This is a genomic window from Photorhabdus asymbiotica, from assembly GCF_003634575.1.
Taxonomy (GTDB): domain Bacteria; phylum Pseudomonadota; class Gammaproteobacteria; order Enterobacterales; family Enterobacteriaceae; genus Photorhabdus; species Photorhabdus asymbiotica.
The window spans coordinates 115,344-173,014 of sequence record NZ_RBLJ01000001.1; the positions used below are offsets into that span (position 1 = coordinate 115,344).

52 protein-coding genes and 1 pseudogene (2 of these 53 cut by a window edge) are annotated in these 57,671 nt (G+C 40.3%); 27 read left to right on the plus strand and 26 right to left on the minus strand.

Annotated elements, in window-relative coordinates; all coding sequences use genetic code 11:
* From BDD30_RS00365 to BDD30_RS00390, 6 genes and pseudogenes are all read left to right on the plus strand, one after another.
* On the plus strand, positions 1-3,826 hold the 3' portion of the coding sequence (locus BDD30_RS00365) for a type I polyketide synthase (RefSeq protein WP_041381863.1). The gene continues 437 nt to the left of window position 1, outside the view; 3,826 of the gene's 4,263 nt are visible here — the last part of the coding sequence; its start codon lies beyond the left edge, outside the window; the stop codon is at positions 3,824-3,826.
* A 30-nt stretch (positions 3,827-3,856) separates the two neighbouring features.
* Positions 3,857-7,708: an AMP-binding protein gene (locus BDD30_RS00370; RefSeq protein ID WP_015834352.1), complete on the plus strand. Its 3,852-nt coding sequence runs from the start codon at positions 3,857-3,859 to the stop codon at positions 7,706-7,708.
* Between the two features lies 1 nt (position 7,709).
* Positions 7,710-8,687: a class I SAM-dependent methyltransferase gene (locus tag BDD30_RS00375; protein WP_231849213.1), complete on the plus strand. Its 978-nt coding sequence runs from the start codon at positions 7,710-7,712 to the stop codon at positions 8,685-8,687.
* Complete coding sequence (locus BDD30_RS00380) at positions 8,684-9,910, plus strand: MFS transporter (protein ID WP_015834350.1); 1,227 nt, start codon at positions 8,684-8,686, stop codon at positions 9,908-9,910. The genes BDD30_RS00375 and BDD30_RS00380 overlap by 4 nt, the downstream gene beginning before the upstream one ends.
* Positions 9,911-10,138: 228 nt before the next feature.
* Positions 10,139-11,350 (plus strand): crotonyl-CoA carboxylase/reductase, encoded by a 1,212-nt coding sequence (gene ccrA, locus BDD30_RS00385; protein ID WP_041381861.1) that lies wholly within the window; start codon positions 10,139-10,141, stop codon positions 11,348-11,350.
* Between the two features lie 100 nt (positions 11,351-11,450).
* Positions 11,451-11,657: pseudogene (locus BDD30_RS00390) on the plus strand (hypothetical protein); the annotation flags it as partial.
* 230 nt (positions 11,658-11,887) lie between these two features.
* On the opposite strand, the gene BDD30_RS00395 reads toward BDD30_RS00390, so the two are convergent.
* A complete protein-coding gene (locus BDD30_RS00395) occupies positions 11,888-13,438 on the minus strand; it encodes a pyridoxal-dependent decarboxylase (RefSeq protein WP_049795202.1) in 1,551 nt (516 codons plus the stop codon).
* Positions 13,439-13,830: 392 nt separating this feature from the next.
* Between BDD30_RS00395 and BDD30_RS00400 the strand changes: the two genes are divergently transcribed.
* The 3 genes from BDD30_RS00400 (at position 13,831) to aptA (ending at position 16,722) form a co-directional block, all read left to right on the plus strand.
* Positions 13,831-14,259, plus strand: coding sequence for a hypothetical protein (locus tag BDD30_RS00400; protein ID WP_015834346.1), 429 nt, complete (start codon positions 13,831-13,833; stop codon positions 14,257-14,259).
* Positions 14,260-14,769: 510 nt separating this feature from the next.
* Positions 14,770-15,153 (plus strand): nuclear transport factor 2 family protein, encoded by a 384-nt coding sequence (locus BDD30_RS00405; RefSeq protein ID WP_015834345.1) that lies wholly within the window; start codon positions 14,770-14,772, stop codon positions 15,151-15,153.
* Between the two features lie 237 nt (positions 15,154-15,390).
* Positions 15,391-16,722, plus strand: coding sequence for an omega-aminotransferase AptA (aptA, locus tag BDD30_RS00410; RefSeq protein ID WP_015834344.1), 1,332 nt, complete (start codon positions 15,391-15,393; stop codon positions 16,720-16,722).
* Between the two features lie 130 nt (positions 16,723-16,852).
* On the opposite strand, the gene BDD30_RS00415 is transcribed toward aptA, so the two are convergent.
* Both BDD30_RS00415 and BDD30_RS00420 read right to left on the minus strand, forming a co-directional pair.
* The gene (locus tag BDD30_RS00415; RefSeq protein ID WP_015834343.1) at positions 16,853-17,839 is read right to left on the minus strand and encodes an alpha/beta hydrolase family protein; all 987 of its coding nucleotides are present in this window, start codon (positions 17,837-17,839) and stop codon (positions 16,853-16,855) included.
* A 212-nt stretch (positions 17,840-18,051) separates the two neighbouring features.
* Positions 18,052-18,732, minus strand: a complete 681-nt coding sequence (locus tag BDD30_RS00420) for a DJ-1/PfpI family protein (protein ID WP_015834342.1) — start codon at positions 18,730-18,732, stop codon at positions 18,052-18,054.
* Between the two features lie 97 nt (positions 18,733-18,829).
* Here BDD30_RS00420 and BDD30_RS00425 point away from each other — a divergent pair, with 97 nt between their 5' ends.
* On the plus strand, positions 18,830-19,768 hold the full coding sequence (locus BDD30_RS00425; RefSeq protein ID WP_015834341.1) for a GlxA family transcriptional regulator: 939 nt from the start codon (positions 18,830-18,832) through the stop codon (positions 19,766-19,768).
* A gap of 26 nt (positions 19,769-19,794) precedes the next feature.
* Here BDD30_RS00425 and BDD30_RS00430 read toward each other — a convergent pair whose 3' ends face one another.
* Positions 19,795-20,823, minus strand: coding sequence for an NAD(P)-dependent alcohol dehydrogenase (locus tag BDD30_RS00430; protein WP_015834340.1), 1,029 nt, complete (start codon positions 20,821-20,823; stop codon positions 19,795-19,797).
* A gap of 267 nt (positions 20,824-21,090) precedes the next feature.
* Here BDD30_RS00430 and BDD30_RS00435 point away from each other — a divergent pair, with 267 nt between their 5' ends.
* Entirely contained in the window at positions 21,091-22,263 is a 1,173-nt protein-coding gene (locus tag BDD30_RS00435) for a DmpA family aminopeptidase (protein ID WP_015834339.1), read from the plus strand.
* A 290-nt stretch (positions 22,264-22,553) separates the two neighbouring features.
* On the opposite strand, the gene BDD30_RS22970 is transcribed toward BDD30_RS00435, so the two are convergent.
* The 3 genes from BDD30_RS22970 to BDD30_RS00445 all read right to left on the minus strand — a co-directional run bounded on the left by BDD30_RS22970 (position 22,554) and on the right by BDD30_RS00445 (position 23,750).
* Entirely contained in the window at positions 22,554-22,754 is a 201-nt protein-coding gene (locus BDD30_RS22970) for a hypothetical protein (protein ID WP_041381858.1), read from the minus strand.
* Between the two features lie 57 nt (positions 22,755-22,811).
* Positions 22,812-23,099: a hypothetical protein gene (locus BDD30_RS00440; RefSeq protein ID WP_041381856.1), complete on the minus strand. Its 288-nt coding sequence runs from the start codon at positions 23,097-23,099 to the stop codon at positions 22,812-22,814.
* Positions 23,100-23,483: 384 nt separating this feature from the next.
* A complete protein-coding gene (locus tag BDD30_RS00445; protein WP_015834337.1) occupies positions 23,484-23,750 on the minus strand; it encodes an LCI fold-containing protein in 267 nt (88 codons plus the stop codon).
* Between the two features lie 393 nt (positions 23,751-24,143).
* On the opposite strand from BDD30_RS00445, the gene BDD30_RS00450 reads away from it, so the two are divergent.
* From BDD30_RS00450 to arsA, 7 genes are all read left to right on the plus strand, one after another.
* Complete coding sequence (locus BDD30_RS00450; RefSeq protein WP_015834336.1) at positions 24,144-24,881, plus strand: ABC transporter ATP-binding protein; 738 nt, start codon at positions 24,144-24,146, stop codon at positions 24,879-24,881.
* Positions 24,874-26,082, plus strand: a complete 1,209-nt coding sequence (locus BDD30_RS00455) for an ABC transporter permease (RefSeq protein WP_015834335.1) — start codon at positions 24,874-24,876, stop codon at positions 26,080-26,082. Before BDD30_RS00450 ends, BDD30_RS00455 begins: the two co-directional genes overlap by 8 nt.
* Positions 26,075-27,538: a TolC family protein gene (locus tag BDD30_RS00460; RefSeq protein ID WP_015834334.1), complete on the plus strand. Its 1,464-nt coding sequence runs from the start codon at positions 26,075-26,077 to the stop codon at positions 27,536-27,538. Before BDD30_RS00455 ends, BDD30_RS00460 begins: the two co-directional genes overlap by 8 nt.
* Entirely contained in the window at positions 27,531-28,766 is a 1,236-nt protein-coding gene (locus BDD30_RS00465) for an HlyD family secretion protein (protein WP_015834333.1), read from the plus strand. The genes BDD30_RS00460 and BDD30_RS00465 overlap by 8 nt, the downstream gene beginning before the upstream one ends.
* Before the next feature lie 176 nt (positions 28,767-28,942).
* The gene (locus BDD30_RS00470) at positions 28,943-29,278 is read left to right on the plus strand and encodes a metalloregulator ArsR/SmtB family transcription factor (protein ID WP_015834332.1); all 336 of its coding nucleotides are present in this window, start codon (positions 28,943-28,945) and stop codon (positions 29,276-29,278) included.
* Between the two features lie 50 nt (positions 29,279-29,328).
* Entirely contained in the window at positions 29,329-29,694 is a 366-nt protein-coding gene (gene arsD, locus BDD30_RS00475; RefSeq protein WP_015834331.1) for an arsenite efflux transporter metallochaperone ArsD, read from the plus strand.
* 13 nt (positions 29,695-29,707) lie between these two features.
* Complete coding sequence (gene arsA, locus BDD30_RS00480; RefSeq protein ID WP_015834330.1) at positions 29,708-31,459, plus strand: arsenical pump-driving ATPase; 1,752 nt, start codon at positions 29,708-29,710, stop codon at positions 31,457-31,459.
* A 220-nt stretch (positions 31,460-31,679) separates the two neighbouring features.
* Here arsA and BDD30_RS00485 read toward each other — a convergent pair whose 3' ends face one another.
* The 3 genes from BDD30_RS00485 to BDD30_RS00500 all read right to left on the minus strand — a co-directional run bounded on the left by BDD30_RS00485 (position 31,680) and on the right by BDD30_RS00500 (position 33,077).
* Positions 31,680-32,087: a type II toxin-antitoxin system HicB family antitoxin gene (locus tag BDD30_RS00485; protein WP_015834329.1), complete on the minus strand. Its 408-nt coding sequence runs from the start codon at positions 32,085-32,087 to the stop codon at positions 31,680-31,682.
* Between the two features lie 51 nt (positions 32,088-32,138).
* A complete protein-coding gene (locus tag BDD30_RS00490) occupies positions 32,139-32,321 on the minus strand; it encodes a type II toxin-antitoxin system HicA family toxin (RefSeq protein ID WP_015834328.1) in 183 nt (60 codons plus the stop codon).
* A gap of 312 nt (positions 32,322-32,633) precedes the next feature.
* Positions 32,634-33,077, minus strand: coding sequence for a cupin domain-containing protein (locus BDD30_RS00500; RefSeq protein WP_015834327.1), 444 nt, complete (start codon positions 33,075-33,077; stop codon positions 32,634-32,636).
* Between the two features lie 854 nt (positions 33,078-33,931).
* Here BDD30_RS00500 and BDD30_RS00510 point away from each other — a divergent pair.
* Entirely contained in the window at positions 33,932-35,179 is a 1,248-nt protein-coding gene (locus BDD30_RS00510) for an FAD-dependent oxidoreductase (protein ID WP_015834325.1), read from the plus strand.
* 82 nt (positions 35,180-35,261) lie between these two features.
* Here BDD30_RS00510 and BDD30_RS00515 read toward each other — a convergent pair whose 3' ends face one another.
* Entirely contained in the window at positions 35,262-36,953 is a 1,692-nt protein-coding gene (locus BDD30_RS00515; protein WP_015834324.1) for a glycoside hydrolase family 18 protein, read from the minus strand.
* Positions 36,954-37,378: 425 nt separating this feature from the next.
* Between BDD30_RS00515 and stlA the strand changes: the two genes are divergently transcribed.
* The 4 genes from stlA (at position 37,379) to BDD30_RS00535 (ending at position 40,603) form a co-directional block, all read left to right on the plus strand.
* On the plus strand, positions 37,379-38,977 hold the full coding sequence (stlA, locus tag BDD30_RS00520) for a phenylalanine ammonia-lyase StlA (protein WP_015834323.1): 1,599 nt from the start codon (positions 37,379-37,381) through the stop codon (positions 38,975-38,977).
* Between the two features lie 97 nt (positions 38,978-39,074).
* Positions 39,075-39,824: a bifunctional NADP-dependent 3-hydroxy acid dehydrogenase/3-hydroxypropionate dehydrogenase YdfG gene (gene ydfG, locus BDD30_RS00525; protein ID WP_015834322.1), complete on the plus strand. Its 750-nt coding sequence runs from the start codon at positions 39,075-39,077 to the stop codon at positions 39,822-39,824.
* A 114-nt stretch (positions 39,825-39,938) separates the two neighbouring features.
* Positions 39,939-40,301, plus strand: a complete 363-nt coding sequence (locus BDD30_RS00530) for a DUF1283 family protein (RefSeq protein WP_015834321.1) — start codon at positions 39,939-39,941, stop codon at positions 40,299-40,301.
* Positions 40,302-40,330: 29 nt separating this feature from the next.
* Positions 40,331-40,603 carry a DUF1161 domain-containing protein gene (locus BDD30_RS00535; protein ID WP_041382807.1) on the plus strand — a complete coding sequence of 91 codons (273 nt, stop codon included), beginning with the start codon at positions 40,331-40,333 and terminating at the stop codon, positions 40,601-40,603.
* Between the two features lie 185 nt (positions 40,604-40,788).
* On the opposite strand, the gene bioD is transcribed toward BDD30_RS00535, so the two are convergent.
* The 3 genes from bioD to BDD30_RS00555 all read right to left on the minus strand — a co-directional run bounded on the left by bioD (position 40,789) and on the right by BDD30_RS00555 (position 43,895).
* On the minus strand, positions 40,789-41,460 hold the full coding sequence (bioD, locus tag BDD30_RS00545) for a dethiobiotin synthase (RefSeq protein ID WP_015834319.1): 672 nt from the start codon (positions 41,458-41,460) through the stop codon (positions 40,789-40,791).
* Positions 41,461-41,639: 179 nt separating this feature from the next.
* On the minus strand, positions 41,640-42,851 hold the full coding sequence (gene mlc, locus BDD30_RS00550; RefSeq protein WP_015834318.1) for a sugar metabolism global transcriptional regulator Mlc: 1,212 nt from the start codon (positions 42,849-42,851) through the stop codon (positions 41,640-41,642).
* Positions 42,852-42,980: 129 nt separating this feature from the next.
* Entirely contained in the window at positions 42,981-43,895 is a 915-nt protein-coding gene (locus BDD30_RS00555) for a LysR family transcriptional regulator (protein WP_015834317.1), read from the minus strand.
* A gap of 144 nt (positions 43,896-44,039) precedes the next feature.
* On the opposite strand from BDD30_RS00555, the gene BDD30_RS00560 reads away from it, so the two are divergent.
* On the plus strand, positions 44,040-45,281 hold the full coding sequence (locus BDD30_RS00560; protein ID WP_231849232.1) for an MFS transporter: 1,242 nt from the start codon (positions 44,040-44,042) through the stop codon (positions 45,279-45,281).
* A gap of 602 nt (positions 45,282-45,883) precedes the next feature.
* The gene (locus BDD30_RS00565) at positions 45,884-46,576 is read left to right on the plus strand and encodes a hypothetical protein (RefSeq protein WP_015834315.1); all 693 of its coding nucleotides are present in this window, start codon (positions 45,884-45,886) and stop codon (positions 46,574-46,576) included.
* A gap of 118 nt (positions 46,577-46,694) precedes the next feature.
* Here the strand turns inward: BDD30_RS00565 and BDD30_RS00570 are convergent, their stop codons facing one another.
* From BDD30_RS00570 to BDD30_RS00605, 8 genes are all read right to left on the minus strand, one after another.
* Complete coding sequence (locus BDD30_RS00570) at positions 46,695-47,246, minus strand: hypothetical protein (RefSeq protein ID WP_015834314.1); 552 nt, start codon at positions 47,244-47,246, stop codon at positions 46,695-46,697.
* A complete protein-coding gene (locus BDD30_RS00575) occupies positions 47,243-47,521 on the minus strand; it encodes a type II toxin-antitoxin system TacA family antitoxin (RefSeq protein WP_015834313.1) in 279 nt (92 codons plus the stop codon). Before BDD30_RS00575 ends, BDD30_RS00570 begins: the two co-directional genes overlap by 4 nt.
* Before the next feature lie 291 nt (positions 47,522-47,812).
* Positions 47,813-48,979 (minus strand): glutathionylspermidine synthase family protein, encoded by a 1,167-nt coding sequence (locus tag BDD30_RS00580; protein ID WP_015834312.1) that lies wholly within the window; start codon positions 48,977-48,979, stop codon positions 47,813-47,815.
* A gap of 151 nt (positions 48,980-49,130) precedes the next feature.
* Positions 49,131-50,048: a DUF1190 domain-containing protein gene (locus tag BDD30_RS00585; protein WP_015834311.1), complete on the minus strand. Its 918-nt coding sequence runs from the start codon at positions 50,046-50,048 to the stop codon at positions 49,131-49,133.
* 12 nt (positions 50,049-50,060) lie between these two features.
* Positions 50,061-50,498, minus strand: a complete 438-nt coding sequence (locus BDD30_RS00590; protein ID WP_015834310.1) for a DUF350 domain-containing protein — start codon at positions 50,496-50,498, stop codon at positions 50,061-50,063.
* On the minus strand, positions 50,499-51,161 hold the full coding sequence (locus BDD30_RS00595; RefSeq protein WP_015834309.1) for a YjfK family protein: 663 nt from the start codon (positions 51,159-51,161) through the stop codon (positions 50,499-50,501).
* Positions 51,162-51,222: 61 nt separating this feature from the next.
* Positions 51,223-51,909, minus strand: coding sequence for a PspA/IM30 family protein (locus tag BDD30_RS00600; RefSeq protein ID WP_015834308.1), 687 nt, complete (start codon positions 51,907-51,909; stop codon positions 51,223-51,225).
* Positions 51,910-51,929: 20 nt separating this feature from the next.
* Positions 51,930-52,316 carry a DUF2170 family protein gene (locus tag BDD30_RS00605; RefSeq protein ID WP_015834307.1) on the minus strand — a complete coding sequence of 129 codons (387 nt, stop codon included), beginning with the start codon at positions 52,314-52,316 and terminating at the stop codon, positions 51,930-51,932.
* A gap of 852 nt (positions 52,317-53,168) precedes the next feature.
* On the opposite strand from BDD30_RS00605, the gene BDD30_RS00610 reads away from it, so the two are divergent.
* The gene (locus BDD30_RS00610) at positions 53,169-53,768 is read left to right on the plus strand and encodes a lytic polysaccharide monooxygenase (protein ID WP_015834306.1); all 600 of its coding nucleotides are present in this window, start codon (positions 53,169-53,171) and stop codon (positions 53,766-53,768) included.
* Positions 53,769-53,839: 71 nt separating this feature from the next.
* On the opposite strand, the gene BDD30_RS00615 is transcribed toward BDD30_RS00610, so the two are convergent.
* On the minus strand, positions 53,840-54,457 hold the full coding sequence (locus BDD30_RS00615) for a LysE/ArgO family amino acid transporter (protein ID WP_015834305.1): 618 nt from the start codon (positions 54,455-54,457) through the stop codon (positions 53,840-53,842).
* Positions 54,441-55,595, minus strand: coding sequence for a radical SAM protein (locus tag BDD30_RS00620; protein ID WP_015834304.1), 1,155 nt, complete (start codon positions 55,593-55,595; stop codon positions 54,441-54,443). The genes BDD30_RS00615 and BDD30_RS00620 overlap by 17 nt, the downstream gene beginning before the upstream one ends.
* Positions 55,596-55,824: 229 nt before the next feature.
* Between BDD30_RS00620 and tus the strand changes: the two genes are divergently transcribed.
* Entirely contained in the window at positions 55,825-56,751 is a 927-nt protein-coding gene (tus, locus tag BDD30_RS00625; RefSeq protein WP_015834303.1) for a DNA replication terminus site-binding protein, read from the plus strand.
* Positions 56,752-57,031: 280 nt separating this feature from the next.
* Here the strand turns inward: tus and BDD30_RS00630 are convergent, their stop codons facing one another.
* The gene (locus BDD30_RS00630; protein ID WP_015834301.1) at positions 57,032-57,403 is read right to left on the minus strand and encodes a VOC family protein; all 372 of its coding nucleotides are present in this window, start codon (positions 57,401-57,403) and stop codon (positions 57,032-57,034) included.
* A 136-nt stretch (positions 57,404-57,539) separates the two neighbouring features.
* Positions 57,540-57,671, minus strand: partial view of a hypothetical protein gene (locus BDD30_RS00635; RefSeq protein ID WP_015834300.1) — the 3' end only. 438 nt of this gene lie beyond the right edge of the window; only the last 132 of its 570 coding nucleotides appear in the window; its start codon lies beyond the right edge, outside the window; the stop codon is at positions 57,540-57,542.

Here is a 57,671-nt window from a genome sequence, read left to right on the forward strand (position 1 = left end):
CAGCAATAATCTGCGAGACCTTGTTGCTTGCAGGGTGTCATCTTTGCTGGATTTGCATGGACCAAGTCTTAATGTACAAACAGCCTGTTCATCTTCCATGTCCGCTTTGCATGAAGCATACCGAGGGCTGTTGTTTGGTGATTGTGATGTTGCCGTAGCCGGTGGTGTTGCAATCAGGTTGCCTCAGGAAGTTGGCTATGTGTATCACGAACAAGGAGTGTATTCACATGATGGCGCATGTCGCCCATTTGACCATCACAGTAGTGGTACCGTTTCAGGTAATGGGGCTGCCGCTGTCATCTTGAAGCGGCTTGAAGATGCAGAGAAAGACGGCAACCGAATTTATGCTGTGATTGATTGCGTTATGGCGAATAATGACGGCAATCGAAAAGTCGGTTTTACTGCGCCCAGTGTTGTAGGGCAACGCACCCTTTTTCAGGATGCCCTTGAGTTTTCGGACATTGATATCGCAGATTTAAGCTATGTCGAAGCCCATGGCACCGCAACGCCACTGGGCGATCCTATTGAATTTGAAGCCATGAGTCAGGCGATTGCTGCGATCACGCCTAAATCACACTTTTGTTATTTAGGAAGTGTAAAAGCGAATATCGGTCATCTTGATTCAGCGGCTGGGATCTCGGGGTTTATCAAGACTTGCCTGATTCTCTGGCACCGTAAAGTCCCGCCTCATCCAACTTTTAAGGCCCCTAATCCGCAGCTCAAATTTGAGGGCAGTCCGTTCCTTATTAATAAGCAGGTAATAGTATTGTCTGCTACCGGCATTTTGTCCGCGGGCGTTAATGCGGTTGGGATTGGCGGTACAAATGTGGTTGCCATCCTTTCCTCAACGGAACCGGCGACATGCCGTATTGAGAATTCTGGTCGTTACTATTTCCCTTTATCCGTTAATGATAAAGAGGTGGTTTCGCTCAATCAGCAAGCCGCAGCGTCGCATATCGCTTGCGTAATGGATAATGCCGCCACGATTTCATCATGTATGGCTGAGCAAAATAGAGGATTTCCAATCAAAACGGGAATATGGTTGGACTGGCAAGCCGGTAATCTCAAGCAGAACCTTCCCGCTGCCACTTGCACAACTTCCCTGAATAAGTTGATCTTTGTACTCCCTGGCGGGGGCAGTTTTTTCAAAGGCGCTTTATCGGCAGTTGCACAAGAATTTCCCTATATCATCGATGAAATTGGCGATCATTTAGATTTAATCGGGGATAAAAGTAAAATTTTGTCTTACCTGATTGATAAGGATGGCGCCTCTGACCATGACGGTTTTGGGGAAACATTAACGGAAAACCTGCTGACGACATTTTTCTTAAATCATGCGCTACTGCTGGTTCTCCGCCAATTGGGCATTCGTCCAGACATGCTGATCGGGCACAGTTTAGGTGAATATAACTGTGCGGTTGCCGCGGGCGCTATGACGGTTGAGATGGCGGTAAAAATTATCATGGAGAGGGCGCGGATTGTTGAGTTGGCCCCCAAGAAATTTTTGCTCAATGTTTTCTGTAAAGCAGAAGCTCTACAAGATTTTGATAAATATCGTGATATTGAAATTATCTCTTACAACTCTGATGCAAATCATACGATTCTGGTCGAGCCAAGTATTTATTCTGAAACAACGGCTTTTTTACGCAAAAATCGGATTGGTTTTAAAAAGATCAACGTGGTTGCTGCCGCGCATTCTCAATTACTAGAGCCATATATGGAAAACTTTGATGCCTTTTTAGCAGAGTTTTCATTTATGCCGTTGCAGGTTCCGATGATCAGTAATTTAAATGGAAGCCTGCTTCAAAAGGGAACCTGTCTTGATAAGGATTATTGGGTACAACATCTTAGACAGCCGGTCAGATTTGCCGGTGGGATGGAAATAGCCATAGAAAATGGTGCCAATACCTTTGTTCAAGTTGGTGTCGGTGAAGGATTAGCAAGACAAGTAAACAGTGAAAAACCTATCAATATATTTTCTCTGGTTGGCAATAGTATTCAACAAACTCACGATGCTTTATTGGGAGCAATCGGGATATTTTATCATTTGGGTTTAACGCCGATTTTTGCCGGTCTGCCAACACCAAAAATATCCGTCCGCCATTTGCCTCTGCCTCCTTATCAATTTAAAAGTACTGTATGCAAAATGGAGCCAGGTAAAACCAATCAAGGGAACAACCAAACTAATGGCTCCCCAGATTTATATCATGAGGGATTAGTTTTTGATGCTGAGATTGAAGATACAGCAATCACTCAGCTTCCTAATATCCTTTCGGTAAATCAATTGATAAGAAAATTCTCATGTGAGGAGGATTTACAAGCATATTGGGTTACTGACCATGAAATTCCGGCACTATTTGTTGATATTACTGGTTTTGATTGGTGTGAAGCCAGTGATGTCTATTGGCTGAAAGAAAAAATAAATCTAATTGCCAATCAGAATAAGCGGTCAAGGATTTTTCTGACAATACGAGCGCAAAGATTGCCAGATTTGTCCTCCTTATTAGCACCGCGTAATTTTTGTGTCTGTGTGAATCAAGAATTACCTACGCTCAAAACGACATTACTTGTTTCAGATAGCTTCGAAACAAAACATTATTGCGCTTTTGTTAATAAGAAAAATGTGTTGAATGATGCTTATTTCATCTCTGATAGCCGCATCTATATACCTGCTTATTCTATGCTGGAAAAGGACGATTTCTATTCAGACGAAGAACAAGCTGGTGATGAAAAGACAATTATCATGTTCGGCGGAGCCGGCAAGATTGGTTTAAATTTACTGTATCACCTGATGTTATCGACCTCATATCATTTTATTTTGGTCGGACGGAAACCACTCAATCACAGCCTGCATGAATTCCTGTCAAACAAAGGGCATGAATACCATATTGATGAGAAAATCATCTCTGAAATATATTCTCAGCGCCATCGTGTTGATTATATTTGCTGTGACCTTACACAAGAAAACGCGCGTCAGCAGGTTATTTCTCATCTGCATGAAGAAGGGGTTAAAAATATTGACGCCTTTATGCTGATGACCGCTGATTCTTATTCGGCTTCGATTAGAAAACAACTTATTGATGTCACAGAAGACGACGTACATCAGCAGCTAATGTCAAAAGCACATGTACTTAATGAGATAAATAAGCTTGAAGAAAGCTTAAAACCCAAGGTCAATATTATTTTTAGCTCGAATGCCAGTCGGTTAGGGGGAATAGGTATGTTCTCCTACAGTATTGCTAACGGCATTTTAGACAGTTGGGCGCAGCAGAAAACCGGGAATACACGCAGAATCTCAATTAACTTTGATGCGTTTCGCTTTACTCCTGATCCGAATCCTCCGGCAAATTTTATCAATGAGGAAGCTTTAACCCAGTTGATGATTGGGCTACTTAATAAAGATATTTCCAGAACGCTTATTCTTTCTAATGAACGTTTTCCGACCCGAATTAAGCAATGGGTACATCTTGCTGGCGAACAATTTACGCGCTTAGCTCAGGAAGAATCTATTGATGAAACCGGCGATATCACGATCTTTGTGAAAAAACAGTGGGAAAAATTACTTGGTGAAGAAGATTTAACCGCTGAAAGTCACTTCTTTAATTTAGGTGGACACTCATTGATGGCTTTCCAGCTATTTTCAGCATTAAGGCAATTCTGGAAAATCGAAGTTGTACTGATTGATCTGGCAAAAAATCCTACGCTAGGTTCATTTACCTTATTGGTTCAAGAGCGGATGAAAAATGCCGTTTATAAAGAAGAGACTATCGAACGGATATCTCCACCTATGATAGATGCACTAATGTCAAATATATTAGGCAATTAATTGGCGGCATTGTGTTAAGGAAAAATTTGCATGAATAATGCGATAGAAAGAGTAATTTCTCAACTAAACCTATTGGATGAGAATAAGCTTAACGAGGTTCTGAATTCCTATCCTATGCTGTCAAGCAATCAGATGGGATTATGGCATGATAGCCTGCTCAATAAGGACAATAATGCCTATAACTTGGGTATCGTTTGGGAAATTGATGAATCTGAGATATCAGAATCAGATATTAAAAACACGCTATTAGAATTGGTTTATGAAAACCGCACATTCCGCAGTATCTTTTATGAGCATCATGGTCAGGTCCATCTCATTCCATTTTCTGAACAGGAGTTTAAAGTAGAGTCTAATAGATTTGACTCTGAAGATGTATTCCTGGATTTTTTGAAGACAGAATACGCAAAGCCGTTTTATTTAAAAAACGAATTCCCGGCGCGTTTTTATTTGTCAAGATATAATAAGAAATTACATATTTGTTGTTTCTTCAATCATATTATTATGGATGGTTTTTCAATTTCGCTGGTTAAGCAACGCATTGCGTCAAGGCAAGGAGAGAAAAATCAAAAAATAGATTTCTTCGATTATCTCTATCATCTTCCTAAGGAAGCGGATAATGAATCATTTGATCAATGGCGAGATTACTATCATAACTTTGAAAGCCAGGAGTTGACTTGGGGTGCAACTTCCTGGGAGATAGGCAGTCAGGCGAAAATTTTTGATTTTCCATTAACCAGTTTTCAGGACGTCATCGATTTTACCAAATCGAAAAACATTCAATTATTCACGGTCTTCCATTATGCACTGGCGAAAGCGGTAGCAGAGATAACGGGTCAGAATAGTTTTTTTCTTGGCTGTACCGATCAGAATAGAGCAAGACCGGGCACTCAATCATTAATTGGGTATTTTGCCCGGACAATTAAACTGGTGTCGGTCCTTGATCCTACTCAAAACGTTATCGATCAACTTAAAAGATTAGATGAAAAGAATTTACAGGCGTTTTCATTGCCAGCCCTGTCGATACACGATGTCGTTAACCATGTGACTGGGCGTGATATTGAAAGGCCGTATCAAGTGGTACTTGAACTGCAACGTTTAACGTCAAATTCCGCCTCCCTTTTACGTGAAAACGAATTGGGATCAAGGATTTTTTCGCGCAATGCTAAAAATGACTTGTCCGTATTTGTTTTCGTCACGGATAACCAACAGGCCAAAATTAGCATTGAATATGATTCTTCCGTGGTGACATATCCGACTTTAATCAAATTAGTAAAAGCGTTTAACCACCACCTCCTGCATGTCTGCGGTATAACGGCGAGAAATCAGAAAGAATCCGATATGGCTTTTCTCCAGGGAAGTCGTACAACTAACGATTTTTCTATTTATAACGCGATACAGGCATTATGCCAAAAGCAAGTGCCGGCTTTTTTAAATAAAGCGCATATCTCTTTTGCACAGATGAGCGGTCTGGTAAATCAATGTGCAAATTATATTTGCCAGCATTATGCTGTTGGTCAGTATGTCGGTATATATGCCCCGAGAACACCAGAGACAATTATCGCTTTATTGGGATGTTGGCTGGCTGGTCGGGTTGGTGTCTTAATTCCGCCGGGTTTGCCCGCTGAAAGAGGGCGACATTTCTTTGATACATTGAAACTGGACAAGCTTATCAGCTTAGACACTGCACCAGATTATTGCTATGGATATAGGATAGAAAACATCGGGCAACATAAATCGTCCTATGTGTTTTCCGAGGAACAATTACATTCGGCTGGCTACGTTATTTTCAGCTCAGGAACAACCGGTAAACCCAAAGGTGTGCTTATTGGTCAACATGCCATAGCGAATTTGGGCCAGTTTTTATCATCTATCTCGATGCCTATACAGCGTTTTGCTTTGAATGCAGAATTCTCATTCGATGCTTCTTATCAGCAAATATTGCAAGTTTGTTTAGGTAAAAGCGTCTATATCCTTAATCAGGAAGAGAGACTTAATCTTGAACAGATGGCCGCAACGCTGAATCAGCATAAAATAGAAGGAATGGATTGTACGCCATCACAATTACAACTTTTCTTCGAAGAAGGTTTATTCGAAAAAGTGCCTTCTTTGCAATGGATGTTAGTTGGTGGAGAAAAAATAAATGCGGATTTATTGCACAAAATAAAAAAATGTTCCCAGGTACAATTTATCAACGTATACGGTCCCTGTGAGTGCGCGGTAGATACGGTTTTTGAAATTATTGATGAAAATACACCTAATGACGCGATTGGTTATCCAATCTGTCATACAGGCGTAGGTATTTATTCTGATACTCATGATTTATTGAATACCGGTGAAATAGGGGAAATTGCCTTATTTGGGCCATCGGTCGGTGAGGGATATGTCCATGATCAGGCGCTAACATCAAAACGATTTATTGAACTAAATACCCCAACTGGCAAGAATAAAGGCTATATGACGGGCGATTTGGGATACATTGCGTCTGATAACCGTGTCTATATCATCGGGAGAAAAGATTCTCAGATTAAGATCAATGGGGTCCGGGTTGAATTAGAAGAAATCAATATTCGAGTCAGACATATTCATGGTGTTCAAGATGCCTATAGTGTATTTCACAAAGATGAAGGATGCATCAGTGTGTACTATATATCATCTGAATTGATCTCTGATGATGATATAAAAAGCAGTATTGCTGATGAATTGGGGCGTCATCTTCCTGTTTATATGTTGCCGACAAACTATTATCGGGTCAGGGAATTTCCACTCAACACATCGGGTAAAATAGATGTTAAAGCGCTGGTTAATTACGCCGCTGTTTCTGGTGATAATACCGTGAATATGAGTCAGGCTTCTGCCGCTGAAAGCGCTTTAATAGAACTTCTGGCAGCAAAGACTAATATTATCATCAGTGATCCAACCCAGAGTATTTTCAATTTTGGTGCCAATTCATTGTTCCTTTTTAAAGTGCTTAAAGCCATTAATGCTGCATATAAGGTACGAGTGACAATTGGGCAAATCATGGAAAACCCGACTATCCGGCATATTAATCAACATATTGAACGTGCTATAGAGAAAACAGCGGCTAAAAGAACTATTTTAAATCAGTTAAAGCCGTCGGAAAATGATGACGCACGTATCGTCCTGTTTCACCCTGTAGGCGGTGAACTGAATTGTTATTACACCTTAGTTAATCACTTTGATGTAGGAATTCCGGTTTATGGGATTGAAAGTCCAGCAGAGCTGCGTTTAAACAGCAATGTCAGCTTTGACGATCTTTGCCAGTTATATGCCAAGGAATTAATCGAACATTGTGGTAACAGGAAAATACATCTTATCGGCTGGTCCTATGGTGGCGTGGTCGCCTTTGAAGTTGCCAGAAGACTCATTGCTAGAAAACCATGTCATAACCATGATGTTAAAACCGTCACGTTGATTGATTGCGCTTATTCCGGGCATTTTAATATGGCAAACGAAGTAAATAACGCAATCACCTCAGTATTGAATGGGTTAACTAAAGGGCAATTTTCTTCAGAGAAAGATCTGAATGCATGGCAAAACGACCTGCCAATGCTTTGTAATAAACTAAAACATCAATATGGGGTAGAAATAACCTCCGAGTCATTGTCTGAAATGATAAAAACTGTTTTATGGCATCGTGACATTTTACGCACCCATGATTTTGACAGAACCTCAAAAATTCCGTGTGACATCAATATAGTCTGGGCGACAAAAACATTATCCCATTTATCGGTTAATCAGGTTCATTGGGAACATTTATCAGAAAACACCGTTCGGGCTCTTCAGGTTGATGGCGATCATTATTCAATAATGCAAAGTATTGATCTGCCTGCCTTGGTCAATAACGTTTTTAAGGGAATATAAAATGAGCATATCAGATGTTAAATCTATGTATACACAATATCCTTATCCAAGCGCTTCAATTGGAGATAACCTGATTTATGATTTAGCGGGAATTTTTGGGTTAATTTTCAATGATGACTTATTAAACGGCAAGAAAGTTGTAGATTTTGGCTGCGGTACTGGACATAGATTAATTGGCCTTGCGAGTTTTTACCCTGAGACACAATTTGTCGGTGTTGACATGACGGAAAATTCTCTGGATGTGGCTAAAAAACTTATCGCACATCATAACGTGCAAAATGTGAAATTGGTCAATAGCACAATAGAAGGCTTTAGTGAAAAAGGGCAATATGATATTGCTATATCTACCGGGGTTTTTCATCATATGGAAAATCCATTCAATGGATTTCAGGCCGCTTATCATTCCCTGAACGAAAATGGCGTGGCTTTAATTTGGCTTTATCATGCAATTGGTGAATATAACAGGTTAAAAGAACGAGAAATCCTCCAGATTTTTGCGCGCAGTATTTCGAAAGATAAATACTTTTTAAATGTTGATCTGATGAATCAACTCTGCAATCAATTGAGCCGAAATCAATATGGCAGTGATACAGCAAGTCACAGTGATGAAAGCGTTGATCAAATTGCTGTTGATGTCGATGCTTTTCTTAACCCAATAGTGAATGCATACCATTATCACGAAATTGCAGATTTTTTCAGGCTTGCTGGATTTCAGCGTGTCAGATGCTGTGGGCTAAATCGTGAGAAACAGAGTAAACTTCTGGCAGACCAATTAAGCAGAGTGAATGACAATTTATTCCTCCAGTTCACGGATCTGAATCTTTCTGATGAACTCAAGACGGTATTCTATTCAATGAGTTATTCACAACAGATCCGAGTGATAGAACTTTTGTGGAAACCCAATGGAATTTCCTCAATCGGTTTTAAATCGGCGCAAGCGTTATCACTGGTTAATGATTGGGTCAGGGGCGAAGCATGACAACCTCTGCGCGCGCGACATTTTTCTTAGCTATTGCTTTTTTGTCGACATTGGGTGACACATTATTGGTTATTTGCCTGCCTTTAGGGTTAGGCAAAGAGACTGGAAATATTAGTTTTGCCTTGTTAGCGTGGCTAATTCCTTCGGTTGCTATATTTTTGTCTAGTTTTTTGGGTAAAGTGGTGAGCAAACGTAGCCATACAGAGAGGCGAGACTATGCATTAATATTGATAGCCATTGCTATCATAGAGATTATATTTGGCATTATCATTTTCATGGTTACCAGCCAATCGGCTATGTTAATCATCATATCTTTATTTGTATTTTTTTATGCCATCGCAAAAGAGGGGATTACGCGACTTATATACAACGTTTCCATTTATAAATTTTTCTGTGAGGCCAGTACCTATTTACGCATCTCAGGTAAAAAAGCGGCACTTGACATTGTGGCCGGTGTTGTTGGTCTGGTTATTGCTTCCCAAATTATTGCTGCGGGAGAGTGGCGCTATGCTTTAATTCTGGATGCTATCACATTTTTGATTTTTGGCGGCGGAGTGCTTTTTATTGGTAAAGATTATAGACACAATGAGACTACCTCTAACCCAGCGATTAATGAAAAGAGCGTGGATGATAAGTTAGTATCTCCCATTTTATGGATATTATTTGGTATGCCATTATTGCATGGAGTAAATGCATTATATGCTTATTTTCAGCCATTAATTATCGATAAGATGCAAATTATGTCTGTTTCAACCAGTATTTTATTTTTATCCTTGATAAGGCTACCTGGTCTGATAGCAGGGTATCATTTTGATAAATTGACACATTTTATCTCCTTACGTGCTGCTGTGTTTTTATTTCCGCTTATTTATGTGTTTGCATCTGCGCTATTTATTTTATTTCCGAGTGTATACACCATAACATTCACCATGTTCATGGGTGGGATAAGTATTGGTATATATAATCCGAGTTGTATTAATTTGATTAATGAACTCACCCGGGAGAAAGCGGTTACAGTTAATTCATTTATGTTGAAATGTATTGGTTTCTTCCAAACTACTGGCTGTGTTTTATCCATGATATTTTATGGTGGTGATCAATTGCCGCGATATCAAATAATCATTGCATTCCTGATATTTATGATAATCGGCTTTATTGTTTCAAAATGGGGGGCAAATAAGCTCTTCCTTGCGTGGAAAACAGGAAAACAAAATATTACTTAATTTTGTCATTATAAAAAGCATGCTGAATTTATCTTAATGGATTAAATCCTTAAGACCTTAAGAATCGTATACCCAATGGATTTCAAGATGCATTGCGACGGCCAGGGAGCGAATCCCCGGGAGCATAGATAACTCTGTGACTGGGGTGAGTGAGTGCAGCCAACAAAGAGGCAACTTGAAGGATGAAAGGTATATTTGTTTAATAAAAGAATATGCGCGGTAATACCAATGAAATTGCAACCAGTAATTCCTTCAACCATGAATGCCTTTGTTATCCGGTCAGAAAGATATGGCGAACCTATAGCAGCAATTAAACATGAAGTCGTCGATGTGCCTGATGTGGGGGATACTCAGGTACTATTGTATGTCATGGCTGCGGGACTTAATTACAATAATGTATGGGCATCTACTGGCAAACCCGTTGATGTTATTGCAGCCAGACGTAAAAAAGACCGTACAGCGGCGCCTTTCCATATTGGCGGATCTGAGGCAGCTGGCATTGTCTATGCAGTCGGTAAACGTGTGCACAATGTGAAAGTTGGGGATCACGTTGTTGTCTCCTGTTCGGTCTATGATGCAACCAGTATGGATGCCCGATTATCTCAAGATCCTATGTTTAACCGAGGTCAGGAAATTTACGGTTATGAGAAAAATTTCGGCTCCTTTGCTGAATACACACTGGTTGAGGATTACCAGTGTTATCCGAAACCGGCCCATCTCACATGGGAAGAGAGTGCTTCCTTAATGCTTAATGGGCCAACGGCCTATAAACAATTAACACACTGGGTACCTAACATTGTTAAACCGGGCGATCCGATTTTAATCTGGGGAGCAGCTGGCGGGTTAGGGTCGTTATCCGTCCAACTGGCGCGAGCCTTAGGAGGATTACCGGTGGCGGTGGTTTCTTCTGAAGATAAAGGCAAATATATATGCGAGCTTGGGGCAGTTGGATATCTATTAAGAGGACAATATGCTCATTTTGGCAGATTACCGCCAATACAGACGTCTGAACATGATACATGGGGGCGCGAGTTTGCCAGATTCAGGCGAGATTATTTTAAAGTTTTGGGCAAAAAAGAACTGCCCAAACTGGTCATTGAGCACTCTGGGGAAGACACATTCCCGACATCGCTCCAAATCTGCGATCATTCAGGCATGGTCGTGACTGTAGGGGGAACATCGGGCTATAACTGTGATTTTGATGTCAGACATTTGTGGATGCATCAAAAACGTATTCAAGGTTCACATTACGCCAATATCAAAGAATGCAGAGAATTTCTTGATTTAGTGAATCAGAAGAAAGTTATTCCCACGCTCAATCGTATTTTTGATTTTGAGCAACTCCCGGTTGCACATCAGGAGTTGTACCAAGGGCAGATTTTTGGCAATGCGGCAATCTTGGTGAATGCTAAAGCAAGAGGGTTAGGGCGTCAGATATAAGATGATGTATTAGTCGCGATTAGATTCTGGCAGTTCAACTTGAAAAGTTGAGAGTTACCGGTTAATGATATGAGTGTCGAATCCTTATACAAAACACAATATTGCAGACAACGAGTTTTCGTTTCATCTATTTACCTACAATGGAGGCCAAAAAGTAAGAACTTTGGATGAAGTAATTGCTGCCCGTTCGCCAGAAAGCCAGGAGCGCATCAAGGAACTGGCTGACGAAATGATTCTGGAAACTGGTTTGCAAATGATGCGTGAGGAGTTGCAGTTGTCACAAAAGTATGTTGCTGATGTGATGGGGAAGCCAGCCAGCTAAGCCTCGATGTTAAATTGCCCTCAGGGATTAGCAACAATAAATCATGCGCTTTTATGGAACGAAAACAAATAACCGGTAACTGTCAGAGCTAATCTGAACTAATACAAATAAAAACTCAGTCCGATTCGTGAAATTTAGTTACATATTCGAACTGAGTTTCCTTTATGAAAATTTGCTACTTAAAGTGAGTAATTAAGTTTGAACCTCATATGAAATTATCGGAATCCAGTTCCCGGATTAATAAGTTGTGACAACTTATTTAGGGCAGTCGTTCTATCAAAGGCGCCATCTCGGCGTAACGCATCTATAAGCTTGTTGAGCATCTCATCCGTCACATGTTCCATAATGAAAAGATGTGCATACTCAATCCCATTTTTTGTCTCAGTAGAAAGAGAAAATTCTTCCACAATGTCATCGTTAGGGCAAAGGAACAGGATGCTAAGGGAAAGTGGCGAGCGGTGGACGTGAAGATCACGACCCAGTTCACTACTCAATGCCTGTAGTTTCTGATGAACGTTCTCACTCATCTTGAGTTGATTGACGATTTTTTCAATCTGGTTTTCATAGGAATGTTTAGCCAGATAATGCCAAAGAATCAGGGCCGAAAAACCATTGCGCGAACCAGCCAATGTGGAGTCTTGAGCTCCTATATAATCTACATTTAGGAAGTTCAATAGATATTTTTGTTTTGTTAGATAAATACCTGTAGGCCATGGAGCCCCCATTTCTTTGTGTCCACTAGTCACAATAGAATGAACGGGGTTTCTGAAGTCAAATGAAGGAAGATGTCCCTCACCAATATCTATTCCTTGCTCCTTCGCTTTCTCTAAAAACGGACCATACGCAGCGCCCAAAGCACCGTCAATGTGGAACCAATAGCCATTTCGCTTGCTTTGAATAACTTTGCCATTTTCCAGGGTAATTTCAAGAGTCCGCTCTTTGAGGCCGTACCGCTCAAGTATTGGTAGTAACAGATCGATCGCGCCGCTTACATCATCAAGTGCACCTTTAAACGAGGTTCCATAGTTGAAGTTTACCGCTATAGGGAAACCACGTGATGCAAAAAACTCTACCAATACACTAAGCTTATCGAGATCAATCGATCCTGTTGGGAGGGACGGGACCTTGGTTGGCCATTTTCCATCACTCGTCTTGATGGGACATTGTCCTGGATAAAGAGACTCTCCTACGTTAGAGAAAGTGGAGAATACTAAAATATCTTTTGCTTTATCAATTGAGTAATGTGCATCTTCGGAGTAGAAAAGTACGGGTTTAAGCGAATTCTCGTTACCACCTATGAACTCCCCCTGTTCAAGGGAACTGTTTGAATTCGAATCAACCCAGAGAACTTTTCCGGCTAGATAGTCACGCGCATTGCGCAGGGCATATAAATTCCCTTCAGTGCTTCCCATTGACAACACATAGCCCCAGTAACCCTCGCCTGGAGTGGTGATACATCTGTCGGGTGCATTCCAAAGTTTAGCAAAATAATCCAGCACGGCACGCTCAATAAACTTTGAATTGAGCCTGAAGTTGCCTGCCATAAAAGGGTCGCCAACATTATTTAAATGAACATCTAAATACTTGCCAATTTCCGATGAATAACTGAGTTCTTGGTTGGCTTGATAGCCAAGGAATTTTTCTCGCGTTTTCTTTACATACGAATCCAGCTCTGTCAGGGCCTTCCCGTGTTCATCATCGGTTAATCCATTTTCAGATAATTTAAACAGCGATTCGTTAATCGGTACATAATGTTCATTGTTCATTTTTGACTCCATGTAATTCCATTTTCAGATAGTTAAATAGGTATTCATTAATTGCCACATAAGCTTTATTGTTAATATATGACTAGAATGCAATGATCTATCAAAACAAATGGCTTGTTAATCATGGGTTTGTGTTTTGCTGGTGCCTCCTTAATGGCATAATTTGTATAACATAATTTATATAACTTCCCCCACATTTCAATCTTTTTTTGTCTTATTAGTTCTGGTAGGACGCTACATGTATTCAAATTGAGGCAGATTTTGAAAATGATCAATTGCAGGTCAAAATATTGTATTATTCAGATTTTTCCAGAATAAATCACCAGTTTTCATAGATATAATCCCAAAAATATCTCATAAATATCTCCTTTTGCAAACAAGGAGATAACATCATGCCAATGCCAGTGAATCTGTCTCAGCACAATGCGGTAGCAGGAAACTGTCAGAATCAGTCTGATAAAAAAAACGTCTCACAACTTACATCCAAGGTTGTGCGTGTAAAAAACGCAGCAAAACCTCTGCAAATTTCAGGGGCCAGACCGCTGAAACGTGTATCAGAAGACCAAAGAAACGAACATATCACTAAACCCCTAATCGGTCAGATTATTGCCGGTGCAAAAACAAGAGAATATTGTCAATCAAAAAGAGACGATATCTGTGGAAAAGAAAAACCAGGAACTTCACTAAATGAAGCATATTCTCCAGATTTAAGTAGTTGCATAATTAGCACAAATGTCACCACAGACCAGTATTTAATTCGGTTTAGAGCGTCCCTGTCCAGAGTGCATCGAAGCCCAACCTGTTCAACCGTGTTAACGTAATACCCAAAACCTGATATTTCATAATATATTGTTTTAACTGATTTTAAATTTAATCCTGGAGGTAAATTACCTTAATATAGAATCGTGATTCCCCAAATTTACTCAATAGTATTGAACAACTAAACGAGACTTAATGTGAAATTTTTCTAAATTGATTGAATAATATGAATAAGCGGCAAAGTCAGAAGTTATTTAGTTAAAATTCACAATAATTAACTAATTCCGTGCACATATTATGAAAAATCGGAGAAGTGGATAATAAATTATCGTCATTCATTTTCAGGTTAAATTTCGGCTAATCAGCTGGCCTTTAATACTTGAAACAGACTAGTGTCAGTTTGACTGATAGCTGTATCGATTCATCGTAAGAAAAGTGCGAAATTCTCATAGTATGACCCTGTTAAAAATCATAAATTTATTTTATATATGATATAAAAACGATGTGCTATTTCCGGTTTACAGTTTACGGTTTTTAAAATCCACATTTATCTTAAATTAAGGAAGTATTACATGAACAACCTAACCTATGTTCAGGAGTACAACGCTATCGTTGAAGTTATAAACAAGTACAAAGAAGGTTGTGAAAAAGCTAGCAGCGGCATGATGAAACCTGCTTTTAATGAACAAGCGACCATCTTTGGTGTTGATAACGATAACAAGCTAGTCGGCGGTCCGATTCAGGGGCTTTTTGACCTCATCGACAACACTTTCCAGCCAGCCCCGGAAACGAAAATTGTCATCGTTAGTATCGATATTGTTGGAACCGCCGCCAGTGCCCGTATCGATATAGACGACTTTTCTGGTTTCTATTTCACCGATTTCCTCCACCTCTTGAAAGTGGACGGTAAGTGGACGATCGTCAGCAAAATCTACCATACTCATCAGAACACATAAGCCAAAGCAATATGGGGCTTATATCGTAAGCTTGACAGCGTTCTTTTTGGACGCTGTTTTATCTATATTTTGGTCATCGCATTTACAAGCAATCCCACGCCAAATACTGCCATAAGCCCTCCGGCAACGGCATCAAGCCATTTTCTGACTGAGGGAATACAAAGTATTTAAATATGTTGGCGAAAATAGAGGAGGTGAACTAAACTCAAATTCCACTTTTGTGAGAGGAAGTTAGCTATGTCTGAAACCCGTTTTTCTGAATCGTTAAACCTGAAATCTCACTGGATGCCATTCAGTGGCAACCGAAATTTCCAACGTGATCCACGCCTTATCGTTGCTGCCGAGGGACAATGGCTAAAGGACGATAAAGGACGCCAGATTTATGACAGTTTGTCTGGCCTTTGGACCTGTGGAGCCGGTCACACCCGAACAGAAATTCAGAAAGCTGTTGCTGCTCAATTAAGCACGCTCGATTACTCACCAGGCTTTCAGTTCGGTCATCCCTTATCGTTTCAACTGGCAGAAAAGATTGCCAATTTAACGCCCGGTGACCTTAATCACGTCTTTTTCACCAGTTCAGGTTCCGAGTCTATAGATACCGCAGTTAAAATTGCGCGAGCTTACTGGCGTGTGAAAGGACAATCCGCGAAAACCAAACTGATTGGTCGTGCACTTGGCTATCATGGTGTCAATATTGCAGGTACCAGTTTGGGGGGAATGGGTGGTAACCGCAAAATGTTCGGACAATTGATGGACGTAGACCATTTACCCCATACGCTACAGAGTGATATGGCATTTACGCCAGGTATGGCAGAAACTGGTGGCGTGGAGTTGGCCAATGAAATGCTCAAGTTGATCGAACTGCACGATGCCTCCAATATCGCAGCGGTTATTATCGAGCCGGTGTGCGGTTCCGCTGGTGCGATTATTCCACCTAAAGGGTATCTACAGCGTTTGCGTGAAATTTGCGATCAACATAATATTTTGTTGATTTTTGACGAAGTTATTACCGGCTTTGGCCGCATGGGGCGCTGGACTGGAGCTGAATATTTTGGTGTGACACCAGATATTCTTAGCTTTGCCAAACAAATTACCAATGGCGCTATTCCTCTGGGAGGTGTAGTAGCAAGCAGTGAAATTTATGAAGTCTTTATGTCCCAGCCACTGCCGGAACACGCCGTAGAGTTTAGCCATGGTTATACCTATTCGGCGCACCCTGTAGCCTGTGCCGCTGGGTTGGCAACCTTGGATCTGATGGATAAAGACCATCTTATCCAACGCTCTGCCGAAATTGCCCCTCACTTCGAAACAGCCCTTCATGCTCTCAAAGGCTGCCCAAACGTAACTGACATTCGCAACTGTGGCTTGATAGGGGCAATTCAGTTGGCTGCCCGTGACGGTGATGCTGCTGTGCGTCCTTTTGATGCCAGCATAGCGCTTTGGAAAGCGGGTTTTTACGTGCGCTTTGGCAGCGATACGCTGCAATTCGGGCCTATGTTCAATGCTGAACGAGACGATTTAGATCGCCTTTTTGACGCCGTAGGTGAAGTCTTGCATCACATTAACTGAGGATAGGGCGGGTTACCCACCCGCCCAGAGTAAGGTGATTGTTCAGTAGTAAAACGGACCATTGACTTGGAAAACAGTGGTCCGTTTATTGACCAAACACAAATATAAAAATAATAGTGCACGGGTATGACTAAAACATCTTGTTTTGTAATGTTTTTTTAAAAAACTGAATGACCTTATCATTAAACTCTTTGTGAAAATTTATGCGGTCAAAACCAGACGGGTCTGTACAAATTATTGGTACATCACGTTTCTGTCGAATAGAGCACGGAGCAAGAAAAGAAAAATGACCTGCATTCTTTGCAATATGAAACTCTGGGGCAAATTGCAGGGCATTTCTTATCGATTCTACATCTTTCAGTGCCACACCATCACCACCGAGTTCAGACGCCCATAGTTGGATTGGTACAGAAACACTTTTGAATCCATCTTGTGAGAACAAATTGAGTGGATCGGCAAGCACAAAAGCTTTTATGCGAGTGTCGCTTTTAGGTAATACCCGAAATTCTCGTTCACGAGCTTCTTCGCAAAGTGGCAAATCATCACGCAAGCAAAAATTAGCCGCCACCCCATAATCCGGTTTAGCTCCTGCTGCGGCTAAACCTGTGTAACCTCCTCGAGAGAAACCAAAAAAACCAATTGCTCCTGGTGCTAAACGCGTATGTTCTGGCCATGTTCTAGTCATGAAATCAATCAGACGTCTTATATCATTTGGACGATTTACAAACACACGTAAGTGTCCTTGATCGGACACGTCCTGAAAATTGTCACCAGGATGATTAATTGCTGCAACAACAAAACCGGCATCAGCCAATGCTTCTGCCGTATCGTGGTGCCCTAAGAACGCCCCCGCACTTCCATGTGAAATAATCACCAATGACCACATTGATCCAGATGCTACACAATCACGCACACCGGGTAAGGTAAATGACCCAAGTTGGAACTGACCCGCAGGTGATTGACATGGATACCAAACAGCCCCGTGCATCGCAGGCCCCTGTTCATCCGCTGGAACATCGATCAGGCTAAATCCAGCGGCTTGTACACTCTGAATAAGTGCTATCAGCATAAATGTACTGAGTACAGCGAGAAAATAGTGAATGGTCGAACGTAGCATAGGAATACTTCCTTAATCGAAATTCATTGAAATAATAGAGTAACGAGAATATTGATTCGAAAACTATTTTCAAGAACGTGGAAGCCTCGATCTCTGGTTTCTGATCGAGATGGAGAATCATTCTCCAAATTTACCCTATAGATTGAACAAGTTCGGGATATTGAGGATGAAATCTGCCCGTGTTTGTCCTTCAGAGAGAAGACCGTTGGCACTCAGAAACTCTGTGCAATCCGTTCGAATAGTGCTCTTCTTGAATCTATGCTTGCCGCTACGCGCTTCTCCGCCATTTCACGGATGGCTACCGGAGCCGTTTCTGGGCGACCGGCATTGAATGGTGGTGATGGTGCATATTCCAGACCGAGTTGAATACTTTGCGCCGTTTCCTTTCCGTAAATTTCAGCAATCACCGTAAGAGCAAAATCAATGCCTGCCGTCACGCCGCCTCCTGTAATAATATTGCCATCTTTAACGACCCGGCGGCTGTCGGAAATGGCACCGAATAATGATAGCAGCGATCGCCAGCTCCAGTGACAAGCGGCACGCTTATCAACCAGTAATCCGGCTGCCCCCAGAATCAGTGAGCCGGAACACACAGAGGTGATGTATCGTGCTGACTGCGCCAGTGTTTTCACCGCGTGCATATAATGGGGAGACTGCATGGCTTCGACACACCCGCTGCCACCAGGAACGCAGAGGATATCGCAGTGTGTCAGCTGTGTTAAATCTGCCAATGACGCGAAGTGTAATCCATCAGCGGCAATTGACTGTCCGTCAACAGAAGCAACGATGACTTCCACATCCGGTACCCGAGAGAAAAACTGATGGGGTCCGGTAAAATCCAATTGAGTCACACCGTTATAAACCGGCATCACAATAGTCATTTTATTGCTCATAATTCTATTCCTGCACTTATGCTTTCAAAATCGTTATGAAAAGCGTAACGTAATTGTACGTGACACTTATGACATTAATCCCACCTTTAAGGACATCATGATCGTTGCCTTTTATGTCTTTCCCGATTTTCAGCTCCTTGACCTGAGCGGACCATTGGCAGCTTTTCAGGCTGCGGGGCTTGGTATGACGCCATGCCCTTACCAGCTATATGTACTTTCTGCGCAGGGAGGCGAAGTTCGCAGTTCCTCAGGTATTGCTATAACTACACAGTCGCCTGACGCTGTGAAACCGGATACGCTGTTAATCGTGGGGGGGCGGGGGGTTAGGCATATCAGACGCGACAGCCCGGAGACTGAAAGGCTACGTAACCTTTGCTTATCGGCATCGCGTTTCGGCAGCATCTGCACCGGTGTATTTGCACTTGCGGAGACTGGCTTGCTGAAAGGGAAAAAAGCCACCACACACTGGAAGGCGGTGGAGCGGTTTAAAAAAGCGTGGCCGGACGTGCTGATGGATGGTGAACCTCTCTTTGTGCGGGATGGCAATATCTGGACCTCTGCTGGGATAACCAGTGGCATTGATCTGGCGTTGGCGATGATTGAAGTAGACCTGGGTAGAGAAGTTTCGCGCCAAGTGGCACAGGAACTGGTTGTTTATCAGCGCCGTCCCGGCGGACAGTCACAGTTTTCACCTATGCTGCAATTGGAACCGACATCTTCACGCATTAGCAGCGTTCTGAGCTATATTCAGGCGCACTTGAGCGAAGACCTTGACGTTATCCGGCTGGCTGAAGTGGCCTGCCTGAGCGTAAGGCAATTCAGTCGGCAGTTTAAAAATGAAACCGGTAAAACACCGGCGAGGGCAGTAGAACTCCTACGTATTGATGCGGCTCGGGCATCGCTTGAAAGCGGAGCCGACAGCATTGAGCAAATTGCGCGGCGAACCGGCTTTGGACATCCTGAACGCATGCGGCGTGCCTTTCTGCGTTATTTGGGACGTCCTCCACAAACGTATAGAATGCACCACAGAGAATGACCGGCTTTAAGCCGGTCAGGGTGTAGTTACTCCATTTCCAACATAATTTTGATATCTGTCGGGCGACCTTCCGCGGCTCGTTCATAAGCTTGAATGCTGTCTTTAAATTTATAAGTTGCGGACAATAGGGGAGTTACATTGAGTTTGCCTGAACTCAGTAAACGGATAGTACGAGGGTACATATTGGCGTAGCGGAAAATGGTTTTGAATGTGATCTCTTTGGCTTGAGCAGAGACAATATCAAATGACGCAGGATAGATAGGCATACCGACCAGGACAGCTGTTCCAGCCGGCGCAATGTGATCTGAAATAGTCGCAATGACCGGTTTTGCACCACTACATTCAAATAAAATATTGACGCCACTACCATCGGTTAATGCATTAACTTTCTCAGCAAGTACTTTGCTATTAACCGGGTGGAGACCTGGATACTGTTTTGCAATTTCCAGTTTTTCATCGAACAGATCACAAATAATGACATCAGAACAACCACCGGCTAATGCAGCAAGTGCAGTAACAATGCCGATAGTGCCGGCACCAACAACTAATGCAATATCTCCTGGTTTAATTTCTGCTTTTGTGGCTGCTTGCATACCGATAGATAACGGTTCAACCATTGCACCTTCTGCAAAACTGACATTTTCGGGTAATTTGAAGGTAAATGCTGCTGGGTGAATAACACTTTCACGTAAGCAACCATCAACAGGCGGAGTCGCCCAGAAACGAACTTCTGGATCTAAGTTATAAACACCTGCCCGTGATTGTGGTGATTGCAGATTAGGAATTCCAGGTTCTACACAAACACGATCGCCAATTTTTAAGTGAGTTACATTTTTACCAATTGCTGTGATGACACCGGATGCTTCGTGCCCAAGGATCATCGGCTTTTCGACAACAAATGGCCCAATACGCCCGTGTTGGTAATAATGTACATCGCTGCCGCAAATCCCCACCGAGTGAATTTTTATCTCAACATCATCTTCACCAAGTATTTCGGGGCTTTTCCAGTCTTGAATTGAAATCCGACCCGCTTTTTCTAACACTAATGCCTTCATAGATACATCCTCTCATTTTTATGTTATCGATATCATTTGCTATAAAGCCTTACAAAAATTATGCATATGAAGAAGATAGACAATGAATGGCCGATAAGCAATTTAACTTATGTTGAATATTTAGTAATGAAAATTTTTTAACAGAGATCCCGAAATAAGGTACAAACGGGTATATCGACTGGCCGAAAACGAATCCCTTTCATATCATATTGTGGATCTTCATGTTCTGGAAATCTTGAACCTTCAAATTAATTACAAGGAGTGATTATGAAAATACTGAATATTATAATTTTATCTATATCGACAATAATAGCTTCCAATGCTTTAGCCAATGAGATTAGAGCAAGGGATTTAGGCATTCCTTTCTCTGGAGTAACCGGGAAGTATAATGCGATTACAGATGTCAGTGGCGTAATAGTTGGTTATTCAACCATAATAGAAGGTGATGGAAAATTAGAGGTTGGAAAAGGCCCAATAAGAACTGGAGTGACAGCTATATTGCCACGAGGAAAGAAATTTAGCCCGGTATTTTCTGGTATCTTCTCTTTAAATGGAAATGGAGATATGACCGGCAATCAATGGGTCAAAGAGAGTGGTTTTCTGGAAACGCCAATCTTAATAACCAACACTCATAGCGTTGGTGTTGTCAGAGACTCAACAATTAGCTGGATGATTGATAACAATCTAACATCACCACTAAAAGATGATTTATTTTGGTTATTACCTGTGGTTGCAGAAACGTGGGATGGAATATTAAACGATATAAACGGTATGCATGTAAAAAAAGAGCATGTATATAATGCGTTGAATAGTGCTAAATCAGGAGCGATAGAAGAGGGTAATGTCGGCGGGGGAACGGGAATGAACCTGTTTAAATTTAAAGGGGGTACAGGTACTTCATCAAGAATTCTAGATAAAAAAGATGGAGGCTATACCGTTGGCGTTCTTGTTCAAGGCAACTTTGGTGATAGAGATGACTTGATTATTGCGGGGATTCCAGTAGGTAAAGAAATACAGGATCTCAACCCGGTATATCATGGAGACAAGAAAAAAATAAAGGATGCGGGTTCTATAATAGCAGTGGTGGCTACGGATGCGCCATTAGCTCCTCACCAATTAGAAAAAATCGCTAAAAGAGTATCTCTTGGGCTTGCAAAAGTAGGTGGTGTAGCCAGGAATACTAGCGGTGAGATATTTATTGCATTTTCAACCGCAAATAATGATGCATTCTCTAGAGATAATGCAAAAACAATAAAAATATTGCCAAATGACAAACTAGATCCTTTGTATGAAGCAACTATAAATGCAACAGAAGAAGCAATAATTAATGCCATGATTGCCGCCAAAAAAATGGTTGGGAGAAATGGTAATACTTCGTATCCTATTCCTAAAGATAGGGTTAAAGAGATATTAAGAAAACATAATGTACTCAATACCTGAAATATATTAGCTCAGACAAGGTAAATCCGAGCTGTCCACCAATTCCCGCAAATATTGAGCCAACTGACTAACAGTTTTCTCACCGGTGGCAGCTTCGGGAAAATGTCGCAGTATGCGATCGTGAAAGGCGATAACTTCCCGAGCACTCACTCTGATCTTGGAACAGGAGTTTAGTTCTATTTTTGATCCAGAGTTCAGGTTAATTAACATCTGCTACTCAGCCAGAACTGTTATGCTATTTGACAAGAGTAGCAGAAATGAAGGAGATGGTTACCAAGGTTCTGGTAAAATTATAGTCCTAAAAATTCAATCTGCTGAATTAAACCTTCAACAGATAGCGATCTATCTTCATATAATGTTAACACCAGAGGCCCTACCTCTAAATCAACCTCAGTTGTCCGATATACATCTGGCCCGTAGTTTGAACCTGATTTATACCTGTTATCTTTCAAGTTGCCTCTTTGTTGGCTACACTCACTCACCCCAGTCACAGAGTTATCTATGCTCCTGGGGATTCGCTCCCTGGCCGTCGCGATGCATCTTGAAATTTATATTTTTTTACCTTTATAGTAAGCAACATATTTTCCAGAGCCGCAACGTTTTTCATTTAATTTTTGAGAAGATTGAAAATACCATCTAATCATTTTACCATTCAGTTTCTCATCAAATACATTTGCAAAATTATTATTAGAATGAACAACATATCTAGTATATTGCGGGCCAGATGTAGATCCATATGAACTCGTACAACGGTCATATGAAAATGCCGATGCAGTCCCAATTCCTCCAATTAATGCTGTTGCTAATGCACCAACTGCTAATAATTTCTTGAACATAAAAATTCTCCGTTAATAGTGTCATAACTTACAACTTAAATGTACCGCTTGCCATAATGCATGTTAAATCTAAATCATCACCAGATGATGTCACAATTTTAAAATTTAAAAGCTGCTTATGTTTTTATTTGAGATTTAAAACCTAAACTCTATTATTATAATTTATGGAAAATTATGATTTCAATATTATTTACATAAGTAAGTGATTCATGGTTTCTAATAATAATTGTAACGTAATGTACTGCAATCAATATCTTAAATTCGGTAAATAGTATTTTGAAAGGAAATTGGAATAGGTAAATAAGTAAAAACCCCGTTATTTCCAACGAGGTTTGTCAATGTACCGAAAAGCCTCTAATAAGAGGGAGGCTTTTCGGTAGAGTTTTAAATTTTTCTACCCTCATAGTAAGCGACATATAGTCTGTCACCACAAGTTGTAGAAGATTTAATATGCCATTCAATTCCACCCCTTACAAATACACCAGCAAATACGTCTGAAGAATGAACAACATTCATAGTCCATACCCTTCCATTGTGTTCTGGTACCTGATTTGCCGGGCAGCCTGGGAATTGAGTTGCTGCCGATGCAGTCCCAATTCCTCCAATTAATGCTGTTGCCAATGCACCAACTGTTAATAATTTCTTGAACATAAAAATTCTCCGTTAATAGTTTCAGAATTTGCATATTAAAGATATCACTTATAAAATTATATGTGATAATGGATAAAGCCCGCTAAATCTAAATTACCACCAGATGATGTTGCAATTTTAAATTTTATAAACTGCTTATATTTTTTATTTTAGGTTGTAAACCTGAATTCCATTATCATAATTTGTGATAAATCATGATTCCACCATTAATTACACAAAGAAAATAATTTATTTATAATTACAACACAATGAACCAAAATAATATAAATTCTAGGCGATCAAATTTCACATTTAATTATTAATTCTTTAGGGTTAGCAGAAGTCGATTATTTCAATAAAAGGCTATTTATTCTGATAGATATAAATATTAAAGCGGAGAAATTATAAAAAACGATGGCTCTTATAAATTCTACTCAGCCTACAGTACCAATGACTCCTGTTATCAGCATGCAACGGTTAACTCGCATTTATCAACATGGAGGAGAGGGCCAAATACCGGTTCTGAAAAATATCACGGCCCAAATTTTTGCCGGGCAAAGTTGTGCTATTGTCGGAACGTCAGGGTCTGGTAAAAGCACATTACTGAATATTCTCGGCCTGCTGGATAAACCAACCTCCGGGGAATATTTTCTCTGCGGCGTTGATATGTCAACAGCCAATGCTGACCTTCGTGCCAAAATGCGTAATAAAGAAATTGGTTTTGTTTTTCAAAGTTTCCATTTATTAGCTGGAATGACAGCCACAGAGAATGTCGCTCTGCCACTTCTTTACCGCGGTATTTCTGCTTCGTTGGCCTATAAAATTGCCAGAGAAAAACTGCATCTGGTGGGTCTTTCACATCGTGCTATCCATTATCCGGCAGACTTATCTGGCGGACAGCGACAACGAGTAGCTCTCGCCAGAGCATTGGCCGGAGAACCCTCGTTATTATTGGCCGATGAACCTACCGGTAATCTGGATCAACAAACCGCAGAAGAAATTTTAGTGTTACTTTCTTCTCTTCACACAGATAAAGCGATGACTCTGGTCGTAATAACCCATGACCCTATGGTTGCGAACCATATGCAGCGTGAATTACGTATGATTGATGGTCAATTGCATGAAACCAGAGGTATGACAATTCATGCATAATATCAGTCAATCCGGCAACTATGGCATGTCGCCATTAATGATATGGAGAGAAGCCTGGCGTAATTTAATGGCAACGGGAAAAAGTACTTTGCTGGCTTTATCGGGTATTGCTATTGGTTGCGCGTCTATTGTGGCATTCGTTAATACCGGGCATAACGCCACACTTGCTGCATTGAAAATGTTTAGCGGGCTTGATATCAACGTCATTACAGTCAATCTGAACTCTTATAATCATGGAATCGATAGTGAGTCAATTAAAATGACTGACCTGACAACAGCTATTCCTGATTTATCTTCAGCAGCACCGTGGATCTATTATCCTTCTCCCGGACGCTATAACGGGAAAACAGAAACATTTACTGTAATAGGGTCCTCTGAGGAGCTTGAGAAAGTCATGCAATTGCAACTTCGTCATGGCCGATTTATCTCTGATTATGATCAATATTCTCCTTATCTGGTCGTTGGTAATGAAGTGGCCGTTACCCTTGGTGAAGGGGACCCATCCCGTATATTTGGCAAGCAGATTCAGATTGGCAATTATTTATACACAGTAATTGGCATTTTCGATATAAAAGGGCAGAACCCCATCTTTCCTTTTTCTCTAGATTCAGTGGTGATTGCCCCTATAAATGCCATGCGTAAAATATCGCCCAATACTGATCTGAATGGCATCATTGCTCGCTCCATAACAACCGCAACCACAGAAACCAGTGCAAAAGATTTATTGACGTTGTTCAAGCATAAGTTTCCAGCGGTTGAAATTGATGTTCGGGTAGCTCAGCAATTACTGAAAGGGCAGGCAGAACAAAGCAAAACCTTTTCTTTTATGTTGATCGGGTTGGCGGGCATTTCGCTACTCACTGGCGGCATCGCGATTTCAAATGTGATGCTTATGAACGTTTCAGCCCGACGAAAAGAGATCGGGTTGCGTATGGCTTTAGGCGCAAGGCCCCACGACATCCGGCGCCTTTTTTTGTATGAAGCTACAGCATTGACTTTAGCCGGCGCTGTCCTGGGAACACTAGCAGGTGTCATCGTGTCCTTTCTTTTTGTTCTCTATTCTGGCTGGTCGTTTTCTCTAGCCCCTTTATCTATTCCTTTAGGCATAGGTAGTTCAATTATGGCGGGACTTATCTCCGGCTTTCATCCCGCACATCAAGCCTCACAGATGGAACCCGTACAGGCATTACGTGATGATTAAGAAATATTTCCTTTATAGCTCTTTGGCTATGTTTTTACTTTTTCCTCGAACAGGGCTTCTTGCATCTGAACAGGAACGATTAACTTTATCGGAACCTGATTACAGTTTACGAGAAGAAACTTCGAGAGAGGTTATAGGCTTGTCGTTGAGTGACGCGATATGGCTTGGTTTAAGGAATAACTACGCGATACGCAGTGTTTATCTGGATCGTATCGCTCAGAAATTTGATTTACGGGTGGCAGAAGATCGATTCACACCAAAATTACAGCTCAGTGGGCGTTACGTTGTTGGTAAAAATCAGGATTCAAATTTTAGGAAAACTAACCTTTCTCCTAATGCCACATTACTTACTCCTCTGGGAACACGTTTCACTCTTTCCTGGACGAGTGAGAACAATAAATTGGGGGTAAACAACTTTCACAATGATGGCGCAAGCATGACTGTAATACAGCCTCTTTTACGAGGGGCTGGAACTGATGTTAATAATGCACCGATTTTGCTGGCTAAACTCCAGGAACAAACCAATCGGCTGAATTTAAAAGCGACGATTTCCGGTTCAATCACGCAAATTATTCTGACATACCATGCGTTACTCCGTGCTCAGAAGCAACAATCATTATCTGTCGCTTCTCTTAAGCGTATGCAGAAATTAGTAGCGATTAACAAAGAGTTGATTGATGCGGGTAGAATGGCTCAGACAGATATAGTACAAACGCAGGCTGATTTAGCCATGCAGGAGCTTTCGGCAAAAGAGGCGGAAAACAATGTACATGCCACGAAGCTGGCATTACTTAAGTTACTTGCTTTAAATCTCAAAACTCCCATCTATGCTACAGATACGCTAAAAGGCACTCACGTAAGTCTGAATATTGAACAATCATTTACAAAAGCACAAGCTCAACAGCCGGGTTACCTTATCCAGTTACTTTCAGCAAAAGTCGCAGATATTCAATTATTACAGGCCAAAAATAACCGGCTCTGGGATTTATCACTGGTTGGCGGTGCGTCCCAGTATCGTTCATCATCTTCTGAAACCCGAAACTGGGAAAATTATGTGGGTATACAACTGGATATTCCAATAGGTGATATGACACAGAAACAAACAGAGGTTCAGGCCAGAGTCAATGTCCAGAAACAGGCGTTACACCTAGAAGAGGCAAAAATAAATCTGGAGCAAACAGTAATTAATGCAGTCCGTGATACAGAATCACGCTGGCAGGAATATCAATTAGCAATAAAAGCCAGTTCACTTTCTCAAAAGAAACTCGAAATTGAACAGGAAAAATTACAAGCTGGACGATCTAGCAACTTTCAGGTCCTGAGTTTTGAAACCGACCTAAGAAATGCCGAAAATGCACTTCTGAATACACTGATTCAGTACCTCAATTCTCAGGCTGAGCTGGATCAAATTCTTGGCACGACACTGGAAAGCTGGGAGATAACACTCAATGATTAAACGTTATCGATGGGCCATAGCTGGCATACTTATCTTAATGGCCTGTTTTTTTGTCTTTTTGTCTTCAAAACAATCGCCAGCTCAGGAACCAGTGCAGTGGATTGGAGTAAAACACGGTCTTATAGAAAAACGACTGGGTCTGGTAGGTAAGCTGCAATCTGGACGCCTTGAAACCATACCCGCTCCATTTGAGGCAATTATCAAACAAGTTTTGGTTAAAGAAGGACAGTGGGTGAAAGAGGGTCAGACATTAGTTACGCTTGACACCCGAAAGCTTGATATTGAGCTTCGGCAAGCACAAGTTGAAATGATCAAAGCCTCATCTGTCGTTGACCAATTGCATGACTGGGAAAACAGCCAGGAAGTTATCCGGGCCAGAAGAAGCGTCGAAAATGCGAACCATATGGTTATGGAATTGAAAAATAATCTCGCAAAAACACAGGCTCTTTTTTCACGGGGCATCGTTCCAAAAATGGAAGTTGAAACGCTTGAACAGCAACTTCGCCGACAATTAACAGAACTCGCTTCAGTGCAGGACGATCTTACATCCATTCGACAAAAAGGAAGCGCAAGTAACGTACATGTTGCAGAGATGGAGCTTCAGAATGCAACAAGCCGCTATCAGGCACTACAAGAACAATACTCACATAAAGAAATCAAAGCGCCATTTTCTGGCGTTGTGCTTAGGGCAGCACAGGGAGAAAGTAAGAAACTCTTAACGATTCAGACAGGAGTTCGGGTGACCGAAGGGATGCCTTTACTGGAAATTATGGACACAACGCAATATCAGGTACTGGCACAAGTTGAAGAAACCGATCTCGCCAAACTTAAAGAAGGGCAGGTAGTAAAAATTAGCGGGGAGGGATTTTCTGATCTCCCCCTGGATGGAGAAATTGAAACCATTGCTATGCAAAGCGTGAGTACGGATAAACCAGGATCAGCGATTTATTACGATGTTGTGATTAAGGTGACTTCATCCATGAATCAGGGTTATCCCATCAGACCCGGAATGAGCGCCAAAGTTAATATTGTTATTTATCGCAATGAACAGGGAATTGTTGTACCCAAAACAGCACTAACTCACGATAGCAATGGACAATTAACAGTAAATTGGCGCCCGGATTTAAAACGTCAGTCTGTGTCTCGCCAGGTCACTGTTGGGGAGGCCATGCCGGAAGGTATGGAGGTCCATGGACTGGAAGAAGGATTTATCGCATTACCTCATTGAAAACGATAGCATGGACTGAAACAGGGCTTAGTTTACCCTTAGCTTTATTCCCGGAGCTATGATCTGGTGAAACTTGGCATTGGTCAAAATGTACTGCAAACATAACTCTTTCATATATGTTTTGACGAATATGATAAATTGGTATAGATTGACAACAAGATGCTAAAGGAGTGGTTATGAAACCATTACAACTATTTAAAATATTAAGCGATGAGACGAGACTAGACATAGTTTTGCTCCTGAAAGCATCAGGAGAACTGTGTGTATGTGATATTTACACCGCATTAAATCTTTCTCAACCGAAAACATCCCGTCATCTTGCAATGTTACGTGAATCAGGTCTGTTGCTTGATTCTAAACATGGAAAATGGGTTCACTATAGATTATCACCTATATTATTACCGTGGGTAAAGGATGTTATAGATCTGGCTTATACTACGGAAAAGGGTAGGGTCTCCAAATTACTCAAAGCGATAGATATAAAAGATTTTATCGGTAGTTATTCGGCCTGAAAAAATTTAAATTAACATATATGATTTTACATATATATAAGGTTATTGCTATGAAAAAATTAGAAGTATTTGATCCGGCACTATGTTGTAGCACTGGCGTTTGTGGAACTGATGTTAATCAAGCTTTAGTTGATTTTTCAACAGACGCTAATTGGTTAAAAAAGCAGGGTGTCAATGTTCGGCGCTTTAATCTGGCTCAGGAGCCTTTGGAGTTTGTTAATAATGAAAAAGCAAAATCTTTCCTTGAAACAGCCGGAGCAGAATCACTCCCGTTATTTGTTCTGGACGGTGAAGTTGTATTAACAGGTCGGTATCCAAAACGACATGAATTAGCTAGATGGTTCGGTATTCGGGTTGCGGATGAAAAAATCGGAACCACTAAGACCTGCTGTGGAAATGACAAGACTTGTTGCTAATAGGAGAAGTAAAATGAAATTTTTGGCTAATATACCCGATTATTTATTCTTCACAGGAAAAGGTGGTGTAGGCAAAACATCTATCTCATGTGCAACTGCTATTAAATTAGCAGAAGAAGGGAAAAAGGTATTACTTGTCAGTACCGACCCTGCATCAAACGTAGGACAGGTATTTTCACAAATTATCGGCAACAGTATTAAACAAATACCTCTCGTACCGAATTTGCATGCGATAGAAATTGACCCACAAGCAGCCGCAGAAGAATACAGAAACAAAATTATTAATCCGATTAAAGACAGTTTACCTGAAGCTGTGATCCAGAGTATTACTGAACAACTGTCAGGTGCTTGTACGACTGAAATTGCAGCCTTTGATGAATTTACCGAGTTGTTAACCAACAAAGAAATTACCGACCAATTCGACCATATTATTTTTGATACTGCACCAACAGGGCATACTATCCGGTTATTACAGTTGCCGAGTGCCTGGCGTGATTTCATCAGTGATAATCCAGATGGAACTTCCTGTTTAGGTCCTATGTCTGGCCTTGAAAAACAACGTGAACAATATAGCATGGCCGTTGACGCGTTAAGCGATAAGCAATTAACACGACTGATGTTAGTAGCCCGTCCTCAGTCAGCGGCACTGCGTGAAGTTGCCAGAACGTATAAGGAGTTGTCTGACTTAGGTCTCAAAAATCAACAACTCATCATTAATGGTGTTTTCCCTCTATCAGCAATTTCAGAGAATGACAAACTGTCACATGCACTTTACCGACGAGAACAAGCCGCGATACAAAATATGCCTGAAGAACTCCGTTCTTTACCAAAGGATATGCTTTATCTTCAGATACTTAATATGGTCGGGATAGATGCCTTAAAGCAATTACTATCGAATAAGGTTCAGGATTTATCTGCTATCAAAGCAGTAAAACCAAAGACTTTTCTACCCACTATATCAACACTGGTAAAAGAAATCGCTCTTCAAAAGCATGGGTTGATTATGTTGATGGGGAAAGGTGGTGTTGGAAAAACCACTATTGCAGCCTCAATTGCCGTGAAACTGGCAGAACAAGGGCTGGATGTTCACTTAACCACATCAGATCCAGCCGCTCATATTGAAAATACATTAAACGGAAGTTTACCAAATCTACAGGTCAGTCGTATTGACCCAATTGCCGAAATAGAGCGTTATCGTAATTATGTTTTAGAAACTAAAGGCAAAGATTTAAATGAAGAAGGAAGAGCCATACTAGAGGAAGACTTACGTTCGCCTTGTACAGAAGAAATAGCCGTGTTTCAGGCATTCTCCCGTATTATTCGTGAAGCCAGTAAGCGATTTGTCGTGATGGATACTGCACCAACTGGGCATACCTTACTTTTACTGGATGCTACTGGTGCATACCATAAAGAAATCGCAAAAAAATGGGAGAAAAAAGGTCATTTCCTGACGCCAATGATGCAATTACAAGATCCAGAGCGTACCAAAGTTATTATTACTACATTGCCAGAAACGACACCTGTTCTCGAAGCGGAAAACTTACAAAATGACCTGATGAGAGCGGATATTCACCCGTGGGCGTGGGTTATCAATAATAGTTTATCGGTAACTGAAACAACTTCTCCATTGTTACTTTCACGGGCAGAGCAGGAAGTTCCTCAGATTGAAAAAGTGGGCTCAACTCTGACAAAACGTGTTGCCATTGTTCCGTTACTTGAGGATGAGCCTGTTGGTGTATCAGCATTAAGTAAACTGGCTGATTAATCATTACTTACCGTCAATAAAAGAAAGGTGCTGTAAAGCGCCTTTTGGAAGAGGTTGTTATGCTTATGCAGCAAAGCATATCCATGAAGTATTTAACATAATATACATTAGGCGCACTATGGTTGTAGCACCAATATAGTCATGTCACTTTGGTATTCTTAAAAGAAAAAACCCGCCGCTGCTGTAGCGGGCTTTTCATGGTTTTGATAGAGGGATTATCCTACGAGTGTTTCGACAGCTCACGCCGAGCCAATTCAGCCAAGAATCCGCTGCGGCTATGATACTCACGATGTGAGTTCACGTATTTATCAATTCTACCCAACAAAAATTGAGGCATAGTAATGTTTAGCTTGATGGCTTTTCCATCGTATTTAGTTAAATCCATATCAACATAAGCCCAACTACCGCCGGTGCAATCTTCATTGCTTAGATGGTCAGCAACAGTTCTGGCTTGTACTGGAGCCTCACCCTTTTCGCTCATGTATTCAAAATAAGTATCTAATGCGTTTTGAGCATCGCTAATAGCGTCGTCAATGGTATCGCCAGCAAAGTAACATCCGATCACGTCTGGCACAAAACCGGAAAACGATCCGTCGTCAGCCTGATGTAAATAAATAGGATATCTCATGCTTACACCTTCTCTTTGATTAAAGAGCGGCCTTTCAACCGCTTAATTAAGTTATTTCAGTCCTGCTTGTTTAAGTATTTTATTGAGCGTCCCGACCGCCAAATCTTTGCGCGGATGCGGAATTATTATCGGGCTGGGTTCCCCTGATTTCTCAAAAACATGGTGCGAACCATTGGCTCGCACAAAATTCCAACCAACCGCTTTGATTTGCTTTATTAGTTCATCGCTAGACATTATCCCTCTCTTTAATCAAAACCAAGAGAATAATAGCACCTCTCATACCCACTATCAACATCAATACCTATGGTGGGTATAAGCAATATTTTCGGGTAGCCGACTATTTTGTCACTCACCCCAGTCACATAGTTATCTATGCTCCTGGGGATGCATTCACTTGCCGCCGCGCTGCAACTCGAAATCTATTGGGTATACATTTAAGTCTTTCGCTGCCATTACAAAAATATCATCCATGCTGTTTTTGCTGACAGGAAAATTCAGGCCATCCCAACGCTGACACGTTCTTTCGTCTTCGTGCCTGAATGATTTTTACTCAGCGGGTTTAGAAAGAGGGATATCTTTTTGTCCCGCGTAGAAGACCAAGAGAGTAACACCTTCTTTGCCTGTGTAACCGCGATGAGTACTGTCAACCATCTCGGATAGCGCCTCTCCCGCCTTTATAAGGCGTTTTTCGCCACTGGATTTTTTCTCTGCCGTTAATGCCCCGTCCAGCACGTAAGCGGCATTAGGTATCGGGTGCTGATGCCAGTCAAGGCTGGTATTTGGAGCAATAGTAATTTTGAGAACTGAAAGCTGAGGCGTGCCTTTAGGATATCCCTGATAAGACACACCATCCCAAGACTTTTCAGTCTCAAGTAATTTTTCAACATTAATACCAGCAGCAGTATTGCTGCTATGTGCTTGAGTGAAAAACGGAGCAATGAGGAAAGCAAAAGATGTAAAAACTGATAAAGTTCGAATAGATAGTCGCATATGAAATCCTTGTGTATAGTACATAAATTAGGTAGGTGACCTGTGGCGAACCATACCATTCCTACCATAATCAGGGGAAGACCCATACTTATAAGATCTTGGTTACTTCAGTTCGTGTTGAGTAACGAGGAGAAAGAGAGCGACATTTTAACTTTAGGGAATGAGATGATATTTTAAAGTTAAAATTGCAATAACAAAGGTAACCTTCATTATTAATTTCCTGATTTAATGAATTAATAATTACCTTGCCAAAATAATGTAAATTGCCCATATTTACATCTTCATCCTGGCCATTAACCGACTTTATTTTCATAAAATCAAGAGATGGGAATATTGAAAATAGATCATAATCTGTCGTAATGGATTTAGAATTTATTTCTGTTCCCCCAACCTCCGAAGCGTTGGTCATTCTATTGCAAATGGCATTATAAAGATAATAATTTCATTCAAGTAATTATACAAAAAACTCCAAACCAAATTAATAAATACATCACAATCAGACGTTAATCTCATGACAAATCACATTCTGTAACTTAAGCATTTAATAAGTATTAAATATTTTGGAAAAATATGACCACCTTGCTATCTTTCTATGCACGGTATATTTTTATTTTAAATATTACAACGCACATTATGGCTGTGATTAGATAATATCAGATATATATTATACCCAATAGATTTCGAGTTGCAGCGCGACGGCAAGTGAACGAATCCCCGGGAGCATAGATACCTCTGTGACTGGGGTGAGTGAAAGCAGCCAACAAAGCAGCAATTTAAAAGATGAAAGGTATATAGTCACAATGATCTAGCCAGAATAGCCCATACCTATCTATAACTATAACAGGAGAAATATTATGCATGTCGGTATCATTGGTGCCGGGATTGGTGGAGCATGTCTGGCACATGGCTTACGCAAAAACGGAATCAAAGTGACAGTCTATGAACGTAACCCTGCTGCTACGTCTGCACTTCCTGGTTACGGAATTCATATCAATATACTCAGCCAGAAGGCAATGCAGGAATGCCTTGCAGATGAAAACTGGCTAGCCTTTAAAAAGATTTCAAAACCTGTTGGTGGACAGTCGCGGTTTTATAATGAGCGTCTACGTCTTCTCGCAGTCCACGGCGGTATTTCCCCGATGGACGGGCGAATCATCTCCGAGCAACGCTTGTCAATCAGCAGAGTTGAGCTTAGAGAAGTATTAAATAAGGGACTCAAAGATACCATTCAATGGAATAAAATGTTCGTCCGTTATGAAAATCTTAAAAGCGGTGGAGTCAGAATTTTCTTTGTAGATGGAAGTCATGAAGATGTTGATGCCTTGGTCGGTGCAGATGGCAGCAATTCAAAAGTACGTAAGCAATACCTTCCCTTTATCGAAAGATTTGATGTTGGCGTTAGTATCATCGTTGGTCGTTCGCGTCTTACCCCTGCCCTTGCAGCCTTGTTGCCCCAAAATTTCCTAGATGGATCACCCAACAGTATTGTGCCGAAAAGCCCCGATTGGTTATTTATCACTATGTGGCGTGCTCCGGTGGATACTCAGTCAAAAGCTGATTTGGCAGAAATAGATAATTTTATTGTGTGGGTTTACGCGGCGGCAACGGATAGCTTTCCTAACAACGCTACCAATTTTCCTGCTGAAGCTCTTTGTGATTTAGTCCAGTCTCGTATGATTTCATGGAACCCAAATCTGCATGCTCTCATTAAGCAAAGTGATATGGAAAATGTATCTCTAATACCTTTACGAAGTATGCCTTATCTTCCACCATGGGAATCTAGTGCTGTCACATTACTTGGGGATGCTATTCATAACATGACACCCATGGCGGGAGCTGGAGCAAATACGGCGCTTCGAGATGCGCTTTTACTTACGCAGGCACTTACCAGAGTAGCATCAGGAAGTGAAGATTTAGTCAAGGCTATTTCAGATTATGAGCAACAAATGCGCATATATGCTAATGAGATTGTTGGAATTTCATTACGCAGTGCCCAAAATGCTATAGCACATTTTTCAACGCCGCCATTAAAGCAGAAGCATTTGAGCAGAAAACACAGTGCATCTAAAGGTTATCGACATAGAAATGTGTGTGAGTTTTAATACCTGAATCACTCTTTATGTAGAGTAAAATAAATAACACCACCAGTACATATATTGCACTGGTGGCTGGTTTAATTAATTATTAAATTTTTATCCAAGGATACGTATCAGATGTTCCGGCACCGTCTGGCACAGTTCCCCTATTCCACCATTTAGCTTCCCAGTTTTGACCCTTCCAGCTGACTTTATCGCCAGCTTTATATGCTTTATTTACATCCCATGCTGGGTAATCTCCACCTTTGTCCTGATCACCCGGATCAATATTGACACCTTTAAAGTAAAATGGCGTCATATCTATTTTTTGGGTAATTAGCTCACAGCCAAGACCTTCTCTTGCTGCATTGACTAACAAACCTCGGTCTTGGTCAGCGGTCCATGTAAATATTCCCCCCAGGTTCTTTTCCAGTGCATATTGAGCCTTGGATTTAACGGAACGAGGGGTGTCAGTCGAAATAAATAATTTGCTTTCTTCATTGTAGAGATAATCAGCATCTGCTATTTCATCTGTATACAGTTTAAAATTATTCCTCCCTTTTTTTCCTTCCAAATCCAAATAATTGTATATTGTGTCATACCATTCTATTGTTCCTGATTCAAACGAGCCCGTTGTCGTAATTTTGGGATCTTTTTTCGGAACATAGCCAGGATCATAACTACCAGATAATGGAGAATAACTATCAATAATAGTATTTCTAGCATTACGTGAATATCCGGTATAACCAATATTGATTGCCGATGCTGGAACACCAATACTTAGTAAATATTCAACTGCTTTTTCTACACTATTCTCACCTCCTGCATAATTACGGAGATTCGTGTGATGCAACAATTTTTCAGCCCATGGTGTACCAAAGAAATCATAGGTCATCACGTTAATACCATATAGTCCAGCTTTGAATAATTCTGGTATTTTTGATTTCTCCATTTTTTCTGGTACCGCGGAACAGGCTATACTTATTTTTATATCTGAACGCCCTGCTTCTTTGAAAGCAGCAGTTAAGTCCTCAATTAAACTAATATAATAATCGCCATCATCTGGCGCATAAATATTACCATCGTTCCCAGCAACACCTGGATATTCCCAATCAATATCAATTTCTGTAAACATAGGGAAACGTTGGAAGATATCAACCAGACTCGAGCAGAAATAAGATTTCAGTGTTTTATCTCTGACCATATTATAAAAGCCATTGCTCATGGTCCAACCACCAACACTGAACGACATAATAAGGTTATGGCCCTGCTCTTTTGCAGCTTGTTGAACTTTAGCCAACCCACCTAATACGCCCATACTTTTAGATTGATTAAAATCCCTTGGCATTTGGATATCTTGCCAACCAGAATAAGTGCAATTCTGATAAGATTGGCAATCACCCCACGCATCTGTAAATGTCACTTCTCCATTATTGGTACGGTTAAATAATGGTGCTTGCTCTTTAATTTGTTGCTTTTTTTCACCTTCATCACCTAATATCCCACAGAACCCAATAATTAATTTATCATAAGCGAAAGGATTATCTAAAAGGTGCTGTAAATCTATTCCTCTACCACGCCTGACTGGATCTTGATTTCCTTGTAATCTGCCGTCATATTGCGACCAATCTGTATAATACCCGAAAACTTTAGGTTTATTTCGTGTATCATATTTATTATAAACAGGTAATAAGACTCTCCCCGATGTGTAACTAAAATTTATTGTCTCGGTTGATGGATTGAAATTATCTATTTGATAAGACTGTTCACTAAGAAAATCTGTCTGGATTATTTTTGACATAAATTACCTCGACTAGATATCAATTTATTTATGTTGATGAACATTCCGACAACTTTATTTCTTACAGTGACGCAAATTACATTCTAGCTTGTTTTATTAGGAAAACAACTAATTGCTATTTGTTTGATTGTTAATGGTTGACTTAATTTTATGTCAATCCGTATGATATTATCACTTATTTATTATAATATAGGAAAATTAAAAGGATCAATTTCAATTAAAAATATATTAATTTGTCGTTGTCATAGTTACTAGTTTAAATAATTTAAATTAAATTTCGTAAATTAATTTTTACGATCCACTGATTTTAATTTTATTTCCAAGTGACTATTTTTTTATGTTTTATACCTATACTAATTTGTATTCTTAAGGGGATTTGTTTCTCTAATATATTATTATCATTCTTATTTTATACGGAGATGAAAATGAACGCTAAAGATATCCAGCCAACTATTATTATTAATGAAAATGGTTTTATCTCTCTGGAAGATATCTATCAGATTGCGACAAATCAAAAAAAAGTAGAAATATCAACGGGTGTCATAGATATTTTGAATCGTGGTCGTGAAAAATTAGAGGAAAAATTAAACTTAGGAGAGGTGATATATGGGATTAATACAGGATTTGGGGGAAATGCCAATTTAGTTGTGCCGTTTGAGAAAATCTCAGAACACCAGAAAAATCTGTTAACTTTTCTTTCTGCTGGCACTGGGGACTATATGTCCAAAACTTGTATTAGAGCTTCACAATTTACTGTGTTACTTTCTATTTGCAAAGGTTGGTCAGCAACAAGGCCAATTGTCGCTCAAACGATAGTCGATCATCTTAACCATGATATTGTGCCTCTGGTTCCCCGATATGGCTCCGTGGGAGCAAGCGGTGATTTAATTCCTCTATCTTATATTGCACGTGCATTATGTGGTATTGGCAAGGTTAATTATATGGGAGAGGAAATTAACGCTGCTGAAGCAATTAAACGTGCAGGATTAACTCCGTTATCATTACAAGCAAAAGAAGGTCTCGCTCTCATTAATGGCACTCGGGTAATGTCAGGTATCAGTTCAGTTACCGTGATTAAACTGGAAAAACTATTAAAAGCGACAATCTCTTCTATAGCACTTGCTGTCGAAGCATTACTCGCATCTCATGAACATTATGATGTTCGAATTCAGCAAGTAAAAAATCACCCTGGTCAGAAAGCAGTAGCGAGTACATTGCGTAATTTATTGGAAGGTTCGACACAGACCAGTTTATTAGAAGGTATTAAAGAACAAGCGAATAAAGCTTGTCGTCACCAAGAAGTTACCCGACTAAATGATACCTTACAAGAAGTTTACTCAATTCGTTGTGCGCCGCAAATATTAGGCATAGTTCCGGAATCTTTAGCTACAGCTCGAAAAATATTGGAACGTGAAGTTATTTCTGCTAATGATAATCCATTGATTGATCCGGAAAATGGTGATGTTCTACACGGTGGGAATTTTATGGGACAATATGTTGCCCGGACTATGGATGCATTGAAGTTGGATATTGCTTTAATTGCCAATCATCTTCATGCAATCGTAGCACTGATGATGGATAGCCGTTTTTCTCGTGGATTACCAAATTCATTAAGTCCGACGCCTGGTATGTATCAAGGTCTGAAAGGTGTCCAACTTTCACAAACAGCTTTAGTTGCTGCAATTCGCCATGACTGTTCTGCATCTGGTATACATACTTTAGCTACAGAGCAGTATAATCAAGATATTGTCAGCTTGGGTTTACATGCCGCACAAGACGTTCTGGAGATGGAACAAAAATTACGTAACATTGTTGCAATGACAATTCTGGTAGTTTGTCAGGCCATTTATCTCCGCGGCAATATTAGTAAGCTTGCTCCTGAAACCGCTAAATTTTACCATGCAGTACGTGAAATTAGTCCTCCTCTGGAAGCCGATCGTGCATTGGATCAAGATATAATCCGGATTGCCGATGCAATTATTAATGATAATCTTCCTTTACCAGAAATCATTCTTGAAGAATAAAGTTACTGAAGTCCATCAACAATCGCTTGACTAAAAATGCAGAACCCCATTTACTACTGCTGGAATAAAAATAGTACCGGTAAATAAGGGGTTTTGCATGATTGTTTTTGTGACAGGCGCAACTTCGGGCTTTGGTGAATCAATTGCTAGAAAATTTATTCAGCATGGTTCTCAAGTTATTGCTACTGGACGCCGTAAAGAGCGATTAGAAAAATTAAAAACGGAATTAGGGGATAAATTTCACTTTGTTCAACTTGATGTTACTGATCGGGTAGCTATTAATCAGGTTGTACAACAATTGCCAGAATCACTCCGTAACATTGATGTTTTAGTTAATAATGCAGGTTTGGCACTCGGATTGGAACCGGCATATCTGGCAAACCCGGATGATTGGGAAATGATGATTAACACCAATACCAAAGGACTGGTGAATATGACTCATGCTCTGTTGCCTGGAATGGTAAAAAGAGATCGGGGGCATATTATTAATATCGGTTCTACTGCTGCAAATTGGCCATATTCAGGTGGGAACGTTTATGGAGCAACTAAAGCATTTGTAAAACAATTTAGTTTAGGTTTACGGGCAGATTTACAGGGAAAAAGAATTCGTGTTACTGATATAGCGCCAGGTTTAGTTGGCGGTACTGAATTTTCTTTAGTACGCTTTAAAGGCGATAACGATAAAGTGAATAAAACCTATGATGGAACTCAGGCATTAACCGCCGAAGATATAGCAGAAGCTGTTTTTTGGGTTGCCAACTTACCCGCTCATGTCAACATTAATACATTAGAAATGATGCCAGTTTGCCAATCATTTGCAGGGCTTAGTGTCCATAGAAATATATAATCACATTCTTCTTGATATTTTGTTGAATATCTTAATGCTATCTTATAGTTTATCTATCTGATAATTCCCTATTATGCTATTAATAGATCCCACTTTCTTCCAAGAGGATAAAAGATGAATATTCATAAGTCTTTGATATTAAAAATCATATCCGCTATTGCTCTGGCAATTCCTTTGCTGTGGCAAGCGCCAGCATTGGCGGCAACCTGTACCTCCGGCAGCACCTGTGTCACAGTGCATGGTAGCGGTGATTCAGTTCTGGATAAAGAAGCAGCCCGTCAAAGTAAAGAGCAATGGGATGAAACCAAGAATCTTCGTACCAAGGTTAATAAACGTGCTGAAAAGGAATTTGATAAGTTAGATAAAGCGATTGATAACCGTGATGCATGTATGAAAAGTACCAATATAAACGCTTATTGGGAACCCAATACCGAACGTTGCCTGGACAGCAATACAGGTATGCCTATTCGGCCGTAATGTCAATAAAGGTGATGATAATGAAGAAGATGAGAAAAGCGCTTTTATCTAGTGCATTGATTTTTGCTGTATCTCCATTTGCATTTTCTGCTTCTGTACAAACCTCATGTGAAAGCGTGAAAGAGCAAATTGCACAAAAGATTATCCACAATGGAGTACCGGAATCTGGTTTCAAATTGGAAATTGTGCCTAATGACCAAGTTGAACAAGCCAGCGGTAAGATCGTTGGGCATTGTGAAAATAATACTAAAAAGATTGTATATACTCGGCAAGTAAGCCAATCCCCAAAAGTTACAGAATAAACTCTTCATAGAGGGCATTTGTTTATTGCCCTCTTCTTTTCCCTTCATCCTTCGAGTTGCTGCTTTGTTGGCTACTTTCACTTACCCCAGTCACAGAGTTATCTATGCTCCTGGGGATGCGTTCATTTGCCGCCGCGCTGCAACTCAAAATCTATTGGGTATATTAATATCTCAAGAACTTGTAATTATTTTCCAGTTTGTTTTAATATGGCAGAAATATCTAAATAGCAGGATAGATCCTTCTCTTCTGGACGCAAAACGTAAGGAATTTCACCCAATTGTGGTGCATTAATGTGACAGCGTAACCTTTCCAAAACTTTTATATAGTGAGATAAACCAGGATTAATTCTGTTTGCTATCCACCCAACCAACGGTAAACCATCATTTATTATTGCTTGTGCGGTCAAAATTGCATGATTTACACAACCAGGCTGAATTCCAACCACTAAAATTACTGGAATTTTTTCCCGAATAACCCAATCAAAATAAAAAGTTTCGTCATTTAGCAGTACACGCCAGCCGCCATTACCTTCAATGATAACGCGATCTGCTTTATTACTAAGATTATTTAACCCCTTTTTCATCAGTTCAAAATCAATCTGATTTCCTTCACAGTAGCTATTTTTCCAGATAACTGGGTTTATTTCTTCATATCTAAGCTGGACAGGAGAGGATTTTTGCATAACCACAGCATCTCGATTACGCATCCCTTCTTCTGTTTCATACCCTTCAGTAGCTATAGGTTTATAACCTACTGCTGTTGCTCCGTCACGATTAAAAACTTGTAATAATGCACGGGTAACAACGGTTTTACCGATGTCAGTATCTGTCCCCGTTACAAATAAGCGAGTTAACATAAATTTTGTTTTCCATAATGACAGATAAAATCCAGTTAATGGGGGGCTAAGTTTAGAGGATACGACTATCAGGGAGATTGCGTTAGCTCAATGTTTTGTCTCATTACCGAGTAAAACTAATGAGTAAAAGACTTATATATAATCAATGTTATCACTAGAAAATCTTTATTTCAGATCTATTACCCTTTCATTAGATTGATTAATAATGATCCATCATATAAAGCCTTTTTAACTGATGCTACAGCTGATAATGTTCCAGAGTTATTGAATTTCGTTGCAACCAACATAACTTGTTTACTGTAAGCAGGCAAAGATTGTTGCCTAATACATTCATCGATGATTGGGTATAAAATCTGCTGGCAAGCATTAAGAGGAGAACCAATCAAAATTTTCTCCGGATTAAATAAATTCACCATAATTGCGATAATATGGCCAATTTTCACCCCTATATTGCGAATAATATCTATTGCTAAAATATCGCCTTTATTAGCTGCCTGACAGAGTGACTCAATAGTTAGCGGCTCACAATTAAGTAAAGAATCTGGGGCCGAAGTTAACCGCTGTTTTGTTCTGGACAAAATGTAATTAGTACTTGCAACAGTTTCCAGACAACCTAAGTTTCCACAATGGCAGAGTTCACCATTAGATTCGACTTGAATATGTCCTATTTCCATTACACTACGGTTACCTGAATGTAATGTTTGCCCTGCAATGATAACTCCAGCGCCGATATTTTCATCAATCGCAATTTGGATAATATTCTGACAGTTTTTTGCCGCACCATATAATGATTCTGCCACCATCCAGGCAGTGATTTCATGTTGGAGAAATACAGGTAATCCAGTGCGGCGATGCAAATATTCACTTATTGGTAAGTCTTGAATCTGATAATAAGGAGAACTATGGATGAATCCTTCAGTTGAATCAACAATTGCATTTATAGTAATACTAATTGCCGTCAGACGCTCAAGAGAGGATTGATGGCGACTAAAAAATGAATCAATTTCATCAATAATGCTGTCTAAAAAAGACTTATGATTGTTGGCAGGTAATGGTAATACATCTTCAACAATTAATTTGCCACTGAGATTACGAAGGCCCAACATCAATTTTCCCAAACTAATACTGACACACAAAAAATGCCAACTTGCAGAATCTAGCTTCAGTCCGGTGGCTGGGCGTCCTCTGAACCCTAAATCCAGAAATTCAGTTTCCATGACTAAATGCGCATCAACCAGTTCACGCACAATTTTAGTAATACTGGCTGGAGCCAACTGCGCTTTTTTAGAGAGCTTAATACGGGAAATTGGGCCATATTGATCAATCAACCGGTAAACAACACCAATATTATTTTGTTTTATTTGATCAATATGACTTGGTTGTCCATCCATACTTGCCCTTTTACTCTCTAATTAATTCGTGCTTCAAAATAATTGCAGGTCGATTATGGCGATGTTTTAGGCGCAAGGTATCATTTTTTCAATTAATCTGTGATATTAAGCACGAAATTAAGTTAGTTTCTACTTATTTTTCTCGTTTAGGATGTTAGATATGAGTAGTTTTGTCAGCCTGTTTGCTGCTGCTGATACCGGTCTATTTTTATGGTTTACCAGCCACACTTCAGAAAAAGAATAATTATCAGCTAGTGGAATATATTGGACACCATCGACTTTCATTCGGGTAAAGGACTCAGTAACCACACTAATCCCTAACCCGGCAGAAACCAGTCCAAGAATTGTCATTGCCTCACCTGCTTCTTGTGAGATCATTGGCGTTACGCCAGCTTGAGCAAGTAAAGTCATGATTTCATCATATAAAGCCGTTCCTACTTCGCGCTCAAAAAATACCAGCGGATAACCGGCCAGCATTTCGAGTTTTACCCCTTGCTCCGTATATTCCAATAAAGGGTGCCCATCATAAACAGCCAGTACAAAAGATTCACGAAATAACAGTCGAGACTCAAGGTTATCTGGTAATTGAGTGTTACGCATGATACCCATATCTATCCGGCCAGTGAGTAATGGTGAAAGCTGTTGTTTAGTATTCATTTGATGCATATGAATAGATACCTCCGGATAGCGTTCCCGGAATTGTCGTAAGCTAAGAGTAATCTTAGGCATAAAAGGTGTTGTAGAAGTGAACCCGATCGATATTTCGCCTAGCTCCCCTTTTTGCATTCTCGCTGCTTTTGTTGTAGCAGCATCAACCTGAGCCAGAATCTGATAAGCTTCCTCCAGAAACATGTTACCTGCCGGAGTCAGTTTCACATTTCGGTTATTACGTTCTAATAACTGTGCGTTTATACTATTTTCAAGCGACTGAATTTGTTGGCTTAATGGCGGCTGTGAAATGTTAAGCCGTTCTGCCGCACGCCCAAAATGTAACTCTTCTGCAACTGCAATAAAGTAACGTAAATGCCGTAATTCGATAGCCATAATCACCTTCGATATTTAATACATATCATTATGAATGATTAATATATTAGACAAAATATTTCGCAATTCATATGCTTGATTGAGTCAAAACAAAAGTTACTTATTATGAGTTAAGTAAGGATTCATGTGAGCACTATCCATAACATCAGTGAAAACCAGGTTTCTGGTAATAATTTTGTCCAGGATATTCAAAATGAGAAAAATTATATTCAAAAAGAAGACCCTTTGTATATTAGAGTGACGTTGTCACTCTTCACTGTAGGATTTGCCTCATTTGCTCTGCTCTATTTTATTCAACCGATTCTACCCATGTTATCAGAAGATTTTGGTGTTTCTCCGGCAACCAGTAGTTTATCTTTATCACTTTCGACTGGAATGCTGGCCTTGGGGTTATTGATAACGGGTCCTTTGTCTGATGCGATTGGCCGTAAAAATATCATGGTAACTGCGTTGTTTACCGCTGCATTTTTCACTTTACTGAGCGCATTGATGACCAGTTGGTATGGCATTCTGGTTGTACGCGTTCTGGTTGGTTTGTCCCTCAGTGGTGTCGCCGCTGTTGCGATGACTTATCTTAGTGAAGAAATTCATCCCAACTTTACTGCCTTATCAATGGGACTTTATATCAGTGGTAATTCTATTGGTGGCATGAGTGGACGATTAATATCGGGTATTATCACCGATTATTTCTCATGGCGTATTTCTGTCATCGTATTAGGTTTATTTGCATTGATTGCTGCCATTATATTTTGTCGTATGCTGCCTAAATCGTGTCATTTTCGCCCAAGCTCCCTGAAACCAAAATCTTTATTAATAAACCTGAAGTTACTTTTTCGTGATAAAGGATTGCCATTATTATTTTCTGAGGCATTTCTGCTAATGGGCAGCTTTATTACCGTGTTTAATTATATAGGTTATCGTTTACTAGACTCACCTTATCATTTTAGTCAGTCAACTGTAGGAATATTATCCATTGTCTATCTTGCTGGTACATACAGTGCATCTAAAGTTGGCGCATTAACAAGTAAATATGGACTTGGGAAAGTCTTGATCGCTACGATTAGTATGATGTTAGTTGGTATTTTTATTACCATACTATCGTCTGCGGTGATGATTATAATCGGCATAATGGTATTAACCTCCGGTTTCTTCGCGGCACATGCTGTCGCCAGCAGCTGGGTTGGGCTTCGTGCTCGCCGGGCTAAAGCCCAAGCTTCTTCTCTTTATCTCTTTTGCTACTATGCTGGCTCAAGTGTAGCAGGAACTTTTGGCGGTATATTCTGGCTTCAATTAGGTTGGAATGGAGTTGTTTTATTTATTACCATTCTTATCCTTTTAGCCTTATTTTTTGGGTTTAAACTCATTAAGCTACCTGAAGCAAAATAGTCAGTATCTGGGGGATACCTTAAGGTTTCCCTCAGATGAATTTAATAGGTGTGTTTTGCCTCTTATTAATGTGAATAAGAAATTAAAATTTAAACGTTATGACAGCAAAAACCATGCCTCCACTACCTGTCCATCCATGATATTCTCATAAAGTTTTCTCTTGAATGAATATAATATTTTTAAACCTAATTAGAGGTATTTCTCACTCAATTGACCATCTAAGATTAAATGCATATTATTCACATTAAGAATAAATCTGTATTTTACGCTTTGTAAGATAAAAATTTAATTTTCAAGAAAATACAAATGACAAAATTCAGACATTTTTAGGTATATAAATTAGTGAATTATCAATTTTTATATAATAATAGAGGCATAATTATTTAAATCAATTATAAATTAATCGCTTGCAATAAACAAGATGAATAAATTAGATTGTAATTCTTTATTAACTCTTTTTAGGATTGATCTAAAAAATTAATCATAAATAAATTTAATTAACTAAGTTCTTATTGGATCTGAGAAAAAAAGGTTTATGCTTCTGGCACCAACATATTGGTTGGGATGAAAGATAATTGGGATGAAATATAAAGGATACAATTATGAGCACAGAAAAAAATGGTTCACTTCGAGATTATTCAAAAGCTCAATTAGCCGAAGAGCTAAAACCATATTATGATGAAATTTCTCAAGAGTTGACAGAAACACAAAAAAAGAAAATAAATTTCGACACTTTTTTGGATGATGCCTATAACCAGCTACAGGCATCAAAAACTTCGGCGTTACCATTCGCTGATGAGACTTTCGAACAAAAATTTGAATCTATTAACCTTGCCGGTGTTAGTGAATGTGTCGTTGCTACAGGTGTGGTTATTTTAGATGTTTTTGGCATTATTGGTTCACTTGTTGGCATTCGGACAGAAATTGTCAGGAGTGCAACTCGCTCTATTTTAAGGGAGTTGGGACAAAGCACTCTTCATGGTTTACAGGCCACTATCCGTAATATTAGTAAAGCACCGAATGATATCGAAAAAGCGCGAGAAATTTGGGCTCTTTTTAGTCAACTTTATAACGCAATTGGCAAAGGGACAATTTTTAAGGCGTTTAAAGATGCTATGCCTTGGTACGAGTGGCTTAAAGCTGGAGTATTAATGGTAGCTCAGATTACGGCTTGGTTCGCAAGTGGTGGTCTAGCTTTTGTTGCTACTGTAGCCTTGATGACTGTTTCAATCGTTCAACTGGTTCAAGATTGCTTGAAAGCAATTGACACCTGTAAAGACATTACGCTTGCATAGTGTTAGATTGAGAACAGTTGTAAAAATCCTCCTTCATTGAAGGCGGATGAACCAATTGAATTTTCATGATTTACATTTTCACCATTAATACACTGCAATTTTTGTGGTGTATTAGTTTTTATAATTTTCCCGCGATCGTTAAAGCAGTATGAATTGTTCTGAATGGGATAAGTAAAGAAAGAGGCGCATCTAATAATGGGATAGCGCCATAACTAGCATACCACTCCGCAACACGCTCATTCTTAGCGTCAATGAGTAACGCCACGCCCCCCGCTTGAGCCGCAACTAACAAACAACGTTTACCCGCCGCAAGTAACAACTGACCGCCAAGACCTTTTCCTTGTACGGAAAGGTCGATTGCTAAACGAGCAAGTCTAAAAACAGGTACATCGTGACGAGGTAAACCACGTTTAATGACTTCTGGTGTTTGTTCATAATCAATAGAGGCAGGACTTAGACTGTAATAACCCAATACCGTTTGGGTGTTCTCACAAACAGCCAGATACGTTTTAGCACTACCTTTTTCATGATTTTGTCTTGCATGACGATATAAGAACTGATTCAGCGCATCATTACCACAATTGAAACTGTTCCTATCGTGGCTTTTACCGATAACTTCCTCATGCCAATTAATAGGCACAGAGTCTTCAACCCAGTCAGGTATAGTCATCTTTTTTTCGGTAAAGCGAAAGCCGCAGCCAACAGTCTTGCGTTAGGCTCTGGCGGGTTGTCTAAAAGTTCCATAACGCGCAAGCTGTCTCTTTCTGACAGCTTTAATCGTTCGCTGTCATCAATAACTTTCCGTGCAGCAGGTACTACATTACGAAGCACAAATTCTGTCAGATTCGTGTTCTGTAAAGTGGCCGCGCGGATTAACAGCGTTTTTTCTTCTGAAGCTATGCGAAGTGACATTCTCTCACTGGTTTCTACAAGAACTTGAGCCATACATGAACCCTCCTTTTGTGCGTATTGAAAGTGTACATGATATAAAATACCCTTTCAATGTGCGTATGGAATTATCTACAATACATTCACATTACATGATTATTTTTGAACTCTATTTATACCTGTTATCTTTCAAGTTACCTCTTTGTTGGCTGCACTCACTCACCCCGGTCACATAGTTAGCTATGCTCCCGGGGATTCGCTCCCTTGCCGTCGCGATGCATCTTGAAATCTATTGGGTATATTTAAGAATGGTTCTGTTTTCGTTGATTAAAGATTCATTTAAATGAGTTAGCCCAAAATAATGTGAGGCACAAATAGCGACGTATCTTTTGTGATTCGGCCAATATCTTCTCTTATCGATAAACCAGCAGGTCTGTCATTGATGAGCCAGCTACCGATAAGAACATGGTTATTACCGAACTTAGGTAACGGAGTATACTGTTGCACAATGTAGCCCTCTTCCCCATAAGGTCCATCGATTTTCTCAATCACTTTGCCGTCTTTATAAATACTGATATTCGAACCCTCACGGCTGAATATTGGCTTTTTGACGTAATGAGTCAAACGTTTGGCTTTCGGATCATCAGCAAAGTAAGCCTCAAGCAAGTTTGGATGTCCTGGGAACATTTCCCAAAGCAACGGCAAGATGGCTTTATTTGACGTAATGCACTTCCACATTGGCTCAAACCAGTTAACACCAGCAGTTGCCAGGTACTGAGCATATTCTTCGCGAAACATGAACTCCCACGGGTATAACTTAAACATGGAGTCGATGACTTTGCTATTGTTGTCTGTAAACTTGCCGCATTCGCTCAGGCCAATGTCTTCAACATAGACAAATTCTGTGTAAATGCCAGCATCCTTAGCACAATCAGCCATATAATCGACCGTACCCTTGTCTTCTTCTGTGCCCTTGCAGCATGCAAAATGAAGTGTGTTGAATTGCAGGGACAGTTTAAGCTCGCGGAAGCGATTCACAAGCAACTCTTGCAGGAGGTTAAATTGGTCTGCCGAACGTGGGACTTCGCCGCGATTAACTTTGTCTTCCAACCACAACCAGCCAAAAAAGCCAAGCTCATAGATAGAGGTCGGTGTATCTGAGTTGATTTCCAATAACTTAGCTGGATTTTTACCGTCATAGGCAAAATCGAGTCGGCTATAGAGACTTGGGTCTTTGCGCTGCCAAGATTCACGAACCAACTGCCACATGGTCTCTGGTATTTGGAATTTATCCATCAGTTCATCGCTGTTAACCACTCGTTCTATCACTTGAAGGCTAAGCTGGTGGATTTCCTCTGTCGGATCTTCAATGTGTTCTTCAATCTGCTCAAGAGTGAACTGATAGTAACGGTCTTCGATCCAATATGGTTCATCATCAATCGTATGGAAACCAAAACCGAATTCTTTTGCGCGCTCTTTCCAATCATGACGTGGTGTAGTTGAAATTTGTAGCATTCTTTAACCTTTCGATACTTCTTATCTGAATATCGGAGAAAATTATCGTCCAGACGTCTAATTTCGTAATTAATGATGAGCTTATGCAAAATTTTGATGACAAAGAGGCTTGATAAAAACAGCCTCCGAATTAGATGTCATAGCAGAGGCCTTAACCACCCCATCCTCCTCCCCAACTTGATTTAGCTGAGGACGTTGAGCCAAAACCACCTTTAGATTTGGTGGTTACGACGGGGTTGTCTGGGATTTTAATAAAATCTGTAGATCTCGTTGAATAGCCAGCACTTGTACCATTGTAATAGCCTGTTTCAGATTGCTGCTCTCTCTCACGATTTAGACGTTCTCTATACATCCTCTCTCGGTGCTTGCGTTCTGAATAATTTCCTATCTCGGAAGCAATATAAGCAGTCCCTAGCGTGTTTAATACTGAGTTTGTCCCAGGTATATTTTCTGTCCTCTGGGCTGAGCTTTGGAGAACTTCTGGCAAACGAACCGTTTCCAAGGGGTGTAAATAACGTTTGCTCATCTCGAACTGGATATTGTCCATATTAGAGTAGGAGCCAATGATTTTGCCATCAGCAAAAAACAGCTTACCGTACAGGTCGCTGTAGCTTGATGTTGAGGTGAATATTGGCTGGTAGAACACGTTACGGTATTGGTCAGAAAGGTTGTACTTGTTGAAATTCTCAGGCTTTACATCAGCCATCATGAAAGCAGCCATCTTTGGTCGATAACCAAGTTTGCCTGGCATCTCTTCACATTCGCCGTACTCAAGTTTACACATGGCTTCTCGCCTGAATTTCTGCGATGTACGATCTGCTTCACGTAATGCTGCCTTGTACGTGGTTTCACATTCAGCCGTGATAGTATTTTGAGGATCATTTTGGCAAGCGGCTAAATCCTTATAGATTCTGATTGATAGTTCGTCCGTTGACTGGCTACAGCTTACTATCCAACCAACACTGAGGGCTGCTAACGAAGTGAATGAGAAAGTACGCCAGTATTTACGTTTATTCTCAATGTTGATGCCTTTGCTGCGCATTCTGCGCTTTTTATTATTGCTCTTCATACAACCTCTGAATTAGTAAGTCATACAAGCCGCATTTAGAAGACCAACAGAAATTGAAACTGCTGCCAGAACTATAGCCGCTGGGACTTCATTGTTTTCAATGCGAGATACGATTTTCGGCATCATGAATAAGCGAACCATGAAGAAGCCAGCGATCTGCGCTAACAATGCAACAATGCCCCACATAACGAAATCTGTTACGCCTACGGAGTTACTGGCTGCACTTGCAATTGCGATGGTGTAACCTATCAAAGCGCCTCCCAGCGATATTGCAGCCGCTGTGTTTTTTTCTTCCTTGATCAGCTTCCACTCATCCTGTGGCGTCACCATAACGTAGATGAATTTGAATATAATGAAGAAAACAAGTGCCAGACCAAAACACAACCCAAAATTGGCCACACTGTCAATAAATTGAGTTAAAGCTTGTTCTTCATTTGCCAGTGTAATCATTTATGCCACCACTTTAAAATCTGTTTGATTAAGTTGAATACCAGTGCTCTGTACTAGCATTCTGTCTAAGTTGCTGCCTATGATCTTTTCTTCGCCAGCAATTAGAAGTTCTTCTGTTCTGTTATTTGAAACCTGACGTGTATAAACCATGATGAACTGGTCAGTTTCAGTCATGTTACCGTTCTTATGGTAGGTTTTCTCAGTCATAGCTACTGGTTTTGTATTACTCCACAACTGAGAGAACTGAGTGCCGTCGAGGTCATATTGCCCGTTCGGTGTAACGATGCCATTTTTAATCAGCGCATCCCATTGAGTTTGGGAATCGACTGGCTTGGTTTCATAGAAATACCAGAGGCTCACTTCTTTCACGCCATCATCGCTCTCACCTTCTTGAAGCACCTGGAGGTAGCCTTCATCATCGGTATAGTAGCGAACCAAACGTACATTATCACCAAGGTCAACAACACCAACGGCGCATATAAGTTGAGTTGAAGCTGCACTTTCGATGGTCAGGTCAGACTCGATCAGCTTTAGTATGAGCGGGTCTATCTCAAGTGCACCACCAATACGCAACCCCAATATTTCTGGCACTTTCGGACCAACAGGGACAACTTCCTTGCGGCCAAGTGCTTTATTAAACGCATCAGCGATTTTGGAAAACATGGAAACATCCTTTGAAGAGGAAGACCCTAAGGAGAAGGGTCTTTATTTAACAACCAGGGAATTACTTGCCAAGAATACGAGTAAGTTCGTCTTCCGCAGACGCAGAGCTTGAAGTAATACCTGCCGCTTTAAGCTTTTTGTCCAAATCACTTGAAGTTGCGCTATCGTGAAGCTCTTGCTGAGCCTCGAACTGGACAGCTTTTTCAGCTTGGCGTGCCTTGATACGTTCAAGCGAATCAAGAGCAGTAGATGTTTTAGAAGACGCTCCAATGACAGAATTGTGAGTAGCAGCCTGTGCTTTTTGTACCTGTTCAGTTGCCTTAACAAGATCCACTTGATTCTCAAGCTGGGACACTTTTTCTTTCGCTTCTTGTACCGTGCGGCGAAGGGTAGCTTCAGATTTCTTGAAAGATTCAAGTTGTAATTGTTCTGTTTCCAACTCACCACGCAGGTTTGCAACTTTCTGAGCACATTCTAAAGCAAGCCCATTGTCACCTTTATTAGCCGCAGAACGAGCGTGATTTTCATATTCAGTGATACTGGTTCCGATAGATGAAACTTTTCGCTCTGCCATTTTGCGCTTAGCGATAATACTAATCAGGCTCTCATCAGCAAGGCGGATTTCTGCTTTCGCTTCACGAATTTCCTGATCAAGAATGGTCAACGCGTTTCCATCAGCTACAGCTTCTGCCGCATTGTTTACAGTCCCTTTAATTGCTTTAAAAAGCTTTTTCCATACACTACTCATAATATTTTCACCCTATATTGTTATTTTAGAAACTCAGAATACGCATCAAGAAGCTCCGTAATGTTGGTGAACAACATAGAAACTTCGATGACAACACTATCCACTTTTGATTCTGAAGATAACGCACCAAAAGCTGTATAGTAAGATTGACCATCTACGGCAGTAATTCCAACAGAAGTCAGAGGAATCATCTTATGTGTTTCTAAAATGAACTTATTTAAGGCCGCTGTATCCGAAACATATTCTTCCGAGAACAGCAACGCTTCTACTGTAATTTGTTTTCCACAGATGGCTAAATGCGCTTTAACGCCATCTTCGTTAGTAATTACGAGACATTCACCTGTTTGCTCTACAGTCCAATTGTTGTCAGACTTTTTAAGCGCAGTTATTACTTGATTTAATTCCAAGCTACTTACTCCAATAGTTTGTGCGGTTTTCCTGTCGCAATCCGTATTTTACGGCACTAATTTTAACAAATATCGCATCCAGATAAATAGTAGAACACTTAAATAGTTCAATTCGGTTTTGAGCTATCAGAACTACCGTCAAATAATACAGGATCACTAACCGGATTATCTATCCTGTAATTCACCAAAACGTTTTATGCCTCACCCCCTTCTATCAACAACGAGATTAATTGATTTATCTTCTATGATATCGAAGGCTTATCCATCTAACTGGGTTAGACAGGTAGTTATTTTATTAGTTCAATGGAACAGCATTATATTGCTGCTATCCCCATATACCCTTCATCTTTCAAGCTGCTGCTTTGTTGGTTGCTTTCACGCACCCCTTATCTATGCTCCTGGGGATGCGTTCACTTGCCGCCGCGCTGTAACTTGAAATCTATTAGGTATAAACAGATGAATTTGCCAGTCAAATACCATGCTAGGAACTATTGTTTGGATGACTTAGTTCATACTTTGCACATGGCCCTGAATATCCTCAGTAAAATAGTCTGACAGTGATACATTCCCATACTGTAGATACGTGTTTTTAAGTGAGTAGACACACCATTCAAAACGCCCAAATTGTCTTTTTTATCAGCAAGGTAGAATAAATTATAGAAATCATGTCTTTTTATATTATAAAAAATAATAACAGGCACTTTTAGAGCAAAATTTCAATACCTTAATGTAATTAGATTGCTAACCAATTTATGAAATGGATAATCATATATATTCTTATAAACTTAATAATTAAGTCCCGGGGCTTTGTTTGTCATAGAGTAATTATCCTGTCTAATGGAGGGCACTATTATGTACAAACATAAAGTGAGAATGATGACTTTAGCCACCACGGTAACCGCAGCTTTATTTAATGGTGTATGGGCTCATGGTTATATTGATAGTCCAGGAAGTCGAGCATTCCTTTGTTCTGCACAGGGAAATAAACAAAATACCGATTGCGGGTTGGTGGAATATGAGCCTCAATCTCTTGAAGCTAAGAAAGGCTTCCCGCAAGCTGGTCCAGAAGATGGTCATATTGCCAGTGCTGGTATTGGTCACTTCGGCGCGTTGGATGTTCAAACAGCAGAGCGCTGGAAGAAAATTCCCATTACTACCGGTGATATTGAGTTCAAATGGGAAATTGTAATCCAACACAAGACTTCAAGTTGGGAATATTTTATTACTAAATTAGACTGGGACCCCAATAAGCCTTTAACCAGAGAGCAATTTAATAGTACACCTTTCTGTTTTGAGGATTACCAGGAAAAAATGCCGGGGAATAAAGTTATTAATAAATGTACTTTGCCAGAAGGTTATCAAGGCTACCACGTTATATTAGGTGTCTGGACAGTTGCAGATACCCTGAATGCATTTTACCAAGTGATTGATACAACCATTAACCCAGCCTGATATCCAGTATGTTATGAAATAATGATTATCGGGAACAGCAGGATGCTGTTCCTTTTAATTTTATATTTAGCTTAAATGATGAAAGTACGTTGTAGTAGCCAGCAGGCCGTAATAAACAGAGTAACAGCAACAACGGCCTCTATAATGCGGTGCTGCCACGGCTGCGATATGAGGGCAGATAACCTATGCGAACTATAAGCCAGGCCATAGAACCATATAGACGAAGCTGCCAGTGCGCCAGCCACGAACAAAATTCGATGACTAACTGGATAAGGTGCTGCGGTTGATCCCAAGATGACGATAGTTTCCAGCAAAGCTAAAGGATTTAGGAACGAGAGAACAAGTCCACGTTTCACCATGCCAGAAGCATTGGTATTTTGTCGCTCACCAAAGGTAATCACCACCTCACTCTTTCTCATAGACCGACGCCCTGCTTGAAGCGCCAGGAATAGAAGAAACACAATGGTGAATGACATCAAAGCCATAGTTATTTCTCGGTTTAACGCAATAATACTTCCAACACCTAATGCACCGATGGTAATTAGGATCGCATCACAAACGACAAACACTGAGGCAAGCAGGACAACACGGTCGTTTAACAGGCCAACCCGAAGGATCTCTATATTTTGGGGACCAATTGAAATGACCAGTCCTAAGCACAAGATAAAACCATTAATTAAGGCTAACATAATCTTTCCAAAGCATTGTTTTGATCTCACCCGGGATGTCTAGATTTGCTGGAAAATCAGGATAATGTATTGTTTTTCCATCGCGTTCAAAAATCGCTATCCCACGTTCAGCATCGTAATGTGTCATATCTTCTCGACGCACTCGCACTTTTCCTACTTTTGTATCCATAACAAACCGCGTGGAATTAATCCAAGATGGGCTACGCCAGTTCAGCTCATTAATGATATTCCTCAAGCGAGCTAAACTTATACTGAACAGTGCCGAAAAGTTAATTGGATCGGGGATAAAAACAGAGAGGTTTCTAATTCCAAGACAATCGAGTGTTTTAAGATGTCTTCTCAATACTTCAGGATGGTCATTTATTTGTCGAAGTATTGGAAACTGGTTGTAGCATCGTATTCCTGTGTCTTGAATGCGTTTTATCGTCTTTCGGACCACTTCGCAAAGTTCATACGGGTGCGTTAAATGAAATACAAGACGCACTCCGGCGGATGCAAGGAGCCTTAATTTTTCATCGCTCTTAAAAACCTGCGGGAAGTAGCTAATGGTCTTTGTATGGATTCGGATCGATTTAACTTGTGCATGGGATTTTATTGCAGAAATAATGCTTTGCAATGATTCCATGGGAAGTGTCATTGGATCGCCACCGGATAGGATCACTTCTTGTATATCAGGATGCATACTAAGGTAGGAATCCAATTCCAATATCGCCTTATCAAGCACTGTTTTTCCAGTTTCGTGTTGTTCGGAAAGAACATCTTGGCGAAAGCAATACTGACAGTGAGATACACACGTGGAAGTAGGCATAAATAGCGCCCGATTTCGGTATTTCTGGATAATATTGCCGGGAGCGTCTTCAGGCATATTTTCGCGGTCATCTACAAAATAGGCCACTTCACCAGGAGCACACACCAATAAGCGCTCTTTTGTCGGATAAACCATCCGATGAAGTGGGCCTTCAGTGTGGCCTAATGTGGCAACTTCCTCATCAATTTTTTGCTGAAAGAACCTTGTCACCTTAATCGGCAAAAGATTATCGTAAGCATTTTGTAACCTAAATTGTTCATTAATTTTTACCTGTTGAGCTGGGCTTGTGCGTGAATGTCCAAAGTTTTTTTCGATTACCAAATTATTCATAATATTGACCTCCGAAGAAACATCGGTACAGCGGCCTACCCCGCGGGCGGGTTACCGCGATTCTTTCTAAGCATAAGACAATCAATGTCGTTACACTATTGGAAAGACTATTTATGTGATACGGATATTCAATTAGTTTTGTTTAGCTTTTTTTATGAACAGGCGAGTTTGATGTTTATGTTTTTTGTTTTATACTAAAAAGTATGTTGTAACTAAAGGCGTTACTTAGATGAATAAATACTTATCAATTGAAAATTTGAATAGTTGCTTTCAAAAACAAGAAAGCAAATTGAAACAATTGAATGAACTCCTTCACCATTATTCTTTACTGGCTGCCCATGTATTTGTTCTGCCAAATGTGGAAAAAGGCAGTGAACATGATCCAATAACAGAAATAACGGTTAATAAAATAACAGGTAATGAAGCATTAGATTTAGGTTTAAACCATTATCTGAAGTTATTTATCCATCACAATAATCAAAATATCAGCAGTAAAGCGGCAGTTCGCCTTCCCGGTGTATTATGTTTTTCTGTAAATCAACTACAATATCACTCTGCTTTATCTTTGATTGAAGAAATTAATAAACTAAAAGCGGAACTTGAACATATCGTAACCATTCAATCAGGTGTGAATAAAGAACAGAGGTTTGAGTTTGTGCATAATCAATTACATGGGTTGATTACACTAAACGCCTACAGAACCATCACTCCCCTGCTTAATCCTGATTCCGTTCATTTTGGTTGGGCAAATAAAAACATCATCAATAAAGTTACAAAAGATCAAATTCTGCAACGTTTGGAGAAAAGTTATCACTCTGGGCGTGCGGTTTCCCCTTATTCCCGAGAACAATGGGCAGAATTAGTTGCCAGAGAAATCACCGACATAAAAAAATTGTCCGACGATGTAGTTTTAAAAATAAAACGCCCAGTAAAAGTGCAACCTATTGCACGAGTCTGGTATACCGATCAACAAAAGCAAGTGCAATATGCTTGTCCTCTGCCAATAATTGCATTTTATGTTAACTATGGCGATAACAAACCAAAGATAGGTGAACTTAGTGGTTACAATGCTAATGCAATAGTGCATCGTCATAAACCCAAAGCTAAACCACTGGAACTGATTATTCCCAGACTGCATTTATATCGTGAAATTTAAATGAAAATCAGCCAACAATAATTGCAGGACAAGAGAATTGTCCTGCAAGAAGACCGAGTGTTTAACAGAACAAATTATGATGCAAAAATAATTTCTTCAGAAAAACCTACCCTAGAAATTAATTCACAAATATTTATACTCTATGGATTTCAAGATGCATCGCGACGGCAAGGGAGCGAATCCCCAGGAGCATAGATAACTATGTGACTGGGGTGAGTGAGTGCAGCCAACAAAGAGGCAACTTGAAAGATAACGGGTATAGAGAGAATACACAATCTTCTTAATCCAAGGGGCATACCCGAATAATATGACCGTCGGGATCTTCAACAAGGAAAGTACGACCAAAAACTTCAGTGTAAGGTTCTTGCACAATCTTGATATCGGGGTTCTTCTGCCATGCTGCAAAAAGGCGATCTACATCTTCGCTGGATGGCAACATAATACCGATCTCAGAGAACCGCGGAACGGCAACATCTGGCTTTGTTCCCCCCGACCAAATGGCAAACAATGCTTCGCCGTCCGCAGAAAATGCCACATAACGGGGACTGGAAAACACCGGCTCAGCATTGAAAAGTGTCTGGTAAAAAGCCGTCGAACGTTCAATATCAGATACGTAGACAAGTTGAAGGTTAGGTTTAGAGGATATTGTCATTATGTAATTCTCATGTAAGTTTGAATTATCTAAGAGAGTAAAAATAAATTGTCATAGAGTTTGCTATGCTCCCGGGGATTGGCTTCCTTGCCGCCGCGCTGCAACTTGAAATCTATTGGGTATAAATCGACTCTAATTAACGTGATCTTTGATTAAGATTCCAGTATTCGAGTGTATGGGGTGCGCTAATGCCAAAGATATCGCAAATTTTTATTATCATATAATCAAAATCATTTTTACTACCAACAAAGACATCAGGGAATTCTTT

What these genes read in the sequence shown, in the direction of transcription:
- BDD30_RS00590 (WP_015834310.1), bottom strand. Translation starts at nt 50,498, where the DNA reads ATGATTACACTGGCAAATGAAGAACAAGCTTTAACTCAATTTATTGAC.
- bioD (WP_015834319.1), bottom strand. Translation starts at nt 41,460, where the DNA reads ATGTTAACTCGCTTATTTGTAACGGGGACAGATACTGACATCGGTAAA.
- BDD30_RS00415 (WP_015834343.1), bottom strand. Translation starts at nt 17,839, where the DNA reads ATGCTACGTTCGACCATTCACTATTTTCTCGCTGTACTCAGTACATTT.
- BDD30_RS00515 (WP_015834324.1), bottom strand. Translation starts at nt 36,953, where the DNA reads ATGTCAAAAATAATCCAGACAGATTTTCTTAGTGAACAGTCTTATCAA.
- arsA (WP_015834330.1), top strand. Translation starts at nt 29,708, where the DNA reads ATGAAATTTTTGGCTAATATACCCGATTATTTATTCTTCACAGGAAAA.
- BDD30_RS00425 (WP_015834341.1), top strand. Translation starts at nt 18,830, where the DNA reads ATGATCGTTGCCTTTTATGTCTTTCCCGATTTTCAGCTCCTTGACCTG.
- BDD30_RS00600 (WP_015834308.1), bottom strand. Translation starts at nt 51,909, where the DNA reads ATGAGTAGTGTATGGAAAAAGCTTTTTAAAGCAATTAAAGGGACTGTA.
- BDD30_RS00405 (WP_015834345.1), top strand. Translation starts at nt 14,770, where the DNA reads ATGAACAACCTAACCTATGTTCAGGAGTACAACGCTATCGTTGAAGTT.
- ccrA (WP_041381861.1), top strand. Translation starts at nt 10,139, where the DNA reads ATGAAATTGCAACCAGTAATTCCTTCAACCATGAATGCCTTTGTTATC.
- BDD30_RS00500 (WP_015834327.1), bottom strand. Translation starts at nt 33,077, where the DNA reads ATGCGACTATCTATTCGAACTTTATCAGTTTTTACATCTTTTGCTTTC.
- BDD30_RS00585 (WP_015834311.1), bottom strand. Translation starts at nt 50,048, where the DNA reads ATGAAGAGCAATAATAAAAAGCGCAGAATGCGCAGCAAAGGCATCAAC.
- BDD30_RS00555 (WP_015834317.1), bottom strand. Translation starts at nt 43,895, where the DNA reads ATGGCTATCGAATTACGGCATTTACGTTACTTTATTGCAGTTGCAGAA.
- BDD30_RS00575 (WP_015834313.1), bottom strand. Translation starts at nt 47,521, where the DNA reads ATGGCTCAAGTTCTTGTAGAAACCAGTGAGAGAATGTCACTTCGCATA.
- BDD30_RS00620 (WP_015834304.1), bottom strand. Translation starts at nt 55,595, where the DNA reads ATGAATAATTTGGTAATCGAAAAAAACTTTGGACATTCACGCACAAGC.
- BDD30_RS00435 (WP_015834339.1), top strand. Translation starts at nt 21,091, where the DNA reads ATGAAAATACTGAATATTATAATTTTATCTATATCGACAATAATAGCT.
- BDD30_RS00485 (WP_015834329.1), bottom strand. Translation starts at nt 32,087, where the DNA reads ATGAGATATCCTATTTATTTACATCAGGCTGACGACGGATCGTTTTCC.
- arsD (WP_015834331.1), top strand. Translation starts at nt 29,329, where the DNA reads ATGAAAAAATTAGAAGTATTTGATCCGGCACTATGTTGTAGCACTGGC.
- BDD30_RS00470 (WP_015834332.1), top strand. Translation starts at nt 28,943, where the DNA reads ATGAAACCATTACAACTATTTAAAATATTAAGCGATGAGACGAGACTA.
- BDD30_RS00450 (WP_015834336.1), top strand. Translation starts at nt 24,144, where the DNA reads ATGGCTCTTATAAATTCTACTCAGCCTACAGTACCAATGACTCCTGTT.
- mlc (WP_015834318.1), bottom strand. Translation starts at nt 42,851, where the DNA reads ATGGATGGACAACCAAGTCATATTGATCAAATAAAACAAAATAATATT.
- BDD30_RS00510 (WP_015834325.1), top strand. Translation starts at nt 33,932, where the DNA reads ATGCATGTCGGTATCATTGGTGCCGGGATTGGTGGAGCATGTCTGGCA.
- BDD30_RS00610 (WP_015834306.1), top strand. Translation starts at nt 53,169, where the DNA reads ATGTACAAACATAAAGTGAGAATGATGACTTTAGCCACCACGGTAACC.
- BDD30_RS00615 (WP_015834305.1), bottom strand. Translation starts at nt 54,457, where the DNA reads ATGTTAGCCTTAATTAATGGTTTTATCTTGTGCTTAGGACTGGTCATT.
- BDD30_RS00455 (WP_015834335.1), top strand. Translation starts at nt 24,874, where the DNA reads ATGCATAATATCAGTCAATCCGGCAACTATGGCATGTCGCCATTAATG.
- BDD30_RS00630 (WP_015834301.1), bottom strand. Translation starts at nt 57,403, where the DNA reads ATGACAATATCCTCTAAACCTAACCTTCAACTTGTCTACGTATCTGAT.
- BDD30_RS00440 (WP_041381856.1), bottom strand. Translation starts at nt 23,099, where the DNA reads ATGTTCAAGAAATTATTAGCAGTTGGTGCATTAGCAACAGCATTAATT.
- BDD30_RS00395 (WP_049795202.1), bottom strand. Translation starts at nt 13,438, where the DNA reads ATGAACAATGAACATTATGTACCGATTAACGAATCGCTGTTTAAATTA.
- BDD30_RS00375 (WP_231849213.1), top strand. Translation starts at nt 7,710, where the DNA reads ATGAGCATATCAGATGTTAAATCTATGTATACACAATATCCTTATCCA.
- BDD30_RS00490 (WP_015834328.1), bottom strand. Translation starts at nt 32,321, where the DNA reads ATGTCTAGCGATGAACTAATAAAGCAAATCAAAGCGGTTGGTTGGAAT.
- BDD30_RS00580 (WP_015834312.1), bottom strand. Translation starts at nt 48,979, where the DNA reads ATGCTACAAATTTCAACTACACCACGTCATGATTGGAAAGAGCGCGCA.
- ydfG (WP_015834322.1), top strand. Translation starts at nt 39,075, where the DNA reads ATGATTGTTTTTGTGACAGGCGCAACTTCGGGCTTTGGTGAATCAATT.
- BDD30_RS00530 (WP_015834321.1), top strand. Translation starts at nt 39,939, where the DNA reads ATGAATATTCATAAGTCTTTGATATTAAAAATCATATCCGCTATTGCT.
- BDD30_RS00460 (WP_015834334.1), top strand. Translation starts at nt 26,075, where the DNA reads ATGATTAAGAAATATTTCCTTTATAGCTCTTTGGCTATGTTTTTACTT.
- tus (WP_015834303.1), top strand. Translation starts at nt 55,825, where the DNA reads ATGAATAAATACTTATCAATTGAAAATTTGAATAGTTGCTTTCAAAAA.
- BDD30_RS00420 (WP_015834342.1), bottom strand. Translation starts at nt 18,732, where the DNA reads ATGAGCAATAAAATGACTATTGTGATGCCGGTTTATAACGGTGTGACT.
- BDD30_RS00400 (WP_015834346.1), top strand. Translation starts at nt 13,831, where the DNA reads ATGCCAATGCCAGTGAATCTGTCTCAGCACAATGCGGTAGCAGGAAAC.
- BDD30_RS00565 (WP_015834315.1), top strand. Translation starts at nt 45,884, where the DNA reads ATGAGCACAGAAAAAAATGGTTCACTTCGAGATTATTCAAAAGCTCAA.
- BDD30_RS00535 (WP_041382807.1), top strand. Translation starts at nt 40,331, where the DNA reads ATGAGAAAAGCGCTTTTATCTAGTGCATTGATTTTTGCTGTATCTCCA.
- BDD30_RS00445 (WP_015834337.1), bottom strand. Translation starts at nt 23,750, where the DNA reads ATGTTCAAGAAATTATTAACAGTTGGTGCATTGGCAACAGCATTAATT.
- aptA (WP_015834344.1), top strand. Translation starts at nt 15,391, where the DNA reads ATGTCTGAAACCCGTTTTTCTGAATCGTTAAACCTGAAATCTCACTGG.
- BDD30_RS00465 (WP_015834333.1), top strand. Translation starts at nt 27,531, where the DNA reads ATGATTAAACGTTATCGATGGGCCATAGCTGGCATACTTATCTTAATG.
- BDD30_RS00370 (WP_015834352.1), top strand. Translation starts at nt 3,857, where the DNA reads ATGAATAATGCGATAGAAAGAGTAATTTCTCAACTAAACCTATTGGAT.
- BDD30_RS00595 (WP_015834309.1), bottom strand. Translation starts at nt 51,161, where the DNA reads ATGTTTTCCAAAATCGCTGATGCGTTTAATAAAGCACTTGGCCGCAAG.
- BDD30_RS00570 (WP_015834314.1), bottom strand. Translation starts at nt 47,246, where the DNA reads ATGACTATACCTGACTGGGTTGAAGACTCTGTGCCTATTAATTGGCAT.
- stlA (WP_015834323.1), top strand. Translation starts at nt 37,379, where the DNA reads ATGAACGCTAAAGATATCCAGCCAACTATTATTATTAATGAAAATGGT.
- BDD30_RS00380 (WP_015834350.1), top strand. Translation starts at nt 8,684, where the DNA reads ATGACAACCTCTGCGCGCGCGACATTTTTCTTAGCTATTGCTTTTTTG.
- BDD30_RS00430 (WP_015834340.1), bottom strand. Translation starts at nt 20,823, where the DNA reads ATGAAGGCATTAGTGTTAGAAAAAGCGGGTCGGATTTCAATTCAAGAC.